This is a genomic window from Actinomycetota bacterium (assembly GCA_035765775.1).
Lineage (GTDB): Bacteria > Actinomycetota > CADDZG01 > JAHWKV01 > JAOPZY01 > DASTWV01.
Window position 1 is genome coordinate 1 of sequence record DASTWV010000049.1, and the last position, 45,205, is coordinate 45,205.

Annotated in this window: 40 protein-coding genes and 1 pseudogene; 12 read left to right on the forward strand and 29 right to left on the reverse strand. The window is 71.3% G+C overall.

The genetic code is table 11. The features are described from left to right. The first annotated feature begins 389 nt into the window (after window positions 1–389). Window positions 390–758, forward strand: coding sequence for a TraR/DksA C4-type zinc finger protein (locus VFW71_10765; protein HEU5003243.1), 369 nt, complete (start codon window positions 390–392; stop codon window positions 756–758). 147 nt (window positions 759–905) lie between these two features. Here the strand turns inward: VFW71_10765 and VFW71_10770 are convergent, their stop codons facing one another. The 4 genes from VFW71_10770 to VFW71_10785 form a co-directional block, all read right to left on the reverse strand. Beyond that, on the reverse strand, window positions 906–1,175 hold the full coding sequence (locus tag VFW71_10770) for a hypothetical protein (protein ID HEU5003244.1): 270 nt from the start codon (window positions 1,173–1,175) through the stop codon (window positions 906–908). Window positions 1,176–1,226: 51 nt separating this feature from the next. Continuing rightward, window positions 1,227–2,249 (reverse strand): methyltransferase, encoded by a 1,023-nt coding sequence (locus VFW71_10775; protein HEU5003245.1) that lies wholly within the window; start codon window positions 2,247–2,249, stop codon window positions 1,227–1,229. Between the two features lie 92 nt (window positions 2,250–2,341). After that, window positions 2,342–5,200, reverse strand: a complete 2,859-nt coding sequence (locus VFW71_10780) for an AAA family ATPase (GenBank protein HEU5003246.1) — start codon at window positions 5,198–5,200, stop codon at window positions 2,342–2,344. A 52-nt stretch (window positions 5,201–5,252) separates the two neighbouring features. Continuing rightward, window positions 5,253–6,461 carry a glycosyltransferase gene (locus VFW71_10785; GenBank protein HEU5003247.1) on the reverse strand — a complete coding sequence of 403 codons (1,209 nt, stop codon included), beginning with the start codon at window positions 6,459–6,461 and terminating at the stop codon, window positions 5,253–5,255. Window positions 6,462–6,540: 79 nt separating this feature from the next. On the opposite strand from VFW71_10785, the gene VFW71_10790 reads away from it, so the two are divergent. Continuing rightward, window positions 6,541–7,182, forward strand: a complete 642-nt coding sequence (locus tag VFW71_10790) for a TetR/AcrR family transcriptional regulator (GenBank protein HEU5003248.1) — start codon at window positions 6,541–6,543, stop codon at window positions 7,180–7,182. A gap of 11 nt (window positions 7,183–7,193) precedes the next feature. Then, window positions 7,194–10,004 (forward strand): AAA family ATPase, encoded by a 2,811-nt coding sequence (locus tag VFW71_10795; protein ID HEU5003249.1) that lies wholly within the window; start codon window positions 7,194–7,196, stop codon window positions 10,002–10,004. A 118-nt stretch (window positions 10,005–10,122) separates the two neighbouring features. On the opposite strand, the gene VFW71_10800 is transcribed toward VFW71_10795, so the two are convergent. The 4 genes from VFW71_10800 to VFW71_10815 form a co-directional block, all read right to left on the reverse strand. Then, window positions 10,123–10,572 carry an SRPBCC family protein gene (locus VFW71_10800; protein HEU5003250.1) on the reverse strand — a complete coding sequence of 150 codons (450 nt, stop codon included), beginning with the start codon at window positions 10,570–10,572 and terminating at the stop codon, window positions 10,123–10,125. Window positions 10,573–10,651: 79 nt separating this feature from the next. Next, a complete protein-coding gene (locus tag VFW71_10805) occupies window positions 10,652–11,308 on the reverse strand; it encodes a helix-turn-helix domain-containing protein (protein ID HEU5003251.1) in 657 nt (218 codons plus the stop codon). Window positions 11,309–11,340: 32 nt separating this feature from the next. Continuing rightward, complete coding sequence (locus VFW71_10810; GenBank protein HEU5003252.1) at window positions 11,341–12,192, reverse strand: class I SAM-dependent methyltransferase; 852 nt, start codon at window positions 12,190–12,192, stop codon at window positions 11,341–11,343. Window positions 12,193–12,198: 6 nt separating this feature from the next. Next, entirely contained in the window at window positions 12,199–12,342 is a 144-nt protein-coding gene (locus VFW71_10815; GenBank protein HEU5003253.1) for a hypothetical protein, read from the reverse strand. A 584-nt stretch (window positions 12,343–12,926) separates the two neighbouring features. Here VFW71_10815 and VFW71_10820 point away from each other — a divergent pair. Together VFW71_10820 and VFW71_10825 are read left to right on the forward strand one after the other, a co-directional pair. Beyond that, window positions 12,927–13,250, forward strand: a complete 324-nt coding sequence (locus VFW71_10820; GenBank protein ID HEU5003254.1) for a hypothetical protein — start codon at window positions 12,927–12,929, stop codon at window positions 13,248–13,250. 830 nt (window positions 13,251–14,080) lie between these two features. Then, a complete protein-coding gene (locus tag VFW71_10825) occupies window positions 14,081–14,449 on the forward strand; it encodes a hypothetical protein (GenBank protein HEU5003255.1) in 369 nt (122 codons plus the stop codon). Window positions 14,450–14,667: 218 nt separating this feature from the next. Here the strand turns inward: VFW71_10825 and VFW71_10830 are convergent, their stop codons facing one another. From VFW71_10830 to VFW71_10840, 3 genes are read right to left on the reverse strand one after another with little or no spacing between them, the layout of a single operon-like run. Then, window positions 14,668–14,973, reverse strand: coding sequence for a hypothetical protein (locus VFW71_10830; GenBank protein HEU5003256.1), 306 nt, complete (start codon window positions 14,971–14,973; stop codon window positions 14,668–14,670). A gap of 42 nt (window positions 14,974–15,015) precedes the next feature. Beyond that, complete coding sequence (locus VFW71_10835) at window positions 15,016–15,405, reverse strand: NYN domain-containing protein (GenBank protein ID HEU5003257.1); 390 nt, start codon at window positions 15,403–15,405, stop codon at window positions 15,016–15,018. Window positions 15,406–15,408: 3 nt separating this feature from the next. Continuing rightward, entirely contained in the window at window positions 15,409–16,797 is a 1,389-nt protein-coding gene (locus tag VFW71_10840) for an SGNH/GDSL hydrolase family protein (protein ID HEU5003258.1), read from the reverse strand. A 318-nt stretch (window positions 16,798–17,115) separates the two neighbouring features. Between VFW71_10840 and VFW71_10845 the strand changes: the two genes are divergently transcribed. Beyond that, window positions 17,116–17,481 carry an ArsC/Spx/MgsR family protein gene (locus VFW71_10845; GenBank protein HEU5003259.1) on the forward strand — a complete coding sequence of 122 codons (366 nt, stop codon included), beginning with the start codon at window positions 17,116–17,118 and terminating at the stop codon, window positions 17,479–17,481. 39 nt (window positions 17,482–17,520) lie between these two features. Here VFW71_10845 and VFW71_10850 read toward each other — a convergent pair whose 3' ends face one another. Continuing rightward, on the reverse strand, window positions 17,521–18,021 hold the full coding sequence (locus VFW71_10850) for a phage tail protein (GenBank protein ID HEU5003260.1): 501 nt from the start codon (window positions 18,019–18,021) through the stop codon (window positions 17,521–17,523). A gap of 184 nt (window positions 18,022–18,205) precedes the next feature. Between VFW71_10850 and VFW71_10855 the strand changes: the two genes are divergently transcribed. Further along, window positions 18,206–19,000: a hypothetical protein gene (locus tag VFW71_10855; protein ID HEU5003261.1), complete on the forward strand. Its 795-nt coding sequence runs from the start codon at window positions 18,206–18,208 to the stop codon at window positions 18,998–19,000. Window positions 19,001–19,044: 44 nt separating this feature from the next. Here VFW71_10855 and VFW71_10860 read toward each other — a convergent pair whose 3' ends face one another. Both VFW71_10860 and VFW71_10865 read right to left on the reverse strand, forming a co-directional pair. Beyond that, window positions 19,045–20,271, reverse strand: a complete 1,227-nt coding sequence (locus tag VFW71_10860) for a rhodanese-like domain-containing protein (GenBank protein ID HEU5003262.1) — start codon at window positions 20,269–20,271, stop codon at window positions 19,045–19,047. Continuing rightward, window positions 20,268–21,662 carry an MBL fold metallo-hydrolase gene (locus tag VFW71_10865; GenBank protein ID HEU5003263.1) on the reverse strand — a complete coding sequence of 465 codons (1,395 nt, stop codon included), beginning with the start codon at window positions 21,660–21,662 and terminating at the stop codon, window positions 20,268–20,270. Before VFW71_10865 ends, VFW71_10860 begins: the two co-directional genes overlap by 4 nt. Window positions 21,663–21,721: 59 nt before the next feature. Between VFW71_10865 and VFW71_10870 the strand changes: the two genes are divergently transcribed. The 5 genes from VFW71_10870 (at window position 21,722) to VFW71_10890 (ending at window position 28,086) form a co-directional block, all read left to right on the forward strand. Beyond that, on the forward strand, window positions 21,722–22,531 hold the full coding sequence (locus VFW71_10870; protein HEU5003264.1) for a GntR family transcriptional regulator: 810 nt from the start codon (window positions 21,722–21,724) through the stop codon (window positions 22,529–22,531). A gap of 58 nt (window positions 22,532–22,589) precedes the next feature. Continuing rightward, complete coding sequence (locus VFW71_10875) at window positions 22,590–23,348, forward strand: sulfite exporter TauE/SafE family protein (GenBank protein ID HEU5003265.1); 759 nt, start codon at window positions 22,590–22,592, stop codon at window positions 23,346–23,348. 423 nt (window positions 23,349–23,771) lie between these two features. Next, on the forward strand, window positions 23,772–23,984 hold the full coding sequence (locus tag VFW71_10880; GenBank protein HEU5003266.1) for a hypothetical protein: 213 nt from the start codon (window positions 23,772–23,774) through the stop codon (window positions 23,982–23,984). 68 nt (window positions 23,985–24,052) lie between these two features. Then, the gene (locus tag VFW71_10885; GenBank protein ID HEU5003267.1) at window positions 24,053–26,368 is read left to right on the forward strand and encodes a LuxR C-terminal-related transcriptional regulator; all 2,316 of its coding nucleotides are present in this window, start codon (window positions 24,053–24,055) and stop codon (window positions 26,366–26,368) included. Window positions 26,369–26,505: 137 nt separating this feature from the next. Then, the gene (locus VFW71_10890; GenBank protein HEU5003268.1) at window positions 26,506–28,086 is read left to right on the forward strand and encodes an FAD-dependent oxidoreductase; all 1,581 of its coding nucleotides are present in this window, start codon (window positions 26,506–26,508) and stop codon (window positions 28,084–28,086) included. A 19-nt stretch (window positions 28,087–28,105) separates the two neighbouring features. Here VFW71_10890 and VFW71_10895 read toward each other — a convergent pair whose 3' ends face one another. The 15 genes and pseudogenes from VFW71_10895 to hppD all read right to left on the reverse strand — a co-directional run bounded on the left by VFW71_10895 (window position 28,106) and on the right by hppD (window position 44,835). Next, window positions 28,106–28,543, reverse strand: a complete 438-nt coding sequence (locus VFW71_10895; protein ID HEU5003269.1) for a nuclear transport factor 2 family protein — start codon at window positions 28,541–28,543, stop codon at window positions 28,106–28,108. Window positions 28,544–28,736: 193 nt separating this feature from the next. After that, window positions 28,737–29,393 (reverse strand): methyltransferase, encoded by a 657-nt coding sequence (locus VFW71_10900; protein ID HEU5003270.1) that lies wholly within the window; start codon window positions 29,391–29,393, stop codon window positions 28,737–28,739. A 130-nt stretch (window positions 29,394–29,523) separates the two neighbouring features. After that, a pseudogene (locus VFW71_10905) lies at window positions 29,524–29,736 on the reverse strand (SAM-dependent methyltransferase). Between the two features lie 51 nt (window positions 29,737–29,787). Then, window positions 29,788–30,624 (reverse strand): alpha/beta hydrolase, encoded by an 837-nt coding sequence (locus VFW71_10910; protein ID HEU5003271.1) that lies wholly within the window; start codon window positions 30,622–30,624, stop codon window positions 29,788–29,790. Between the two features lie 107 nt (window positions 30,625–30,731). Continuing rightward, the gene (locus VFW71_10915) at window positions 30,732–32,351 is read right to left on the reverse strand and encodes a LuxR C-terminal-related transcriptional regulator (protein HEU5003272.1); all 1,620 of its coding nucleotides are present in this window, start codon (window positions 32,349–32,351) and stop codon (window positions 30,732–30,734) included. Between the two features lie 356 nt (window positions 32,352–32,707). Beyond that, a complete protein-coding gene (locus tag VFW71_10920; protein HEU5003273.1) occupies window positions 32,708–32,884 on the reverse strand; it encodes a hypothetical protein in 177 nt (58 codons plus the stop codon). Between the two features lie 59 nt (window positions 32,885–32,943). Further along, the gene (locus tag VFW71_10925) at window positions 32,944–33,891 is read right to left on the reverse strand and encodes an SWIM zinc finger family protein (GenBank protein HEU5003274.1); all 948 of its coding nucleotides are present in this window, start codon (window positions 33,889–33,891) and stop codon (window positions 32,944–32,946) included. A 4-nt stretch (window positions 33,892–33,895) separates the two neighbouring features. After that, on the reverse strand, window positions 33,896–37,036 hold the full coding sequence (locus VFW71_10930; protein HEU5003275.1) for a DEAD/DEAH box helicase: 3,141 nt from the start codon (window positions 37,034–37,036) through the stop codon (window positions 33,896–33,898). 63 nt (window positions 37,037–37,099) lie between these two features. Then, window positions 37,100–37,522: a hypothetical protein gene (locus VFW71_10935; protein ID HEU5003276.1), complete on the reverse strand. Its 423-nt coding sequence runs from the start codon at window positions 37,520–37,522 to the stop codon at window positions 37,100–37,102. Window positions 37,523–37,609: 87 nt separating this feature from the next. Further along, window positions 37,610–38,341, reverse strand: a complete 732-nt coding sequence (locus VFW71_10940) for an MBL fold metallo-hydrolase (GenBank protein ID HEU5003277.1) — start codon at window positions 38,339–38,341, stop codon at window positions 37,610–37,612. Between the two features lie 157 nt (window positions 38,342–38,498). Continuing rightward, window positions 38,499–39,644, reverse strand: coding sequence for a hypothetical protein (locus VFW71_10945; protein HEU5003278.1), 1,146 nt, complete (start codon window positions 39,642–39,644; stop codon window positions 38,499–38,501). Window positions 39,645–39,716: 72 nt separating this feature from the next. Then, entirely contained in the window at window positions 39,717–41,651 is a 1,935-nt protein-coding gene (locus VFW71_10950; GenBank protein ID HEU5003279.1) for an acetoacetate--CoA ligase, read from the reverse strand. A gap of 11 nt (window positions 41,652–41,662) precedes the next feature. Further along, window positions 41,663–42,607, reverse strand: coding sequence for a fumarylacetoacetate hydrolase family protein (locus tag VFW71_10955; GenBank protein HEU5003280.1), 945 nt, complete (start codon window positions 42,605–42,607; stop codon window positions 41,663–41,665). Between the two features lie 13 nt (window positions 42,608–42,620). Then, window positions 42,621–43,733, reverse strand: a complete 1,113-nt coding sequence (locus VFW71_10960) for a homogentisate 1,2-dioxygenase (protein ID HEU5003281.1) — start codon at window positions 43,731–43,733, stop codon at window positions 42,621–42,623. 13 nt (window positions 43,734–43,746) lie between these two features. After that, the gene (hppD, locus tag VFW71_10965; GenBank protein ID HEU5003282.1) at window positions 43,747–44,835 is read right to left on the reverse strand and encodes a 4-hydroxyphenylpyruvate dioxygenase; all 1,089 of its coding nucleotides are present in this window, start codon (window positions 44,833–44,835) and stop codon (window positions 43,747–43,749) included. Window positions 44,836–45,205 lie beyond the last annotated feature (370 nt).

Sequence of the window (45,205 nt, forward strand, 5' to 3'; positions counted from 1 at the left end):
CCGTCAAGGGCCTTCGGTCTGCTTCGCAGACGGCCCTCGGTTGGTCCGGGAGGGGAAAGGCAAAGGCGAAGCAAACCGCCGCTTGACAGCCCGACCCTCATAGGTGTCCCACTGCCCGGGACGAATGTCCCCGACCTCAGCCCGAGGGGCCGCATGTGCGGACCCGGAACGACGGCGTGGGTCCGGGTGCCCCTTGACCCGGCAGATGTTCGTGTCAGAGCCCGGACCCGGACCGCCGCCCACATCATCACGGGGAGGTTTCTTCGCCCTGTAAAGCACAGGTCTTCCCCCTGACTTGCACCACAACCCAACCCATGAAGCGCGCGACATGAAACCAGGCACGCCCGCTGGGTAGAAGTGGAGGGCACACTGCGAAATGGAGCCCAATTGTGGACAATCATCGTGCGGCAGAGTTGCTCGATCATGAGGAGGAGCGCCTGAGCGGGCTCCGGCACACCACCGAGCTGGAATCGCTGGCGGCGGGCTCAGAGATGGACAGCATCTCCGAGATCGCGGACTACGACCAGCACCCCGGCGACGTGGCGACAGAGACCTTCGAGCGGGAGAAGCGGCTCTCCATCCTCGAGACGGTCGAGGCCGGGCTCGCCGACGTCGCGGCCGCCCGGGCACGCCTCAAGGCGGGCACCTACGGCATCTGCGAGGCGTGCGGCAGGGCGATCGGGGACGAGCGCCTCGCCGCCCAGCCTGCCACCCGCTTCTGCCTCGAGGACCAGGAGAAGGCCGAGATCAGGCATTGATCCGCGGCGCTTCGCCGGGGCAGTCTTGTACCGCACAGGTTGCGTAGACCACGATGGCCTCGGCGGCGTTGCCCTGCGGCGTCTGAGATCTGCCCGGCGAACGAGAGGGCCCCCACCGCGAGGGCCCTCTCGAACTCGGGCTGCCGGTCAGACGTCGCGCGCGATCTCGTAGACGTTGGACGAGCGGAACTCGATGGTGGCATCCGCGGGCACCTTGGCGTTGGCTGCGACCCGCAATGCCGCTTCCTCTGAGTCAAAGACGAGGAAACTCATGGCGTTCTGGCCGGAAGCCGCCCAGGTTCCCCGGACGAAGCCGGGAACCGTCTTCATGAACGCCACGAGCCCGTCCAGCTCGCGGTCCTGATCGCTCGGGGAGAACCCGGGCTTGAGTGATGCCTGAAATACCAGTGCGTGCATCGTGCTCCTCCTTTCGTCCCTCACGGGACAGTTCGGTTCCTGGCGGCTGCGTCAGATGGCGACAGCTTCGACTGCACTGATGGGCCCTGCGGTGTGGATGACGCGCCCGGGCTGGAATCCGGTGGAGCGCAGGAGGGCTCGCAAGTCCGAGGGCCGCCGCTCCTGGCCACCGGTCACGGCCAGCATGAGGACATCCAGGGTCTGGCTGACCAGATCGACCCCCTCGTCAGGCAGGAGGTGTTCGATGATCAGCATGGTGGCGCCCGGCTGCGCCGCACGGCGGATCGCCCCGAGGATGGCGGCGGCTTCCCGGTCCCGCCAGTCGTGCAGGACCTCCATGAGCAGGTAGAGATCGGCGGCGGGGAGCGGATCGTGGAAGAAGTCACCGGCTTGGGTACGGAGCCGTTCGGGATGGGGACCGGCGCCGCCGACTACTTCGGGAAGGTCGAATAACACGCCCCGGGCTTCCGGGGCGACCGCCAGGATGGCGTGCAGCAGATGACCCCGGCCGCCGGCGATGTCGGCGATGGTTCCGAACGGCCGGAAGTCGTAGGCGGCCAGGAGGTCGTCGATGTCCGCCCGTGCCTTGTCTGCCATTGCCTGGCCGAACACTGCGGCTTCCTCTGCGTGGCCTTCGAGGTAATGAAAGAAGCCCGCGGGGTCGACGCATTCCGCGCCGGGGCGGCCGGTGGCGGCGGCGTGATCCAAAGCGGCGATTGCCGCCCGCGCCACCGGAAGGCCATTGATGCGGGCGAACGACCGCATCGACCGCGGGTGGTCGCTGCACAGCAAGCGGGACACCCGGTTATGCCGGAACCCCTCACCGGCGCACTCGAAGATGCCATGGGCGCAGAGGAGCCGCAGGAGGCGTTCGAGCGCCATCGCGTCCACCTGGCAGGGACCCGCCAGGGCTGCTGCCGGGAGCGCCTCGTCGCCAAGATGGTCAGCAACGCCGACCTCCGCCACCACGTGCAGGGCTCGTGAGGGAACCACCGCCTGGGCGAGTCCCCAGATGACCTCATGGGGCGCCCGGGTGCCCGGCTCCGTCGCTGGTTCCGTTGTGGTTGCTGCCATTTCCGCCTCCCTTTCTCGACGTGGCGTGTACACCAGCGACGATAGGAAGGAGGCTGCAGCAGGTCATCCGCCGGATTGCTCAGGCGGCGTACTCATTTCTCGCCGTGGATGGTGCCCTGCCGCTCGAACCAGAGCGCAACCTGGGCCCGGTTGCGGAATCCCAGCTTGGTCAGGATGTGCTGCACGTGGTTCTGTGCGGTGCGCTCCGAGAGCACGAGCCGGTCGGCGATCTCCCGGTTGGAGAGACCCTGCGCCACAAGCCCGGCTACCTCCCGCTCCCGGACGGTAAGCGGCCCGGGGGCCGAGCGCTCCACCGCATCGAGCACGTCCTGCATCCGCCCGGCAACCGCATGCAGTCTCAGCGCCCGTGCGGCGTCGAGATGCTCAGCGGCGAGTGCCCGCGCCCCTTCCCGATCGCCCGGCGCGTCCCGGAGGAGCAGGGCCGCAGCCTCATCGCTGGCGCTCTCCAGCTCGTATCCCGCGGCACCGGCCTCCCGGCTGAGCTGGCGGGCCTGGCCGAGGAATGCCGCGGCGGCGTCACGCTGCCCCAGATGCAGGGCGGCCTTCCCAAGCCAGAGTTCCACCGGACCCAGGTAGGTGGCCGCCCCCAGACCGCAGGCGACGTGATGGCCGCGGTAGGCCTGCAGCCAGTCCTGGAGTACCTGGACATCCTCGGGTCGGCCCAGCGCGATGGCCGTCTCGAGCCCCAGAGCGGCGCCCAACAACACGACATGGGGGGGCGGGCGCCAGTGCGCCACTGGCCCGAGGGAACGCCAGAGGTCGCCTGCCTCTCCGAGCCGTCCCTCACCCGCCAGGTCATGGGCCAGGGCGAGATCGGCGATGAAGGGCGGACGTCCCCCCGGCGTGCTGCTCTCCAGCGCGGTCCGGGTTACGCCGTCCAGCCCGGCGTGCCGGGCAATGCCGGACAGGACCGCGGCGCGCCGGTTCGGAGGCTCCGGATGGTCGCCCCACGCCGCCAGGCCGATCGCCTCGTCGCTCAACCGGCGCGCCTCGGCCAGCCGGCCCTGCGCCTGCGCCAGCACCGCCCGGGTGTGAAGCACCTGGTACCGGGCGAGCGGGCTGCGCAGCGCATCGGCCAGCACCGCCGAGCGATCCAACTCGCCCGGGATCCGTCCCAATCGGCCTTGTTGGAACAGGACGTCCACCCGGCAGAGCCGACCCCGGAGCTCGACATCGGCCCGCCCGGCGGCCTCCCCCAGCCGGGTCAGGCGGTCGGCCACTTCCTCTCGCTCCGCCAGTTTCCCGGGGTGGGCGGCCACGACCTGCCGTGCCCGGAAGGCGGCCACCCGGGCAGCCAGATCACCCGACGCCTCGGCAACGCGCACCGCCTCGGCGCTGGCCTCCTCTGCCGCGTCATTGTCGGGGAGGAAGATGAAGGTCTCGGCGAAACGCGCCGACAGCCGGGCGCGGAGGGGAGTCGGATCGGGGCCGAGGCGGTCGAGCACCTCCCGGCACATCTGACGCGTGGCAAGGTCGAAGCCTGGTTGGCCGACCGGATCCAAGACCAGGGCCGCCTCGACCACCAGGTGCGGACGGGCTTGGTCCGGTGCCGACTCAAGGGCAGACATCCGGCAGCGATGGCAGTCGCCCAGCGCGCCGGCCAGGTTGTGCGCCCGGGCCGCGCCGAGGAGCAGCCTGCTGCGCGCCTGGGCGTCGATCTCGGCTCCTCCGACCGACGCGGCCTGCTCGTAGAGCCGGGCGGCGTGTTCGTACCCCAACTGCGCCATGGCCAGGTCGGCCGCACGCTCGAGCCAGGAGGCGGCGAGGCCGCGGGAGCCACCACTGGCCGACGCCGCCCGGTGCCGGGCAATCTCGAACAGGTGGGGGCCGGCCTCGCTGCCGTGGCGGGCTTCGAGCGCCTCGGCGGCGCCCCGGTGCAAGGCGTGCTGCACCGCGGGCGAAATCCCTTCCAGGACAGCGCCGTGGACCAGGGCATGGGCGAACCGGTGGCTGGCGGGCGGGAGGCCCGCCTGCAGGAGGCCTGCGGCGACGGCCGGTGCGAGCGCCTCCAGGCACGCGCCTTCTGCGATGGCCAAGACGCCCGCCAGCACCGAGGAGTCGAACTCCCTCCCCAGCACGGCCGCCCCCTGCACCGCGGTCTGGGTAGCCTCAGGCAGGCGGGCAAGCCGGGGGCGTACGGCGGTGCCCAGGTGACCCCGCCCCCCGGCCCGTTGCTCGCCCAGGCTGATGGCCGCCTCCCGCACCGAAAAGGGATTGCCGCCGGTCAGCGCCGTGATCCCGGCGAATTCCGACTCGGTCACCTCGGTGCCGGTCAGCGACTCCAGCTCCCGGCGGACGCTGTCCGGCTCCAGGCCCACCAGCGGGAGGTCGTGGACCCGGCGTAGCCCGGCCAACCGCTCCACCAGGCCGCCGGGGGCCGGATCCCGGGTGTTGATCCAGACCAGACAGCGCGCGGCGGGCAGGCCCAGGGCCAGCTGCCGAAGCAGGAGAAGCGACGCCTCGTCGGCCCAGTGCATGTCCTCCAGGAAGATCGCCAGGCGCTCCTCGGCCGCCGTCGCCGCAAGCACCCGGCTCACCGCATCGAAGACCAGGAAGCGTTCCTCAGCGCCGGTCTCCACCCACTGGGCTTTGGCTCCCTCACCCCACAGCCGGCGAAGCGGCGCAGCCACCGCCTGGTCGCCCGCGATGCTCAGGATGCGGGTCGAGGTCTGCAGGGCTCGGAAGACCTGCCTCCAGGGCCACAGCGGAGGGGTGGCCACGCTGTCGTCGGCCATCCCCCAGGCCACCGCGAACCCGCGCCCGGCAGCCCGCCCCGCCGCTTCCTCGGCCAGGCGGGTCTTGCCGATGCCCGCCTCCCCGCGGCACAGCACCACCGCCGCCTCGCCGGCTTCGGCGCGTGCCAGGGCGGCATCCACCACCGCCAATTCACGCTGCCGTCCGACGAACTCGGTACGCCGCGGTGCCTGCATGTGCCAATTGAAGCACCGCTCGCGGTGGGCGATGATCCAGCCTCCCCCGGTGTCAGGCGCGCCGGGCCCCGGCCAGTTCGGGGAGCCGCTCGGCCACCTCGGCGGCTGCCGGCATGGCGGCGATCTCGGCGGCGATCTCCCGGGTGCGGCGGTGCAGGTCACCACCGGCCAGCATCGAGTCGACCGCGGCCGACACCATCTGGGCAGTGAGGTCGGCCGGAACCGTCAAGGGGGCGGCCATCGGGCCGATCTGGGTGGTCGTGGTGGCGCAGACCACCGCCGCCCCCGCCCGGGCGCAGGCGGCGGCCACCAGGGGCTGGTCGGTTCCCAGGGGCAGCAGGCAGAGCGGGACCCCAGCCCCCAGCGCACCGTAGACCGTGCCCCGGCCGGCATGGCACACGACCCCGGATGCCTTCGCCAGCACGGCGTCCTGCGGGATGTACGCCGCGGTCCTGACATTGGCGGGCAGCGGACGCAGCGTTTCCACGGCAGCGGGGTCGCCGGTCGTCATCACCACATCGATGTCCCGGCCCTCCAGGGCCTCGGCAATGGTGCGGAATACCGGCAGCAAGCGGTTGACCACCGTCCCGAGCGTCACGTAGACCAACGGCCTCCCCCCGAGGTCGTCCAGCCAACCGGGTGCCATCACATCGCTCCGGCGGGCGTATACCTCCGGCCGGATGGCCCAGCGCCGGGTGTCGGCCGCCAGGTATGGGTTGGCCAGCGCCGGGGGCGTCCGGTCCAGGTAGGCATCGCCGGTCAGGCTGGTGAGCTCGGGATCGGGAGCGAGGCCCCGTTCCGACCGCAGGCTGGCGAGCACATCGCCCAGCAGCAACTGCGCCACCGGCGCCGGCATCGTGTCGGTGACCCCGAACACGGCCACCGGAAGGTTGAGCTCCTCGGCCGCCGCCCAGGCCCCGAAGTCGAGGTTGTCCCGCACCATCAGGTCCGGGGTCCAGGATCCGGCAAGCTCCACCAGCCCGGCTGCCTGCGGGCCGGACGTGAAGCCGGTCAGCCAGCGCAGCTGCTCGATGGAGGATTGCCGGGCGAAGTCCTCAGTGGGGGGAGTCCCTGCCCAGTCTGCTCCGGTAGCCACCGGGGTGAGCCCCACGGCCTGCACGGCACCGCCGAAGGAGGCAGCGGTGGCCACGCGCACCTCATGACCGCTGTCCTGCAGTGCCCGGGCCAGTGGGGCAACTGCGCTCAGATGGCCGGCACCGGGGATCAGGGTGAACAGCACTCGCACGGAACGTGACTGCATGACCAGCCTCCTTAGTTCAGGTTGCCTAATGTCACTGCATTGAAGCTGTAGTGACGTGGGTGGTACTGTAGCGTCGGTTGTGGACGACGTCAAGGCCCCGATGACCTACCGGCAACGCCAGGCCGAGGAGACCAAGGCGCGGATTGCCACCGCGGCCCGGGACCTCTTCGCACGCCAGGGGTACGCCCAAACCAGCATGGAGGCGATTGCCGCCGAGGTGGGGGTGGCAGTGCGGACGGTCTATGCCGCCTTCGGGACCAAGAAAGCGATCCTCGGCGCCATCTGCGAGCAGTGGCTGGAGCGTGCCCAGACACTGGTGCTGGTCCAGGAGGCGATGGCCGCGCCCGGAGCCCGCCGCCGCCTGGCTCTGCTTGCCCGGGCCGTCCGCCTCCAGTGGGAAGAGGGGGGCGACATCCTGACCATGTTGGAGGTCGCGGCTGCCGGTGACGCCGAGATCCGGGCGATGGTTGACGGTTGGGCCGGGGCGCGGGCGGCAGCCATGGGGCGGGTGCTGGCCGGCGTGGAGAGTGAGCTCGTGGCGTCGCTCGGGTTGGCCGGTGCCACCGCCGTCGTGCGGGCGATGACGGCGCCCCAGCTGTACCAATCGCTGGTCGGCGACTCGGGCTGGCTTCCAGATCAGTTCGAGGAATGGCTGGGCGAGGCGCTCGCCTCGCTGCTGCTGCCGCCCAAGGCCCGTTCCCGGGCCCGCACCCAGGGATGACCATGGGACCGTTGCTTGAGCGTGAGGACGAGCTGGCGGCGGTCGATCGGCTCCTCGAGGGGGGCGGGGTGCTCATCATCGAAGGCCGGGCCGGCATCGGCAAGACGGCCTTGCTGGGCACTGCCTGCCGGCTGGGCGCGGAGCGGGGCCGCGGGGTCCTGCGTGGCCGAGGCTCGGAGCTGGAGGCAGGCTTCCCGTTCGGCGTGGTCCGCCAGCTGTTCGAGCGGGAGCTGATGGGCTTCGGGTCGGGCGAGCGTGCCGACCTCCTTGCCGGCCCGGCCGGGGCCGTTCGTGCCCTGCTGCTGGGGGAGTTCGCGCAGACCTCGGCGCCGGACACCTCGTTTGCCGTGTTGCACGGCCTGTACTGGCTCACCGCCAACCTTGCGGACCGCCGGCCCCTGCTGATCGCCATCGATGACGCACAGTGGGCGGACGAGGCTTCGTTGCGATGGCTGGCCCACCTCAGCCCGAGGCTCGAGGGCCTCCCGGTGGCGCTGCTGATCGCCCTGCGCCCGACGGAGCCTGCCTCCGAGACTGTCTCGCTGGCGGCCCTGCGAGAGGCAACGCCCACGGTCGTGCAGCCTGGGTTGCTGAGCGAGGCTGCGGTCGGGGACCTTGTCCGTGAGGTCCTGGGCCCCGGCGCCCGGCCTGAACTGACCGCCGCCGTGTGGGAAGCCAGCGGCGGGAATCCCCTGTACGTGAATGAGGTCCTGCGGGCGGCGGGCCACGACGGCCGGCCGCTGGCCGAGCTGGACCCCGCCGAGCTGCTGGCCCACGGGCACGAGGGAGTGGGCCGGAGGGTGGTGACCCGGATCCGGGGGCTGGATCCGAACGCGCTGAGCCTGGCGCAGGCGCTCGCGGTGCTCGGGGACGGCGCCGACCTGCGCCACGCCGCCGCGATCGCCGGCGTGCCCATGGCGCACGCGCTCTTCCTCGCCGCGGGGCTGGTGCGCATCGAGGTGCTTGCGGTGGAGGACCCTGCCCGCTTCATCCATCCGGTCGTGCGCGATGCGATCGAGGGATCACTGGGCAGCGATCAACGCGACGCCGCCCACCGGGCGGCTGCCCGGGTGCTGCACGACGAGGGCAAGCCAGCCGGACAGGTCGCCGCCCATCTCCTCGGAGTGCGCCCGGCGGGGGATCGATGGGTCCTTGACCGGTTGCGCGAGGGGGCTACGGCAGCGATGCAGAGCGGTGCGCCGGCGGCCGCCGCCGCCTTGCTGCAGCGGGCGCTGTCCGAGCCGGTCCCGGCGGCGGAGCGCGTGGCGGTCCTGCGGGAAGCGGCGCAGTCCGAAGCAGCTGCCGGGAGTGAGGCGGCCTGCGGTCACCTGGAAGCAGCGTTGCTGGGAGCCCGCGATTCCCGGGAGCGTGCCGAGATCGCGATCGAGGCCGCTGCAACCTATGCCTCGCTGTTCCGCTGGGTGGACGCCGTGGACGTCATCGAGCGCGCCCTCCAGGAGTTGGGCGACCGCGACGAGGGGCTCGCGGCCCGCCTGGAGGGCGAGTTGGTCGTGTGCGGGTTGCACGATGCGCGTCGTGCACGACATGTTGTGCCGATCCTGCACCGCCTCTCCTCCCGCACGAATGCGGGTGGGAGGGCGGAGGCGGTAGCGGTGGCGCGCGGCATGGCGGCGCTGCTGGCGGGGCAGCCGGTGGACGACGCAGTGGCCCCGCTGGAGCAGGCTCTCGCGCATGCGGAGGCCCGGGCAGAGAGCTGGGACACACGGGCAGCATTGCTGTGGAGCCTGGTGACCGCCGAGGCGTTCGACCGGGTAGACGCCGCCCTGGGGCCTATGATCGCCGAGGTCCACCGATCGGGCAGCGCCCGGGGGCTCGTCGCGGTCTACAGCACGCTGGGCCTGCTGCGGCTGCGGCTGGGCGCGCTGCCCGAGGCCGATTCGGCGGCCCGGGTCGCGCTGCGCGTCCTGCAGGAGGGCGACTTCGCTCCCGGGCTCGCCTTCGCGGTCACCGTGCTGGCCGACGTGGCAGTCGAGGCCGGCCAACTCGACGAAGCAGAGGCCTTGATCGACCTCCTGCCCCCGGGGGGCTGGCCGGCAGGAGTCGGGACCGTGCTCATTCCCGCCGCACGCGGGCGGCTGCGGCTGGCCCAGGGACGGCCGGGCGACGCCCTCGCCGACTTCCGGCGGTGCGCCGACATGTTCAGCCCGCAGGTGTGGGGCGCAGATCTGCGCGATGTGGGCTACGTGCACGCCCGCTCGGGTGCCGCCCAGGCTCTGCTGGGCCTCGGTGAGCGCGACGCCGCCCGCGAGATTGCCGCCGCCGAGTTGGCTGACATCCGGCGCTTCGGCGCCCGGCGGGCGCTCGGCGTGGCGTCACGCGTGGCTGGCCTGGCGGAGGGAGGCGAGCGCGGGCTCGAACTGTTGCATGAATCGGTTGCCAGCTTGAGAGCGTCGCCGGCGATCCTGGAGCTTGCCCATTCCCTTGCCGCCCTGGGGGCCGCCCTACGGCGGTCGGGCCAGCGGGCGGCCGCCCGCGAACCGCTGGCGGAAGCGCTTGACCTCGCCGTGCGCTGCGGCGGCCGCCGGCTGGCTGCTCGGGCCCGGGAGGAGCTCAGAGCCACAGGCGCCCGACCCCGGCATGCGTGGCGGCGCGGCCTCGAGGCGCTGAGCCCCGGTGAGCTCCGGGTCGTGCGCCTCGCCGCCGAAGGCCGCACCAACCGCGAGATCGCCTACGAGCTCTACGTGACCCTGAAGACGGTGGAGGGCCACCTGTCCCGGGCCTACACCAAGCTGGGGGTAGCAGGGAGGCCCCAGCTCTCGGGGGTGCTGCAGGGCGAAACAACCAGGGTGGAGACCCAATAGCAAGCACCCCTTCGGAGAGCGACGACCGTCAGCGTCCAGGCCTCGATTGTGCTGCCCAAGCGTGCGTGTCCAACCGGTACAGCGACGCCGCCCTCGTTCAGCGGGCGGGTCTGGGCTCCTAGCTGGCGCTCGCCTCCACCAACTGGATCATGGAGTCGGTGATGCGCTGGCAGCGCTTCGGGAACCCGAGGCGCAACATCGGTGCCATGAGCCGCAGGGCGCCCTTGGGCTCGGCCGACACGTCCACCGTGAGCTCGCAGCGGTCAGTGGCCACCGGGGCAACCCGGAACCGCAAGGCAAAGCCCAGAGCGTCGTGGGGATGGCGGAAGGCGATGCTGGCCCCGGGCTGGAACTCGGTCACCTCGTATTCGGATTCACGCGTGCGGCCCATCTCCCGGCGCACCATGACCGCCCGGCTCCCCACGCCGATCGGGCCGGCCGTGAGCAGCCGGACCTCCTGCACCTCTTTCTCCCATTTCGGCTGGTTGGCGGCGACGTTTGTGCCGATGACGTCGAAGGTGTCCTCGGCCGAGGCCTGGACCGGAGCGGTGCGGCGCCACGTGATCATTGGAACCCCTCCCCCAAAAGATGTGCCACTAGACTAATCACTAGTGGTTACTCTAGTATGGCGGGAGGCGACCGCTGGGTCAAGCCCCGGTCTCGGGGTTTTTCTCGGCCAGGAACTGGGTTTCGATGGTGGCAATGAGCCATGACTGCCACTGCTGGAGCGTCCACCCCCGCCGGGTCGTCAGCTCGATGAAGGCGGGCAGGGAGTCGACGACGCGCAGGATGTCCAGGGCCCGCTCCGCACTCATGCCCGGGCGCAGGCCGTGACGGCTGGCGAGCCGATCGATGAAGAGCCGGAAAAACTCGTCCCGGCCGCTCTCGCGGCGGGCAACCGCCTCCGGATCAGAGGGCAACGCAGCACCGACTGCCACCGTGAACGGGGCCAGCCGGGTCTTGATGTTCGTGTCGGCAGCCACGAAGGCGGCCACGAGCTCATCCACCGTTGCGGCGCCGAGCAGTCCCGTTGCCAGTGGGGTGTTGCGCCACTCGGCGGAGGGTCGGTCGCCCAGCACGGCCAGCATCTCCACGTCGGCCAGGAGCTGGGCCTTGGTCTTGAATGTGTAGTACATGGTCTGCACGGCAACGCCGGCGGTATCGGCGACGTCCTGCATCGTGGTTGCCTCGTACCCCCGCTCGAGGAACAGCCGGTAGGCGGCTTGGACGATGCGCTGCCTAGTCCGGCCCGCTCGCTCCTGCCGGCTGAGGGGGCGCGGGGCGGGAGGCTGGCGGTTCGTCATCGGGTGATGGTACCGATGCCTCACCCAGGCCCTCAGAGCGCCCCGGGAGCCCTGCAGGCGGTAACGACCCAGGCGGACATCCGCCCGACGCACTCCGTTGCCCCGAAACGTTCCTCGACTGCCCGGCGGGCGGCGGCGGTCGCCTCGGCCAGCCGCTGCGGGGCCTGCCCCGGCGGGGCCTGCCGCTCGATCTCGGCGCGCAGCGGGGTTCCCTGGCAGAAGGCGATGGCGACATCGGCGGCCGTGGCAGCCCGGCTCTGCTCTTCCACCAACTCCACCTGCATCGCACCCCGGAAGCCCGCCTCCTCAAGATGCCGGCGGATAACCCCCGGGTCCGCGTAACCGTGGGGAGTGCGGCGCAGGAACTCGGGAGGGTCATCCGGAAACTGGATCGCCAGCGCCTCTGTAACAGCGAGCGCGAACTCGCTGGTTTCGATCCGATCCCACACGCTGAAGAGGAACTCGCCTCCCGGGCGCAACACCCGGTGCACCTCGGCGAAGGCCCTGGCCTTATCGGGGAAGAACATGGCCCCGAACTGCGACACCACGGCGTCGAACGACTCGTCGGCGTACGGGAGCGACTGGACGTCTGCCTGGTCCCAGCGCACTGCCCGGGCAGTGCCCACCACCTGCGCCCGTTCGATCATGTCTGGGTTCAGGTCGCTGGCGACGAGGGCCACCGAGGCGGGGAGCATCGCCGCCAGCGCCCGCGTCAGCACCCCGGTGCCGGCGGCCACTTCGAGGATCGACCCCGAGTCCCGCCCCCGCAGCCGGCCTGCAAGGTCGCGGGCGTACGGTCCGAAGATCATCGGTACCAGCACGTCGTCGTAGATCGCGGGGACCTGCCCGGCGAATACCCGGTCCGGCGAGCGGTCCTGGTCCATGCCGGCCTACAGTTCCCAGTGCACCGGCGCGAGCGGATCGGGCAGGTAGGAGCAGTAGGTTCCGGTCCGGATCGTCCGGCCGAGGTGTTCCCCGAGCAGCGGATCCCGGGCCGCGATCCGCCGGATCGCCAGGCGGATCGCCCGGGTCACACTGGCCCGGGCGCGCTCCGACGTGGCGCCCGCCCGCCGGTCCCGCCCGCCGGTCCCGCCCGCCGAGCCCCACCGCGGCGGACAGCTCCCGGACCAGGAACTCCCGCTCTGCCCCCGCCCGGGCCGCCCGCTCGAGATCGCCCAACGCTGTTGCCTCGGCCATGTCCTCCTCGATCTCGGTGAGTCGCCGCCGGTACATCTGCTTGGCCACGGCATCGAGGACCGGCATCCCGGCAGCCTCCGCACGGCGACCCGTTCCCGGCGCCGCCAAGTCAAGCACATGCAGCTCCTGGCCGGGCGCTGCCAGGAGTCGCGAGAGGAGCGCCAGGCCCCGCAGGTCTTTGAGAAGCACCCTCGCCTCGCCCGCCATGCCCAGGGTCCAGAAGTCTCCCTGCCGCCGGAAGACTGCACCCGGCGGCGGGGGACCGCTTCCGGGGGGCACCCAGCTGGCAGGCGGGAGCAACGCCCGGGCGGCATCGCGTTCCCGGGTGGCGCCGACTTCGCTCCACAGCCGTACCGCCTCGTGCAGTGACTGGGCTGCCGCTCCCGGGTCGCCTCCCAACTGCAGCACGCGGCCCTGGGCCGTGGCCGCGGCGGCATGGAGTGCCGGCGAGTCAAACCGGCGGGCGATCTCGCCGAGCGCCGCCGCGGCAGCCAGTGCCTCGTCCTCGGCCCGGGCGGCGGCGAAGATCTCCACCGCCGCCTCCAGAAGGGGAGCCCGGCGCAGCTCGCTGTGGGGCGGCAACTCCTTCGAGCGCATCGAGGCCACGGGCTGCGCCAGCGCCTCCCGGATGGACCGCGCCGCCTCCTCCAGCCGGCCCAGACGGGCGAGCAGCAGCGACGCCCAGGGCTCCACATCCCACCCGGTCTCGCGGGCGGCAGCCAGCGCTTCCTCGGCGCCCGGGTAATCGCCCCGGCACAGCCGGATGCGTCCCAGCTCGGCCAACGGCCAGCCGAACTCCAGGCGCAGGTACGGCCGCAGCTCGTCGCACGCCCGCACCGCTTCGGCCTCGGCCTCGGCGGCCGCACCCCGGAGCCGCAGGAGCTCCGCCCGGTGCACGCGGCACCGCCCGCCGAAGCTGCCCAGGGCTTCGGTGGCCCGCCACCGTTCCATGACCGTGGTCCAGTCCTCGGCCCGGTCGTACAGCGCCAGGCCCTGGTAGGCACAGATCAGTTCGCAGTACACGATGCCGGCCGAGACCGGGTCCAGCTCACCCGACAGGACCGCAGCTCCCGCCTCGTCGAGCAGGGCGAGCCCTTGCGGCACCTCGCCCTGGAGGATCAGGCAGCGCCCTTCGGCGAGGCGTCCCACGGCAACGGCCGCCCATTCCCCAACCGCCGACCCGATCGATACCGCCCGGCGGGCACTCCCCCGTGCGGCCTGGTAGTCGCCGGCGAGGAACCGTTCGTAGGCATCGACAACTGCCAACCAGGCGTGGGTCGGGCTGTCGGCCTGACCCTCCAGCAGCCGCGCCGAGCGGCGGGCCCAGCAGCGCACCGGAGCCATGAATCCTGTGTCCATGAGCAGGTGCAGCGCGACGCGCAGGGCGCAGTCGGCGGCGGCGGACCTGTCGCCCTCGGCCAGCGCCGCGGCATGGGCACGCTCCCACAGCACAAGGGTGCGCTCGAGGTCGCCGGCCTGGTACGCCGCGTCAGCTTCCGCCCCCAGGGATGACGCCGTCCCGCCGTAACCCGTCTTGTTACGCCCCAGGGTGGACATCGAGGAAAGGATACGGCCATGCATGCTGATGCAGCATCCATCCCACTAGAGGTGCGGCAGGGCGGGATCGAGACGCACGGCGCCGACTGGGGCGGGATCACGGTGCGGGTGGTCACTTTGCCGGCGGGGGTGGACTTCACGCCCCTGCTTGCCGGCCTGCCGGACGACCTCTGCCACTGCCCGCACTGGGGATACGTCCAGCGCGGGTCCATGCACGTCCGCTACGCCGACGGCACCGAGGAGGTGACTGCGGCGGGGGAATGCTACTTCTGGCCCGGCGGCCACACCGGTTGGTCGGGGGGAGAAGGGGCGACCTTCCTGGAGTTCAGTCCCACCGAGGACATCGCGCCGGTCCTGGCACACCTGGCCGCCCAGATGGCTGGCTGAGGGACGTCCCGGGCGCCCCGCCGGACCCGTGTACCACTCCGCCGGGTAGCGGCCGGGGCGGTCGGTGAGGTCAGGGCCGGCGCTGGCGGCCCGCGGCCCGTGGCCGGGGCGCCAGTTGCTTGTTGGCGGCGTGGTACAGCTGGTGGCTGTACCACTCCGCCAGGTATCGGCCGACGGCCAGCGACGCCCGTGGCCGGCGTCCGGGGCGGCCGGTGAGGTCAGGGCCGGCGCTGGTGGCCCGCGGCCCGTGGCCGGGGCGCCAGTTGCTTGTTGGCGGCGTGGTACAGCTGGTGGATGTACCACTCCGCCAGGTATCGGCCGGGGCGGTCGGCGAGGCCCGCGGCCAGCGTCCAGGGGCGGTCGGTGAGGTCAGGGCCGGCGCCGGCGGCCCGTGGCCGGGGCGCCAGTTGCTTGTTGGCGGCGTGGTACAGCTGGTGGATGTACCACTCCGCCATGTATCGGCCGGGGCGGTCGGCGAGGCCCGCGGCCGGCGGCGCCAGTTGCTTGTTGGCGGCGCCCCGCACTCCCCGTTTGGCCTGACCGCCACGGTGGACGCCGGGCGCCGCTTACGAGCGGTCGAGGTCGGTGCGGAAGCGCAGCGACGAAACCACGCGGCCCCCTAGGGCCTCCACGCGCTCGCGCAGGCGCCGGTCCGAGGTTACGACCCGGAGGGTGCCCGGCTCGGCATCCTCCTCCACGATCCATACGATCTCGTGATCGGCCGCGTCGCGCCCCCGCCAGCGGGCGACCGCCACCGTGACCCCGTCGTGCAGTCCCGGTTCCAGCCCGGCCACTGGCCTGTCCAGCACGAGGGTCACCGAACTCCCCGTGACTGCCGCCCAGGCGGTGACGTCATCAGCCAGCCGCCTCGCTGCGCGGTCCCGGTCGTGCCACCAGCCGTCGGGCCGCGAGCCGATGACATTGGACGCATCCACGATCCACCGCACGGGCGCCATGGCTCAGCCGCTGCGGCTGGGCGAGGGCGTCGCCAGCGGCTGCTGCAGCTGGCGCTCGTCGGCGAGGGCAATCGCCAGCTCTCCTGCCTGCGTGGGGTGGAAGGGGGCCGGATCTTTGAGCCCCTGCACGTAGGGCTGCGGGTCGCACAGGGCGTGACCCGTGAACCTCGGCTCTACTGCGGTCATCGATGCCGCGGCGGCCCCCTTGGCCAGGACGGTGTTCAGGGCGTCGAGAAGGCCCAGCATCGCCTTCTGCTTGGTGGCAGTGAGGCCGGTGGCATTGAGGCAGGTCTTGTCGGTGTCGAACGGGCTGTAGTACAGGTTGACGATCACTCGGGGGCTGCCGGGCAAAGCGGCGAGCTGCTGCAGCAGCCGGTAGTACTGCTGGGCGAAGGTGGCGAGTTGCTGCTGGAAGAAGGTGACCGCCGCGTCGTTTCGGCATTCGGGCGTGCTGGCACACAGGACCAGGAGGGCGGACCACTGCAAGTCGTCCGCCCCGACGCTGACGAAGACGGCGGAGAGGTTGGTCGCCGTCTCGGCGGCGGAGAGCTGGGGCGGGGCAGTCACCGAGCCCACCGCCTGGGGACCGAGAATCCCGGCCGGAATGGTCGCCCCGCTGCAGGCCAGATTCAGCACCTGCCAGCCGTTGGTGGCGGCCAGAACGTTGGCGTAGCTCTCGGCGCTCCGGTGGCAGGCCCGGTCCTCGGCGGTGGGATCCGGGACCAGCGGGTTGCCGTCCCCCGCCGCCGTGGAATCGCCGAGGACGACGGCGTTGGTACCGGAAGGGACCGCCGCGGTTGCCGGCGGGACCGCCGGCAGGGGAGCGGACCCCACCACCGCATTGAGCGACCCGATCGAGCGCAGCCGGGACCCGGCGGAGTAGGCGGTGACCATGACGCCGCCGAGGTTGGCCGCCTCCACCACGAGGAGGCCGGCGGCGAGCAGGGTGACGGTCCGCCGCCACGAGAGGCGTCGCCAGCCGGCCACCGTGCCTGCCAGGAGCAGGCCCACTGCCCCGGCGATCACGGTCTCCCAGACGAAGTACCGGGTCCAGCCGGCCTCCAGGGCCCGCCCGACCTCGGCCTTGGACTCGGCTGCCCCTGAGGGCGTGAACAGCGCGGCCACCTGGCTGTTCACCGAGATGTGGGCCAGGACCAGCCGGGGCCGGATGGGGCCGACGAACTGGATGGTGGTGGGCAGGTGCTGGCCGAACAGGTCCAGTTCCCCGGGGCCCGACGCGCTCAGCGACGGGGCCGACGCCCCGACCCGCACGGTCTGGCCGACCGCCGAGACCTCCTGGGTGGGCGTGACGAGCAACGCCACGGCGATCGAGACGGCGGAGATCAGGACGGCCGCGACCAGCCAGGCGAGGATCTTCGCCGTGCGAGCCATCTCGCTCCCTTCCTTGTGCCCGGTTTGGCCTCCAGGGTGGTACCCGGGAAGCGGTGCTCGGTCGCGGGGTATACCTGGCCGGCCTCCGTCCCGGTGCACCGTGGGCCGCACACGGTGCCCAAACGCGTGCTCCCGACCGGCCCGGCGGGGGATCCACCGGTGCGGCATCGTATAAGCGTGCGGGACCACCTTGAGCAACGTGACGAGCGCGGCTGGGCTCGCGGGGATGCCGGGGTTGCCGCGCTGCTCCCGCCGGCGGTCCAGGGCCTGGGCCCGGCGAACCGCCCCCATCCGGGCACTGTCTAGACTGGAGGACCTATGAACGTCTCCGTCTACTTCAACCCGGCCTGCAGCAACTGCCGGACCGTCGAGGGGATCCTCGGGGAGCGCGGCGTCGATATCCACTACGTCCGCTACCTGGAGAAGGCCCCGACCCGTGCCGACCTGGACCACGTCCTGGAACTCCTCGGTACCGATGACCCGAGGGAGATCGTGCGGGAGAAGGAGCCGGTCTACCAGGAGCTGGGGCTTGCCGGGGCAGGCCGGGAGGCGCTGCTGGATGCCATGGTGGCCCATCCCATCCTCATCCAGCGCCCGATCGTGATCCTGGGCGACCGGGCAGTGGTGGCACGGCCCCCCGAGCTGGTTCTGGGACTCATCGACTCCACCACGACCGCCGAATGATCTGACGAGGTCAAACGAGCGAGTCCCCGAGCAGCTGGGTCAGTACGCGTTCTTGATGGTGAAGTAGGAACCTCGGATGGTGCCGGCCAGCTTCGAATTCTGCCGGGCGAACTTGAACTTCGAGGCGAGTTCATCGGGGATCGGCATCCCTTCGCAGAGCTTGAAGCCGACCGCCCGCTTGCCGGCGTCGTCGATGGTGTACATCACGTTGATCGACAGGCCGCTCTCGTAGAACACGTAGGCCATGCGGATGCCCTCGACTTCGAAGGCTGTGGCTTCGAGCGGGGGTGACTGGATGACGATGTCGCGTTCCTCCTTGAGGATCCGGTGCACCCAGTCGACCGTCCTCTGAGCGTTGCCGGCAGGCGTCACCGTGAAGACGTGGCCGTACTTGTTCCGGAAGTAGCGGGCCTCGTTGGCACGGAGCCCAGCGAGGGCCGGGGCGAACGGCGACGACTCCAGCCCGGTGGTGGAGACGGTCTGGAAATCCACCACCTGGTCGAGGTCGGAGTGGTCCCCGTCGGTATCACTCGCTTCCATACCGGTCATGGTAGCGGCACTGCGGGTCTGCGTATGGGTCAATCGGGCGTGACAGTCGGACCGCACCTGCTAGACAATGCGGAGCGCATACCCGGGGGTGGGTGGTACCCGTGCGGAGCCCCCTGGGCATCTCGGCGCCCAGGTCCGCAGATCAACCGAGTCGAATACAAGAAGGGAGCCACCGATGCAATATGACAATTGTCAATATTCGAACATCATCTGGATCGCCAAAGAGAGCACTCAGTTCAAGGCATTGAAAGAAGGGCTGACGGGGCGTGACCCGGTCGCAGCAGTGGACACCTTCTTCACGACCCTTGGTACGGCGCAGCAGGCGTTCAAGAAGGCGCTCAAGCCAGGGGCGGATCTCACCTCGCTGCTTGCTCAATACCAGAGCGCGACGGGGATCATCTCAACGAGGGATTACACACTCCCAAGTGAGCCAGAACCGGGGAATCCGAGTGAGAACAGCTTTTTCCTTGACCTGATCGAGGGCATCGCAGGCGCGGCATCAACGGAAGTCGGCATCGGCATCGCCTTGTACACGTTGATCATGGACGTGATCGAGTGGCTCGAGCTGAAGGTCCACGTGCGGGGCATCCTGATGAACGCCGGTACCTCGAAGCTCGACGACATTGACTTGGAATGTTTCGGCCAGCTAACGGTCGTTCCCTTCTCCGTCTCCATCCCGGGCATGAAGAGCATCTTGAACCCCGTTACGAAGAAGAATGTCGACTGTGTTGGCTTCGCCTTCTTCGGCGGTGTGGGGAGCGACTGGTCCGCCCAGGGGTTCCAGTTCTTCGTGCGGGCGAGCCCAGATGTCGATGCACGCCTGCAGTACGCCACCTTCCGCAAGGGCATCGGTCCAAGCTCCGGGGACGAGGTGGAGACCGTGTACCGGACCGGCGACGTCATCGGCGTGCTGGTGGACAAGGGCCTGTTGAATACCGTGTGCCTTTTCTGCCGCAACTGGCGAGACTGATAGCCAGAGCTAACCGACACCGAGCTGCACTGCTGGGGTGAGGTTCAGATCTGTCCGGCGTGGACCGTGCCGGGCAAGGCCGTTCCTGGATGGAGGCCTTGGGCAATCTCCAGGAGAATGCTCAGCGGGTAGAAGACCTGCCCGAGGTCGGGATTTGCCGAACTGGGCAGGGTCACGACCGGCTTGATCGCCGCCTCGTCGAGCACCTGTTCATAGGGACGGAGCAGCGATCCCGCCCAGGACGGAACCACGGCCGCCACTCCCACCGCCGCGAGGCCCATTTCCGCGAAGTTCTGAGCGAAGGGCGGTGATGAGGCGTACGGTGCCGCCGAAGCGCTGAGCCTAAGCGCAGCTCCCTCACCAATCGTCGTTCGTATGTAGGCCACCACCTCCGGCGGAGCCTTGCCTGCCCGCCGCCCTGCAGTCGTCCAGCCTTGATCGACGTGCGCCCGGGCCCACTGGATCCGTTCCGGGTTCATCCATTCCAACAGGACCAGCTCCGCGGTCTCGCCCGCAAGCCGGCACATGGCCGCACTGACTGCAGCCATGCCGAGGCGCACCTCGGCGCCCAGTAGCCGGCGAAGGTCGGCGAGGTACGCCGCCGTGGCGGCCTCCGGGGTGGGAGATGCGCCGGGGCCTACGGCCACCACGAGCCGGCTGAGGTCGAGTCCGCGTCCAGCCAGCCACCCTGCGGCTTCCTCGGCGGTGCGCCGATCGCAGGCAAGGGGGCCGATGCCGATCCGGATGGCGGTGGTTGCCGCCAGCATCGCCGCGGCCGCCTCCAGGCCGTCGGACTCGGGCCGGTCGTCGGTCCACACCGTTGTGTACCCCAGCCTCTCGGCCGTATCAGCAATGGTCCCAGCCAGTGCCAGGTCACCGATGGCAGGGATGGCGAAGCCCCGCGGGCCTGCGGGCGCTGCGGGCGGGGCGTCGGCCGGCGGCTCCTCCTCGGGGTCGACGACGGACCCGGCGCTGCCATCGGCGGCGATGATCGGGAGCCCATGCTCCACCCAGGCGCGGATGCCGCCTTCCAGCGTGTCAATCCGGAAGCCCTGCGCCTCGAGCAGCTCGGCCGCCTGGAGGCTACGGGGCCCGGTCCGGCAGGTGACGACCACCAGGCGGGTAGGGTCCACCTCGCTGAGCCGATCGGCAAGCTCGTGAAGCGGGACGTGGACGGCCCCATCGATCCGCCCCGCCGCCCATTCATTGCTGCGGCGCACGTCGAGGAGCTGGACATCCCGCTGGCGCTCCTGCAGTTCTTCTGCTTTCACTTCGGTGATCCTTTCCCAGGCCCGGCGATGGCCAACCCGCTCCGGGCGGCGTGCGCCCAGTGGTCATCGACCAGCACCACCGGGTGCCCGGCGCGGTCGAGAATGCTAGCGGCGATGCTGGCCCGGAATCCGCTGGCGCAGTGAACCCAGAGGGTATCGGCGGGCAGTCCGGCGATGCTGTCCGGGAGATCCTGGAGAGGAACGTGGAGGGATCCCTCGATCCAACCCCGGGCACGCTCGTCGTCGCGCCGCACGTCGAGAACCATCGGGGCGGGGACTCCCGTCCGGGAGACCGTCTGCGAGGCGCGGGCGAGCTCAGGGAAATCCGCTGCCGGGTAGTGGGCGAGCGATGTGCCCGCGGCCAGGGCTAGCCGAGGGCCGGTTGCCGCGCCATCGAGGTCGTCGATCCCGATGCGGGCGAGGGCACGCTGCGCCTTGTTCACCTGGGACATCGAGTCGCCGACGAGGGTGATCGGCCGGCCCCAGGGCACCACCCAGCCGAGATAGGTGGCGAACGAATCGCCCAGCTCGACGGAGATGGTCCCGGGCACGTGGCCGCCGCTGAAGAGCCGGCGCTCGGCGAGGTCGACGACCCAGCCTCCCTCCCGGATACGGCGACGCAGGCCCTCGCCATCGAGCGGTTCAGGGGCCTGCAGGGCGAAGGGGGCCGGCCCGGCCTGGTTCATCGGAGCCATGTGGGTGTAATACCGGGGGTACGCGGTCAGGCCATCCAGCAGCCGCGCCACGAAGGTCTCCTCATCGGGGATGGTGAGCGCCATGTTGGTGGCGCGTTCCCGGCCCATCGTGGCCGTCGCTGCCCCCGAGGATGGCGCCGACGAACAGAAGCTGCCGAACCCGTGGGTGGGCCACACGGCGACGTCGTCCTCCAGTTCTGCGGCCAACCGGCGCACCGAGCGGTACTGGGCACGGGTCAGTTCCTGGGTGGCCTCCGGGCCGAGGAGGTCTGTGCGCCCAACCGTGCCGTACAGCAGCGACCCACCGCTAAACAGGGCGGCGGGCTGCCCGGGCTCCGACACGAGGTAGGCGGCATGGTGGCGGGTGTGACCAGGGGTGGCCATGACCCGCACTTGCAGGCGACCGACACGGATCACGTCGCCGTTATGCACAGCCCGGTGCTCGAATGCAACGTCGTTGCCGTCCGGAATCACGTACGCCGCCCCCGTGCGGCGGGCGAGATCGAGGCCGCCGCTGACGTAGTCATTATGGATGTGGGTCTCAGCAACATGCGTGTAGCGCACCCCGGCGGCCTCCGCGGCCTCCATCATCCGGTCGATGTCGCGCTGGGGGTCGATGACCAGCGCGGCTTCACCGTCGTGGACCAGGTAGCTGCGGTCCCCGAGTGCCGGAGTCTCGATCGTCACCACGTCCACGGCAGGTCACCCCCCCCACGGTTATTGTCATAACATTCGAATATCAGTATCATACATCCGTGCACGCACTACGCAGCCCGAGCGAGGACGAGCCCCGGCCCCTGGACCGGTCCAGCCCCCTGCCGTTGTGGGCGCAACTCTTGAGTGAGCTCGAGCGCCGCCATGCAGCAGGTGCCTTCGCCAGTCAGTTCCCGACCGACAAGGAGCTGACCGAGAGCTATGCGGTGAGTCGCCAGACGGTGCGCGACGCCGTACGCAAGCTCGGCGACCGGATCGGTCTCGACCGCCAGCGGGGCCGGGGCACCTTTGTGCGCGCCGAGTTCCAGCAGCCGGTGGGCGCCCTGTACAGCCTCTTCCAGGCGATCGAGGCGCAGGGTGTCGAGCAGCGCAGCCTGGTGCTGGCCAAGGACCTGCGCCAGGATGCGGTTGCCGCTGAGGATCTGGGCATAAGCGCCGACGCCACGGTGGTCTACCTGGAGCGGCTCCGCCTGGCGGGGGGGCTACCCCTGGCAATGGACCGGATCTGGCTACCGGCGGATCTGGCCGAGGCGGTCCTGGCCGCGGACTTCGACCACGCCGCCTTGTACGACGAACTGTGGAGCCGGTGCGGTGTGCGCCCGAGCCGGGGTGAGGAACACATTCGACCGGTGGTCCCTGAACCGGAGGAAGCCCACGCCCTCGGTATAGAGGCGGGGGGCGCGGCGTTCAGTGTCGAGCGGCGCACGTGGGTGGGCGACCGCCTGCTCGAGCGGCGCCACACGCTGGTCCGGGGGGACCGCTACGCCTTCGTCACCTCGTGGGCCACCGGCGGCCCGCATGCGGCCGGGGCGCAGCTATCCCTTGTCGGCGACGGCCGGCTCGGTTCGTGACCGCTTCTCGTGCAGACCTCGCCCTGACGGGCAACGGCGGGGCAGAGGACGGGGACTGATGGCCTCCGAGGTCGGCGTGCTCGGAGGGGGGGTGGCCGTGGGCATGCTCTTCGGCCTCTTCGGGGTGGGTGGCTCGTCGTTCGCCACGCCTGTCCTCGCCCTGCTCGGCGTGCCCCCGTTCTACGCCGTCGCCTCCGCCCTGCCCGCAGCCCTGCCTTCCGCGGCCTCGGGAGCGGTGGGCTACCTGCGCCGCGGGGAGGTGAACTGGCGGGTGGTCGGCCTCTCGGTGGCCGGCGGTCTGCCGATGACCGTGCTGGGGGCACTGGCCTCGCCGCACGTAGGGGGCCATAGCCTGCTCGTGGCCTCGGGGGTGGTGCTGGTCATCGTGGGCCTGCGGGTCCTGCGGCCCATCTCCCCGGCCACGCTGCGCCACGGTTTCCGGCGGCTCAGCAATCCCTGGTTCGTGGTCGGGGGCGCGGCCAGCGTCGGGCTGTTCACGGGTCTGTTGGCCAACGGGGGTGGCTTCTTGCTGGTGCCCCTCTACCTGTTGGTGCTCGGGCTGCCGATGCGCACGTCGTCGGGGACCAGCCTGGCGGTGATCGCGGCCTTGTCGATACCCACGCTGGTCACGCACTGGGCCCTCGGCCACGTGAATTGGCCTGTGGCGGCAGCCTTCGCCGCCGGCTCCATCCCTGCCGCCTACCTGGGCGGAATGCTGGCCCAACACTTCAAGAATGACCGCCTCCGGGTTGCCTTCGGCTGCATAGTGGTCACCTTCGCTGTGTACTTCCTGTTCACCCAAATTACCCGCCGCTAGGTTCTGGAGAACCAACCTCGGGCGTGGCCTCCCGCAAGGGATTCGACCTACCCGGGCAGCTGAACCGCCACCAGTGAGTCTCGACCGGCCGGGCACCCAACCGCGGACCGGGATGATCCCGCTGCCCCAGAGCGACCGGTTGGGTTCCGGCTCCGGTTCAGGCATGAGCCGTATGTTTGTGCCGCAGCGGCGCCCCCCTGAGTCCGCTGTGGCTTGTCTGTGAGTGTCCGGGGGTGCTATAGGGGACTCAGCACTCACAGACTCCGAACGAGGCCCCGGGCCCGCCCGGCGGCGGCTGCCGCCTGGGAGGAGCTGGAGCATGCGCGCCTCGAGCGGTGTGTGCAGCTGGTGCGCCGTCTCCGACGGGACGGGTGCCTGGCGCGGCACTGGGACATCCCGTCGGCCGCCCGCTGCTTGTGGGCTGTGACTTCCCAGCGGGTCTGGAGCGACCTGGTCGAGGACCAGGGCTGGTCCACCGCCCGCTACCGGCGCCACCTCACTGCCCTGCTGGAGGCGGCACTCCTGGCACCCGAGCCCGAGCCGCAACCGGCCATGGACGCGGACCGGACGGCGCCCGGGACCGGGACCGGAGAAGATGGGCTGGGCGAGGCCGGCGGGGAGGCCCCAACGGGCTGACCAGGGGATCCCGGGGCGGGCCGCACTGGCCGCCCGGGGTGGTGCCCGGGAGGGATGAGGGGCGGCGGATGAGCAGGACCGAGCGGGGGCTGCACCGGCTTCCCCTGTCCCGCACGTCCTTTGTCGGGCGGGCCCATGAGCTCGCCGACCTCGCCGAGCTCCTCACCGCCGGGCACGTGGTGACCCTCACCGGGCCTGGCGGGTCGGGCAAGTCCCGCCTCGCCCTGGAGTCCGCTGGCCGGCTGGCGGGGATGTTCCCGGATGGGCTCGTGCTGGTGGAGCTCGCCGGGGTCGCCTCCCCGGAGTTGGCCGCCCCAGCGGTCGCCGGTGCCCTCGGCATCCGGGGCCGGGCCGGGCACGCGCTCTCCGGCGAGATCGCCGAGGCCATCGGAGACCGCAGGCTCCTGCTGCTCCTGGACAACTGCGAGCACCTCGTTGCTGCCTGCGCCCACCTGGTCCAGTCGTTGATCGGGCGGTGCCCGGACGTGGGGATCCTCTCCACCAGCCGGACTCCCCTGCGGGTCGCAGGAGAGCGGGTGGTCGCCGTCCCTCCCCTGCGGATCGCCGAGGAGGCCGTTCCCCTGTTCGTCGACCGGGCCCAGGCCGCCCAGGCCCGGTTCGCCCTCGACGACGCCAGCCGCGCCGCCATCGAGGTGATCTGCCGGCGGCTGGACGGCATACCGCTGGCCATCGAGCTGGCGGCGCCCTGGGTGGCGGTGATGCATCCCTCCGAGCTGGTGCCCCTGCTCGATCGCCGGTTCGACGTGCTCAAGGGCGGCGCCCGGGGGGCCGCCGAGCGCCAGCGGACGCTCTGGGCGGCAGTCGACTGGAGCCATGCGCTGCTCGCGCCCGAGGAACGGGCGCTCTACCGGCGGCTGAGCGTGTTCGCCGGTGGCTTCACCCGCGGGGCCGCCGAGGCGGTCTGCGCCCCGGATGGCTTGGATGGGGGGACCATCCTCGCCGCCCTGGCGTCCTTGTGCGCCTCGTCGATGGTGGTGGCCGAGCCGGCGGCCGCGGGTGGCACGCGCTACCGGCTGCTCGAGACACTCCGGGCCTACGGGCTCGAGCGCCTCGAGGAGGCAGGCGAGGGGGATGCCTGCCGGGCCCGCCATCTGGACTACTTCACCACCATGGCGGAGTCGGCCCATGAGCAACGGGTTCGCGGGGGCGGCCGCTCGGTGGTCGACGTGCTGGAGGCCGAGCGGGACAACGTTCGGGTGGCGTTGGACTGGGGGCAGGATCACGACCCCGACGCCGCCCTGGGGCTCGCGGGCACGCTGGTCGAGGACGTCCGCCGCTCGCTGTTCGGCTTCCAGGAGATGGAGGAGCGCCTGCGGGCGCTGCTGGGTCGGTCCGACGACGCCTCGGCTCGCCGGGCACGGGCGCTGCTGGCCGCGGGCTACATGGCGTTGGCTGCTGCCGAGGACGCCCAGGGTCAGGCCCTCGCCGCCGAGAGTTGCCGGCTCTACGAGGCGCTGGGTGACCGCTGGGGGGAGGCCTGGGCCCACCTAGCACTGGGCATGGCCGCCTGGCTGGTGGACGACCTGCCCGTCGCCCTGTCCGAGTACCGGCGCAGCGAGGTGCTGCACGCCGAGCTGGCCAACGAGCTGGGGTGCTTCCGGGCCCGGGTGCGGGGGGCGTTGGCCAGGGCATCGGTCTCGCCGCCGCCGGCCGATTTCCTCGCGGAGTTCGACGCGCTCGTCAAGGAGGGACAGCGTCTGGGCGATGCGTTCGGCACCGCCCTGGCCCACAGCTGGTGGGCGATGCTCACCCTCGGCGCCGGTCCCGGGGGGCCCAGTCGGGCGGCTGCACGGAGCGGCGCGCCCCTGTCGGCATACCGGAGCTTCTGGCAGGCGATCGAGTTGCTGCGCCCGAGTGGTGATCCCATCATCCAGCTCCCTCTCGCCGGCCTGGGAGCCTGTTTTGCCGAGTCCGATCCCGATCTGGCCCTGCGCCTCCTCGGAGCGGCGGAGGCGACCTTCCGCCTGTTCGGCCTGCGCCGGCCACCCGTGCTCCAGCGATTCATCGGCGGGGCGCTTGACCGAGCGCGGATGCTGGCCGGTGAGCCCCGGGCGACGCTTGCCTTCGCCGCCGGACAGGAGCTGTCGTTCGACGAGGCAGTTGCCCTCGCCGGGTCTCGTATTCCCAGTGGCGGGGCCTATGGCAGGACCGCCCGGCCCGGGGACCTGACCAGCCGTGAGGAGCAGATTGCCCACCTCGTGGCGGCGGGGCTGACCAACCGGGAGATCGCCGAGTCCCTCGTACTCTCCGTGCGCACGGTCGAGAGCCACATTGACCGCATCCTCACGAAGCTGGGGTTCCACAGTCGATCCCGCATCGCCGCCTGGCTGGCCGAGGAGCCGGCCAGGAGGGGAGATCCGTAGCCCGCGACGAACTTCCGTAGCGCGCTGCCGTAGTTCTTCGGTTCCCCTCCCGCGCCCGCCCTCCTAGCGTCGTGACCGGCTCATTGAAGGCGGTCCGCCAAACAGACGGGCGCCTGGCGAACGGGGGAGGGAGCACCATGTCCAGGGAACCGGTTGTCGTTGTGGGGGCGGGACCGACCGGGTTGCTGCTCGCGGCCGAACTGGCTCGCCGTGGGACGCAGGTCCGCATCCTCGAGCGGGCCGGGTCACCTTCGCAGGAGTCCCGGGCTAACGGGATCCACTCCCGGACGCTGGAGACCTTGGACCGGCTCGGGATCGCCCGGGAGCTGGTCGCCCTCGGCAACCCGATCGCTGCGTTCAACATCATCTCGGGGGGCCGCCCCATCCTCCACGTCGACTTCTCCCGGCTCGATGGTCCGTTCCCGTGCGCCCTTATCGTGCCCCAGTACCAGACGCAGGCGGTTCTGGAGCGGTACCTGTGGTCACTGGGAGTCGGCGTCGAACGAGGGGTGGAGGTCCGGCGCCTGCGCCAGGGCGGCGACCGGGTGGTGCTCACCACCTCGGCCGGTGACGTGGAGGCCTCGCACGTGGTCGGGTGCGACGGCGCGCACAGCACGGTGCGCCACGAGCTCGGCCTGCCCTTCGAGGGGCAGGGGTATGGGCAGGACTGGCTGGGCACCGACGTCCAAGTCGATTGGGAGTACCCAAGCACGGAGACCCACATCTTCGCCAGCCCCGCGGGCGTACTGGGTTGCTTCCCCTTCGGCGGCGGGAGGTGGCGGGTGATGGTGGCCCAGGTGGCGAACCGCCCCGAGGAGCGGGCGAGGCCGGGCCTTGAGGAGATCCGGGAGCTGGTCGCCCGCCGGGGACCGGCGGGTATGCGCATCGGCGACCCGACCTGGCTGGGGGCCTTCCGTGCTTCCCGGCGCTCCGCCCCCCGCTACCGGGTCGGCCGGGTGTTCTTGGCCGGGGATGCCGTCCACATCCACAGCCCGGCCGCCGGCCAGGGCATGAACACGGGGCTCGGCGATGCGGCGAACCTCGGCTGGAAGCTGGCCCTGGTGGCCGGCGGGCAGGCGTGCGACGCCCTGCTGGATACCTACGAGCAGGAGCGGGCGCCGGTGGCCCGCCAGGTGATCGCGCTCACCCATTCGCTGGTCCAGGTGTTCGGCGCCAAGGCGTTCCGCTCGCCGGCCGGACGGCGGGTCCGGGACCAGCTGCTGCCCCGCTGCACCGCCGAGCCGCACGCCGCATCCGCCATTGCCCGGCGCTTCTCCCAGCAGCACGTGAGCTACCGCGGCAGCCGCCTCGCCGCCGGCACCAGCCGGGGGCCGGTGCGGGCCGGCGACCGGGCACCGGACGTTCCCGGGTGGTCTCCGGCGGGCGGAGCATCCTTCTTCGACGTGTTCCAGCATGGCGGCCATACGCTGCTCGTTGCGGGGGACCGGCTTCCGGGACCGGCGATCAGTGACCTGTACCCGGGCCTGCCCGAGGACAGCCGCGCGGTCGTCGTGCCGCCCGGCGGCCCGGCTGCAGCCCGGTACGGGCTGCGAGCGGGGTGGGTCTGCCTGGTCCGCCCGGATGGCTATGTCGCCTACCGGGGCCCCGGTGCCGGGTCCGGGGGATACCTCGAGGGATATCTCGCCCCGGCGATTCCCTCGGCGGCAGGGTCATCGGGGCCTGCTCCCGCCCCAGACGGGGCAGCGAGCAGGCCCTGACGCAGCAACCGGTTCTCGACTATCCGACGGGCTCGGGCGCGGGCACGAGGCCCAGTTGCTCCAACATCAACAGCCGGTCGAACATGAGGTTGAACAGGGTGTGCTTGCCGTCACGGAAGCGGATGACCTGGACGTAGTCGGTGCTGACGGCCCGTCCGGTGGGCGGGATGTCCCCGGCGGGCACCCGGAGCACGCCCTGGTGAGTCCCGCTGAAGGTGCCTTCCTCGAGGGCCATGTCCTCGAAGAAGTGCACGTCGTGCACCTCGACATGCGCGTCGGGGAAGGCGGCCATGAAGCCCCGGTAAAACTCGGCACAGGCTGTCTTGCCCTGACCCCGCACACCGCCAGGCCCCTGGAACACGACGTCGTCCGCCAGCACCTCGGTGAACCCGTCGATGTCATGGGCGTTGAATGCGTCGGTCCCCCGCTCGAACGCTTCCCGGTTGGTGATCCCCATTGCTGTCTCCTTTCGGTGAATGAACCGGTCGGCAGAAGGGTGGCTCAGGGGGAAGACTGTTCGCTATAGGGTCGGCACCCTGGTCTTTTCTCTGCCCACCCTGCGGGACGGGTGCGGCCCACTGTCCCAAGCTTGCTGGGCGCACCGAACCTGCCTCCCGGTACCCACGCTGTGCACGTCACCGGTCCGGAAGCTACCGGGCGAAGATGAGCGTCACGGCAGACGGCGTGGGCTGGAACGACACGTCAGTGAAGCCGGCCTGGGCGAGCCACGCCTCGTAGTCGGCTCGCCGCCACGTTGCCCCGTGCCTGGTCTTGAGCAGCATGTCGGCGCCGAAGACCAGTGCGAAGGGCGGGCCGCTCCGAGCGTTGTCAACCACGAAGTCGCTGACGACCAGCGTGCCTCCCGGCCTGAGGGCCTGCCGGAACTTGGTGAAGATCGCCACGTTGTCCTCCGGTCCCTCCTGGTGGGCGATGCCGGAGTACACGCAGACGTCATACGCCCGCGTGCCGAAATCGGTGGTGTGAAAGTCACCGTCGATGCAGGTGAAGCGGTCGGCGGCGCCGCGCTCCGCCACGAACCGGCGAGCGATGGCATTGACCCGCGGCCAGTCCAGTTGCGTGGAGCGGGCTGCCCGGTTGACCATGAGCCAGATCGCCGAGTAGATGCCCGAGCCGCCGCCCACGTCCAGGATCGAGATCTCGCCCGCGTCCGCCAGGCGGAGCCTCTCGGCAGCGATCCGCGCCGCCGGAACTGCTGATGGGGCGATGGCTGGTACCAGCTCCTCCCAGAAGGGGTTCTCGGGCACCTCGAAGGTCTCCTGCACCACCGGGACCCCGGTCCGGACCACGTCCCGGCAGGGTCGCCCAGGCCCCAATCTCGCTCAAGAGGAGCCGGGCGAAGCCGCCCAGGTACCCTGGCTGGCCCTCGACCAGGAAGGCGGCAGCCTCCGCCGTGTTGCAGTAGCGACCGTCCTCCAGCTCCACCAGCCCGAGGCCGAGGAGCCCGTCGAGGAGCGTCTGGGCACCCCGCTCCGAAATTCCGGCACGCCCGGCCAGCGTAGGCGCCGTGCCGGCACCGGCCTCCACGTGGCTGAACAGCGAGTGGGCGACGGCCGCCCCGAGGATCCCCGAAGCCCAGCCGCCGGTGGCAACCTGCAGGATGCGCTCGGGTGTGGCTTTCGTGTCGTTCATTGCCCCCTCCTTGCGCTCTGGGCGCCGGGTGTGCTGCCTTAGCCGTAGCGGCTATGGGCGTGAGCCGATGATCTCCAGGAAGCGGTCGAGCATCGCGTTCACCTGCTCGGGCACCTGGAGCGTGAGGTAGTGCCCGGAGCCCGCGACGCGCCCGACCAGCACGTCGGGCCGCAGGCGCCGGAGCCGCTCCAGGTCCGTGGGGGTTTCGGCATGGATGTAGAGCAGCGGGCAGGTCCCGGCGGAAAGCTCGGCGGCGGAGTCGGAGGCCATGAGGTCGCGAAAGAACGGGACCGCCATCTGGCGGGGAGCCCTCGCCAGGTCTTCCATCACCCTGGCCGTGACCGACGCCGCGTCGTGGGGGCCGAAGGTTGCCCGGAAGAAGCTCTGCAGGGCTCGTACCCAACCTTCACCCTCCAGGCCGGGGAGCAGGGCGGCGAGGGCTCCCTGGCGCACTGGTTCGGGGAAGAGAACAACCCCATCCAGCAACACGACGCCGGCAGCCAGGTCTGGCCGGAGTGTAGCCACCTCGAGGGCGACGGGCATGCTGTGGCCGCACAGCACCGCCAGGGTGACTCCCGCCGCCTCGCAGACGCCGATCACGTCCTCGGCGAAGTCGCGTACGCCGAACCCAGACTCCGGTGTGGCGCTCTCACCGTGCCCGGGAAGATCGATGGTCAGCACCCGGTGCCGGCGGGAGAGGTGCTCGACCTGGCCCGCGTAGTACCCGCGGTGGCAGAAGGCGCCGTGGATGAGCACGATGGTCGGGTCGCCCGCGCCAACGATCTCGTAGACAATCCGGCGCCCCCGTACGACGGTGGCCCGTACCGATGGCGAGGCCGGTGGGTGGCTCACCTGCGGCGGGTCGGAGAGCTGGGCGATGGCGGGCATCTCGTTCCTCCTCTTCCAGAGCGGGTCGGTTCGGATCGAAGCATGCGACCCGAGGCTCCGGCGAGGCATCGCCAGAACGGGCCATCCCCGAAGATGGCCAGTCCTGGCTATAGGAGGTGCAGGCGGCTGGCGGCCGCGGCGGCGGCCGTGCGGGAAGTGACGCCGAGCTTGGTGAGCAGATTCGAGACGTGCCGGTGGACCGTGTGCGGGCTGATGACCAGGCGCTCGGCGATGTCGCGGTCGCTCAGGCCCTCGGCGACCAGCCGGAGGACCTCCATCTCCCGGCGGCTGAGCCCGGCGTGCGCGCTCGATGGAGGCTCCGGCGCCGGGCGCATGGCGCCGAGGCGTGCGAAGGCCTCAGCGGCAAGCCGGGCCTCCCGGGCCGCCTCGTCGGCGCTGCCTTCCTGGCGCAGCACCCCCGCCAGGGCGAGGCGAGCCTCGGCGGCCGCATAAGGCAACCCGGCGGCGGCAAGGCGGTCCACGGCATCCTCCAGCAGCTCCCTTGCAGCCCGCTGGTCTCCCGAACGTGCTTCAACGACGCCCCGGGTTGCAGACGCCGCGGCCGCGAGCGCCGGGTTGGCGGTGGCCTCGGCCACCGAAGCCACTTCGTCGGCGGCGGCCCGGGCGCCGTCGAGATCGTCCAGGGCGGCGCGGGCCCGGGCGAGCAGCTCCCACCCCCGGGCGCGCAGCATGCGGTCCTCTGGGGCGACCTGGCGCAGGAACCGCTCCGCCCATCGAGCCGCCGTCCCGGGATCGCCCCGGTCCAGCGCCAGCGCGGCGTGCCCGATCTGCGCCTGGGGATGGAACGCGACGCGGTCGAAGAGGGCCGTAGCCTCGTCGAGGCGCCCCTGCCGCCGCCGGAGTTCCCCCAGGCTGGCGAGGGTGTCGCCGACGAGCCCCCGGTGGAGCGCGAGCTGTTCCGCGGCCCCCTGCAACTCCCGTTCCGCTTCGGCCCAGTCGCCCCGCTCGGTGAGCACAATCGCGTAGTGGGTGCGGCAGACAGCGAAGAGGCCCCCCAGGCCGGTGCGGCGGCAGAACTCCATCATCCGCGTGCACCATTGGCCGGCCCGTTCGAAATCCCGCACCCGCTCGCAGCCGACGATCATCGTGCAGCCAGTGGCCGCGATCAGCTCCACGTCGTGCATCTCGCCCCCCGTGGCGGCCGCGGTGGCTTCATCGAGCAGGCGCATCCCCCCGGCGACGTCACCCTCGGACACCAGGGTTGCCCCCCACACTGCGCGCGCCAGCATTTCCACATCGATGAGCCCGAAGCGCTGGGCGAGCTCCACCGCCTCGACGGCCTTGGCTCGTGCCGTCGCCGGGTCATTGGTGAAGAGGAAGGCGCAGTTGGACTCATGCATCGCCAGGAAGGCGTGCTCGGGCGACACCTCGACCTCGGACAGGAGCCGGCGGGCGCGCTCGGTCCACCCGTTGAGCGCCGCCATGTCGCCCCGGCGGAGCGCGGCCTCCCGGGCGATCTGGCAGGCCACGCGTGCGGAGCCTCGGGCATCCCCCTGCTCGCGGTAGAGCCGGTAAGCCCGTTCCCGGGCCTCTGCGCAGGCGTCCAGGTCCTCGAGCCACCAGCATGCCCGGGCCAGACCTTCCAGCGTGCCCGGTGACTCCCCACCGGCGAGTGCGGCCTCAAACGCCGCTCGGGCTGTCGCCCACTCGCCGCGGGCCAGGGCTGCCCGCGCGAGAGCGACCCCGTCCGCTTGCGCTGCCCGCACGGGGAAAGGATAGACCCCACTTTGGAAACGGTCGGTAGCGGGGCGATGGTCCGGGCGAGCGGCACGCCACCGGGGGGCTGGGTGTCTCCCCCCGGGGGCCAGGTGATTGGTCGCTGGTGGGCGAGGCCAGCTGGCCGGCGGCACCCCTCGGGGTGCAGAGCTCCGGCAGTGGATGGTCGAGCCATCCCGGGTTCCCGATCCGGTTGACGACCCCGTCCTTGCATTCTGGGGCCGGCGGGGCGTGGAGCCGGGCGTCAGGGAGGGCCGGGGGGCTGGGCTCCGGCGTCGCCGAGCCGGTCAGCTCCTGCGCCCGGGGCGGCGAAGGGCTGGGGCGTGGGGGCGGGATACCGCAGCCGCTACGCGGCCGCCTGCAGCTTGGCCAGCACTGCCCGGAGGTGCTCCCGCCGCTCCTTCAACTCCCGCCGGTAGATCGGGTTGTCGGTGTCTGCGATCTCCGGGCTCAGGTTGCTGATCTCGGACTCGAGAACATCGCCCAGGAGCTGCGCCTGGGATTCGGAAAGCTCCAGTGTCATGGCAAGCCTCCCTTTCTGGGACCTGCAAACTGCCTCCCCTCCAGCGTAGCTCGGGCTCGTTATTCCGGGGCCGTTTCGCCGGCCGGATCGCCCTCCTCGGCCCATCCAGCCCATCCGGCCCAGCTGGCCCCTTCACCCCACGAAGCCGGAGCCAGGGCAGCCATCCGCTCGTAGGCCGGGCGCAGCTCGTCCGCCAGGCTCGTCCCCAACCCGAGGTCGATCGGGTCCAGCTGGCGCAGGACGGCGTCGGGCACCACGGCGGGCACCGGCCGGACGTGCAGCTCGGCCAGCTCCGGTCCCGCCGACCAGAAGCCCGCCAGGGACTCCTCCAAGGGCGGGACTCCGGCCCCCGATGGACCGGCGGCCGCCGGCCCGGCCGGCACCTCGCCAACCGACGGGCTGTCCTGGCGCAGCAGCCGCAGGTTGGCCAGGAGCACGTCCTTCGGCCGCCCCCGCCAGGCGAGGATCAGGAAGGGATCCTCGTCGAAGGCTTCCGCCAGGATGTAGTACGTGGCAGCGATGTGCTTGCACGGGTTGGCGTAGTCCGGGCACGAACACTGGGTCACCAGGTCCCGATGCGAGGCGGGGAACAGCGCCAGCTTGCAGGCCCGGAACACCTCACCGATGTCCTGGGGCATCTCACCCGCCAGCAGCATCGCCAGGTACAGCGCCTCCCCGGCCAGCGCGTCCTCTGCCGCCCGCCAGTCGCGCTCGGACAGCACCGTGAGGCCGATCGAGACCTGGTAGGGCCGCGCCCGGGAACCCTGCACCCGGGCGGACACGACTCCCGGGGAGACCTCGAGGTCCAGCACCTGACCCGTGCGGGCGTAGGACTTCCCCCGGGTCAGGCGGCCGCCCAGGCGGAACGACTCCAGCACGGCGATGAACTGCTGGGACCACCACGTCTGGCCTATGGCGCCCCGCTGGCTCTTGGCCTTGATCCCGGCGGCAGCCCGCCGGACCGTCGGCGGGTAGTACGGGTAGTACGGCTCGTCGAAGGGGGCCATGCGTCTAGCCCTCCGACACCGCGTCGGCATCGAGGGCGATGAGGTCCCGGAGCTGGTCGGCGGAAAGCTCGGTCAGCCAGGCCTCTCCGGCCCCCACGATGCGCTCGGCGAGGGCCTGCTTGCGCTCGATCATCTTGTCGATGCGCTCTTCCAGCGTCCCGGCGCAGATAAACTTGCGGACCTGCACGTCCCGGCGCTGGCCGATGCGGAAGGCCCGGTCGGTGGCCTGGTTCTCGACCGCGGGATTCCACCAGCGGTCGAAGTGGATCACGTGGTTGGCGGCCGTCAGGTTGAGCCCGGTCCCGCCCGCCTTCAACGAGAGCAGGAACACCGGGGGGCCGGCGTCGCCCTGGAACCGGGCAACCATCTCGTCCCGGGCCGGCTTCGGGGTGCCCCCGTGCAGGAAGGCCACCTCCCGTCCCAGGCGCTCGCGGAGGTACGGGCGCAGCCTGGTGCCCATCTCGGCGAACTGCGTGAAGCACAGGGCTTTCTCCCCGGCGGCCACCACCTCTTCGAGGATCTCCTCCAGCCGGGCCAGCTTCCCTGACCGGCCCGGGAGCGGGGAGCGGTCGCCTAGCAGGTGGGCGGGGTGGTTGCACACCTGCTTGAGCCGGGTCATCGTCGCCAGGATCAGGCCCTTGCGCTGGATGCCTTCGGAGTCCTCGACCTGGCGCAGCATGTCGTCCACCACCGCTTGGTAGAGCGTCGCCTGCTCCCGGGTGAGGTTGCAGAACACCTTCATCTCCACCTTGTCGGGCAGGTCGGCGATGATGTCGCGGTCGGTCTTCAGCCGGCGCAGGATGAAGGGCCCGGTGAGGCGCTTCAGGCGCTCGGCAGCGTCCTCATCCCCGAAGCGCTCGACGGGAATGGCGAACCGCTGGCGGAACTCAGACGCCTCGCCCAGCAGACCGGGGTTGAGGAACTCCATGATCGACCACAGGTCCGCCAGCCGGTTCTCCACCGGCGTCCCGGTGAGTGCCACCCGGCGCCGGGCCGGGATGGCGGCCACCGCCTGGGTCTGGCGTGACCCGCGGTTCTTGATGTTCTGTGCCTCGTCCAGCACCACCCGCCCCCAGGGGATATCCGATAACCGCTCCCGGTCCCGCACGGCCAGCGCATAGGTGGTGAGCACGAGGTCCGCACCGCCCGCCGCCTCTGCGAACTCCTTGCCGGCCAGGCGCTCGGTGCCGTGGTGTACGTGCACCCGCAGGGCGGGGGCGAACCGGCTGGCCTCCCGTTCCCAGTTGCTGACCAGGGACATCGGGCAGACCAGCAGCGTCGGCAGGGGCCGCCCGCGGCGCCTGCCCTCCCGCTCGGACAGCAGCAGGCTCAGGAGCTGGATGGTCTTCCCCAGACCCATGTCGTCGGCCAGGCAGGCGCCCAGCCCGAGGGCATCGTGGAACGCCAGCCAGGACAGCCCCCGCCGTTGGTAGGGCCGCAGGGTGGCGGCGAGGCCCTTCGGAATCCCCGCCTCCCGGTAGCGCCGGGGGCCCACGCCCGGGTCCGGACCCAGCAGGTCGGCGAGGGCTCCCTCCCCGATGACGCCCACCACGGGCAACCCGACGCCGGCCGGGCGGGCCCCCAGCCCGACGGCCATCGCCTCGGCAAGGCGCATCTCCCCCCGGTGCCGGTTCCCCCGGAAGAAGCGCAGGGCGGCGGCCACCTCGTCGCTGCGCAGCTCGACCCACCGGCCCCGGAGCTGGACCAGCGGGGCCTTGAGGGAGGCCAGCCGCTGCATCTCCGCCTCCGAGAGCGTCTCGTCACCGATGGCCACCTGCCACTCATAGGCGACGATGCCGGCGACGCCCAGCACCGACGGGGTGAGTGATCCCTCGCTCTTGGGGCGCAGGCTGAGCTTGACCCCCAGGCGGGCGGAGCGCTTCGACCACCAGGGCGGGACCAGCACGCCGAAGCCCGCCTGCTGGAGGAGCGGAGAGCCCTGCGCCAGGAAGGCGTAGGCATCGTCGGTGGCCAGATCGGAACCTGAGGGCCGGGCGGTGCGCAGCGCGGGCTGGAGGGCCGGGTACAGCCGGCTCGCCCGCCCGAGGCCCGCCAGCAGCGTCTCCTCGGGGTTCTGGGCTCCCGCTTCGCTGCCCCAGCCCGGCCCCCCGCTGGTGCGCCCGGCCCAGATCTGGGCGGCGGGCACCAGTACCGACCGGTCGTCGAGCGACTGCAGCAGGAACTCCAGCCGCCAGGGCGCCTCCAGCGCGGCTCCGGGTTCGGCCTCGGGTTCGGCTTCGGGGGCCTTGAGCCGGAAGCAGGTTCGCAGCCCCGACCGGGGCGGGGACAGCACCGGGCGGCTCCACGCTTCCAAGGTGGTGGCAAGGGAAGCGAACCCGGGAGCCCGCTTCCCCGCCGAGTCGGGCAGGGTCGGATCCTGCGCCCCGAGCCCCCGCACCCAGGCCCGGGCCACCCCGCCCTTCCGGCGAGCCGGCGCCCCGCCCCCAGCGCCGGTCGCCGAGCGGGCGAGGGCGTCGACCAGGTCGCCGAGCATTGAGGCCACGATGTCCGCCGGGGCACGCCCCGCAAGAGATCCGCCCACCGGCTCGGCCCGGCACACCGGCGGCATCGCCCGCATCAGGATCCCGATCGCCTCCCGGGCGTCGGGGGTCGCCGTCACGGCCAGCCACCGGGCAGCGGACGCTCCGTCGGCGGCGGCGGTGATCCTAGGAACCACCTGACCGCCGACCACCGTCGCCAGGGCCAGGTTGGCGATCTGGATGAGGAAGTCGAGCGACGCCCCGAGTGGGGTCCCTCGGTCCTCGACCCCGACTTCCTCCAGGGCGAGGAGCAGGCGGACCGCGGCCAACGGACCGGCGGCGAGCACGGGCACCTGCCAGGGGGCCAGGCCGACTGAGGTGCCAGGCTGCTGTTCGTCGACCGCCAGCAGCTCGGGCGAGGGCACTGGCCCGGATGGGGCCGTCGGCAGCAGCAGGGTGAGGGTCCCCGGGATGGCGGCCAGGGTCGTCCGGCCAGCCAGCCAGGCTGCCAGGAATTCAGTGCTGAGGGCAAAGGGGTGGGGCCGGGTCCGCGGGACCCGGGCGGGGCGGCCCCGCGGCCTGGACGCGGGCGCGACGGCAACGCCATCCTCGCCCCATAGGCAGAGTTGCCCGGCCGAGGACCAGAGCCCGTGGACTGCGATCACGCCGGAAGCGTACGCCGAGGCCGGTGGTGAAGGATTGGTGAAGCAGGAGCCCCCGGACCGTAGTTAGACGATGACCTCGAGCCCGGCCCCCCCACCCTCTGCCCGGGGGAGGTAGTCCCCCCAGGCCGCGGCCAGGCGCCGGATGCCCTCGGCCAGGACGTCAGCCGGGCGGGCGATGGTCAGGCGGATGTGGTCGTCGAACGAGAGGTCGCACGAGGTGGTCGGGCCGGGAAGGATCGCGACGCCCCGCTGCCTCGCCACGGTGGCCAACTCGCGGGCGCTGCCCGACGGCAGGCGTACCCAGAGCGTCAGGCTGCCCCTGGGCGCCGACCAGGACCAGGTGGGCAGCAGGTCATGCAAGTGGGATTCCACCAGGTGGAAGTTGGCGGTCGCCGACGCCCGGCGCTCCTCCCGTACCCGGTCGATCTCGGCGAGCAGGTGGAGCGAGATGATCTGGGAAGGCACCGACGTGCCGAGGTCCAGCATCGCCTTAGGGAGCCTGGGAGAGCCTGGGAGGGCCTGGGAGGGCCCAGGCCTCCACTGGCGCATGTCGACGGTGAGGTTCGGCGATCCCTAGCCCAACAACCCTTTCACCTCCGCCGACTTCACCATGATCCGCAGCTTCTCGGTGGCGTCCTCGGTGAGCGGGTCGCCGTGGCCGACACCGACGAACTCGGGGGCCAGGTCGATCATCTTGTGCAGCGAGTCCCGCTGCTCGTGCAGGTTCAGGTTGAACGCCGGCCAGCCGGGCGAGAACAGCGGGAACGTGGCGATGGCGTCGCCCGCCAGCAGGATCCTGCGCTCCGCCCACCAGAACGCCACGTGGCCGGGGGTGTGGCCCGGGGTGTGGATGACCTCCACGCTGCCGATCTTGGTGCCCTCCCGGATCGACTCGTCGATGGGGCACTTCGGTGCATGGCCGAAGCCCACGGCCGCACCGAACTGCAGGTAGTAGACCTTGGCGTAGGGGATCAACGGGCGCTGGGGCGTGATCGGCACCCGTTGCGCTTCCCGGTCACCGGCGATGATGTCCGCCTCCCAGGCGTGCGAGAGCACCGTCGCCCCGCTCAACTCCTTCAGCATGGCCAGCCCGCCGATGTGCGAGCGGTGGGCATGGGAGATGACGATGTGCTTGAGGTCGGTGACCTGCCGGCCCATCGCCTTGATCTCGGCGAGGACGCGGTGGGCGTCGGTGTCAAACAAGGTGTCAAACAGAGTCAGGCCCGCCGGGTCGTCGAGCAAGAAGGCGTGGACATTGCCACCCTTGTGCTGCCACATGACCCGGACGCCTTCCGCGGTGCCCACGGACGGCATTCTATGGTCACCCTATGTGAGGATCAACCGTTTTCAGAAGGCAAGGTGCGGCTGGCGAGAGGGTTCGCCACTGCTTGTGCATGACTGAGCACCGTCTGGGTGTTCGGACAGGCACAAATATGGCCCTGGACCGGCCCCGAGCCCGCCCTCAGCCCCGGCCCCCCGGCGCCACCGCCACAATCGGCTCCGGCGGCGGGTTGCCCCCCAGCGACCCCTGGAAGGGGGAACTCGAGAAGTCGAAGATCCCGCCGTCGGTCGCCACCATGAGGTAGCCGTCGCCGTAGGCCACCATGCCCACCACCGGCTGGTTGAGCCGGGTGCCGCCCATCGAGCCGAGGAACGGGGGGCCGAAGGCGAAGATGCCGCCGTCGGAGGCCACCAACCAGTACCCGGGCCCTGCCGGGTTCGGCGCCAGGCCCACCACCGGCCGGTTCAGGTGCCGGCCACCCATCGACCCGGCGAAGGTGGCGTCGCCGAAGGTGAAGATGCCCCCGTCGCTGGCCACCATGTAGTACCCGTTGCCCGACGGCGTCGCCACCGATCCGATCACCGGCGCGTTCAGGCGCACCGTGCTCATGTCGCCCAGGAAGGTGGCGTCGCCGTAGGGGACGGCCCGCCCCAGCGAGGTGAACAGCCAGTAGCCCTTCCCATCGGCCGTCCCGGAGATGCTCGTCACCGTTTCGCCTTTGCCGAGGGCCGGGGCATCGCCGTAGGTGCTGGCGTCGCCACAGGTGTAGACGTGGCCCGCCGTGTCCACCAGCCAGTAGCCCTGCCCGTCCGGTGTGCTCACCATGTCTGCTGCCACCGTCCCGACCACCACGGTCGGGGCCGTGCCGCACTGCACGGGGCCGAAGTTGTAGACGAAGCCGTCCCGGCGGAGCAGCCAGTAGCCGGGGGCCGGATTGATCATCCAGAGGTAGCTCGCTTGGGCCACCGCGCCTCCGGGGTCGCTCACCGTCACAGTGAAGGTGTGCGTCCCGTTGCTGAGGCCGGTGTAGGCGACGGGCGTGGTGCACGTCGCAATGGGGTTGGAGTCCAGCTGGCACACGGTGGTGAGCGGCGTGTTGGGGAAGTTGTCGTCCAGGGTGGTGAAGGCGAAGGATCCGGTGGACGAGGCGGAGGGGTTGGGCGGCTGGTCGGTGATCGTGACCTGGGGCCCGGTGGCGGCGCGCACCGCTCCGGCCGCGCCCAGGAGGGGGATCTGGAGCATCAGGAGCCCGACCGCCAAGACCGCACCGGCGAGGGTCAGGCGCCGCCGGTACCGGACCAGCTTGTTCGGTGGGTGGTTCGTCATGCCCGGGTAACTCTACCTACGGACGCCCGGATGGGGAACCCCCCTCCGCGGCACCCCTCTACCGCAGAGCGGCTACCGCAGAGCGGCCTCGATGAGCGAAGTGAGCGCCTCCGGGTTGGCCAGGGCGTCGGCGCTGAAGACCGAGGGCGGGGCCATCCCCATCAGGATCCGCCGGACCGGGACCTCCACCTTCTTCCCGTTCAGCGTCCGGGGGATGGCCGCCACCGCCAGGATGCGGTCGGGCACGTGGCGGGGCGACAGCTGGATGCGGAGCCGGTCCCGGATCCGGGCGCACAGATCGGCATCCGCCACCACGCCGCGGGCGGGGACGACGAACAGCAGCAGCTCGCCCGCCTGGTCGAGGCCGCCCGTGTCCACCACCAGGCTGTCGGCCACCTCCGCCAGGTCTTCGACGACGGCGTAGAACTCGGCGGTCCCCATCCGCACGCCGCCCCGGTTCAGCGTGGCGTCCGACCGCCCCGAGATGATGCAGCTGCCCCGCTCGGTGATCGTGATCCAGTCGCCGTGGCGCCACACGCCCGGGTAGGTCTCGAAATAGCTCTCCCGGTAGCGGTGCTGCCCGGGGTCGTTCCAGAAACCGGTGGGCATCGAGGGCATCGGCTCCGTCACCACCAGCTCGCCCACCGACCCCACCAGCGGGTGCCCTCCCGGGTCGAATGCCTCGACGGCCGCCCCGAGCATCCGGCACTGGATCTCGCCGGCGTGGACGGGCAGCAGCGGGCACGAGCCGACGAACGCGGTGCACACGTCGGTGCCCCCGCTCACCGACCCGAGGGCCAGGTCCGGGTGGACCGCCTCGTACACCCACCGGAACCCCTCGGCGGGCAGCGGCGCCCCGGTCGAGCCCAGGCTGCGCACCGCCGACAGGTCGAACGTCGTTCCGGGGCGCAGGCCCGCCTTCAGGCACGCGGTCAGGTAGGGGGCGCTGGCCCCGAAGTACGTGATCCCGGTTGCTTCGCTCAGCCGCCACAACGCGCCGAGATCGGGGTACGCCGGGCTGCCGTCGTACAGCACGACGGTGGAGCCCACCAGCAGGCCGCCCACGAGCAGGTTCCACATCATCCAGCCCGTGGTGGTGAACCAGAAGAAGCGGTCGCCCTCGCCCAGGTCCATGTGCAGCGCCAGGGCCTTCAGGTGTTCGAGCAGGATCCCGCCGTGACCCTGGACGATTGCCTTGGGCGCCCCGGTGGTCCCCGACGAGTACAGGATCCACAGCGGGTGGTCGAACGCCACCGGCTCGAAGGCCGGCTCGCCCCCGCGGGCGCTGCCCGGCAGCGAACCCCAGTCCACGACGGCGTCCCCCGCGGACCACGACCCGAGCACGGGCACCCCGACCACCGCCTGCAGCGACGGGAGCTGGCGACGGATCTCCGCCACCTCTGCCCGGCGGTCGTGGTCGCGGCCACCGTACCGATACCCGTCGCATGCGACGAGTATGGTCGGCTCGATCTGGCGGAACCGATCTACGACGCTGCGGGTGCCGAACTCGGGCGCGCAGGCTGACCACACCGCGCCGAGCGATGCCGTGGCCAGGAAGGCGACGACGGCTTCGGTGATGTTGGGCAGGTACGCCGCCACCCGGTCCCCCCGCCCGACGCCGAGGCTCCGCAAGGCCCCCGCGGCCGCAGCCACCTGGGCGGCCAGCTCGTCCCGGGACAGGGTGGCGAGCGTGCCCGCCTCGGAAGCTGCCACCACGGCGGGGGCACCGCCCCGCCGGGCGAGGGCGTGCTCGGCATAGTTCAGGGTGGCGCCCGGGAACCATGCCGCCCCCGGCATCGATGACGACCCCAGGACCCGCTCGTACGGGCGGTGCGCGAAGACCTCGAAGTAGTCCCAGATCGAGGCCCAGAACGCATCGAGATCCGCCACCGACCAACGCCACGCCTCCTCGTAGGAGGGGAAGGCCAGCCCGCCGGCGGACGCCAGCCACGCCAGGTAGTTCGCCATGGCCGAGGACGCCACCCGCTCGTCCGACGGTGTCCACAGCGGGGGGTCATTCACCCCCCGGTGGCCCCCATCGGGGCACCCACCGGGTTGCGCAGGACGCCGATGCCTTCGATCTCCAGCTCCACCACGTCGCCCGGTGCCAGCCGCCGGCCGAGGTCCAGCCCGCAGCACCCGCCCGGGGTCCCCGACCCGTAGACGTCGCCGGCCTCGACGCCCTCTCCGGCGGAGACGTGGGCGATCATCTCGGCCCAGCTCCAGCGGGCCTCAGACGACCGTCCCCGGCCCCACTCCTCGCCGTTCACCCGGCACGCCATGGCCAGGTCGGGCTGGGCCCCCAGCTCGTCCGCGGTGACGATGCACGGCCCGAGCCCGGTGCAGAAGTCCTTGGCCTTGGCCGGGCCGAGCCAGGTGGTGGCCTCCTTGGCCTGCATGTCCCGGGCGGAGAAGTCGTTCAGGACGCTGAAGCCGAAGATGTGGCCCGGGGCGTCGGGGACCGCGATGTCCGTGCCCGGCCGCCCGACGATCATCGCCATCTCCAGCTCGAAGTCGAGATGTGTGGTGTAGGAGGGCCACGGGCAGGTCTCCTCGGGGCCGATCATCCGGCGGTGATTGCCCTTGTAGTACACCGGCGCCTCGTACCAGTAGGCGGGGACCTCGCTGCCCCGGCGTTCCGCCCCCTGGCGCACATGGCTTTCGAAGGCGAGGAAGTCGCGGAGGGAGGCGAGGCGGTCCAGGGGGCACACCCAGCGGAAGCCCGGGGCGCCCTGCCACACCGTCGGCTCCTCGGGCGATGCGGCGATCAGGGACCGGACCGCCTCCCAGGCCTCCGGCCCGGCCTCGATGAGGGTGGCCACCGACCACAGGTAGGGCGGGACCTCGTCCTCACCGGTCGCCAGCGACCAGGCCACCACGAGGTCCAGTGGCCCCCCGCCGGGCACCGCCACCGCGACGCGCGGCGAGGGCAGGGCATCGTTGCGGTACCGCCAGATCCGCATGGCGGTGTCGAAACTAGTCGAGCAGCCCCATCCCTGCTGCCCACGAGGTGGTGTACTCCTTGATCTCGGCGCCGTCCAGAGCCGGATCCACCGCCAGTGGCCGGCGGGTCTCCACCATCACGGCCACCTCGTCAGTGCGCTGCTTGGTCTTCGCGGCGGCGATAGCGGCGGGCTGCGGGCCGTGAGGGATCCCTTGTGGGTGGTGGGTCAGGAAGCCTTCACCGATTCCAGCTCGTGAGAAAAAGCTGCCGGCGTGGTAGAAGAGCACCTCGTCGGCGTCGATGTTGGCGTGGTAGAACGGCACCTTCAGCACGGCCGGGTCCTCCTCCAGAGGACGGGGGACGAACGAGCAGATGACGAATCCCTCGTTGGCGAACGTGCAGTGCGCCGACGGCGGCATGTGGTAGCTGGGCGAGTAGACCGGGCGGTGGTCGAGGATGTTCAGCCGCACCGGGCAGAGGTCGCCCTGCCAGCCGACCACGTCGAGCGGGTGCCAGGCGAACCAGGCCGAAGTCCACGTGCCGTCCCGCTTGATGCGCACCTCGAAGGAGCCGGCCTCGTCGTGCGGGCAGGGCTCGGGCACCTCCAGCATGCCGGGGTCGAACTGGGCGTGGCGTCCCATGAGGCCCCGATCGGGGAGGTGGTACTCGCCGGTGCCCTCGATGACGAACAGGAACGCCTCCGACTCTGGCACGATCCGGTGCGTGGTCCCCTTCGGGAGGACGACGTAGTCGCCCGGCCGGTAGCGCAGCGGCCCGTAGTCGGTCTCGACGACGCCTTCGCCCCGGTGCACGAAGTAGCACACGTCCCCGTCGGCGTCCCGGAGGAAGTAGGGCATCGGCGCACGGCGCCGGGAGACGAAAAGGCGGACGTCCTCGTTGCCCGCCACCAGTGCCCAGCCGCCCTTCGGATCGGCGGCGTCGGCCGGGGTCACCCGGTTGAGGTCGAAGGCCCGCGGCCGGAGCGGGCCCTCGATGCGCACCCAGGCGGTCGGTGGGTGGGTGCGGTACAGGTGTGAGGAGCGCCCGAAGAACGTCTCCCGGCCGTGCTCCTCCTCGAAGGTGCCCTCGGGTATGGCAACGTGCGCCTGCCGGGTGACGATCCCCTTGGAGAAGACGGGGTCCACTAGAGGGCGTCCATTACAGGTTGCCCCGGAGGGCCTGCTCCCGCTCGATGGCTTCGAAGAGGGCCTTGAAGTTGCCCGCCCCGAAGCCCAGCGAGCCATGCCGCTCGATGATCTCCAGGAAGAACGTCGGCCGGTCCTGGAGGGGGGCGGTGAAGATCTGCAGCAGGTAGCCGTCGTCGTCGCTGTCGACCAGGATGGCGTTGTCCTGCAACGGTTGCAGGTGCTCGGCGACCTCGGGAACCCGGAGCACGGCGTCGTCGTAGTAATGGTCCGGCACCCCGAGGAACGGCACGCCCGCCGCCCGCATGGCGGCGACGGCGGCCACGATGTCGTCGGTCTGCAGGGCGATGTGCTGCACCCCCGGGGTGCCGTAGTACTCCAGATACTCCTCGATCTGCGATTTGCGCCGCCCGGCGGCGGGCTCGTTGATCGGCAGCTTGATCTTGCCCTTGCCGTCCCACAGCACCTTGGACATGAGGGCGGAGTACTCCGTCGAGATGTCGGCCTCGGAGAAGTGCAGCATCTCGGCGAAGCCCATCACCGCCTCGTAGAAGGCGACCCACTCGTCCATGCGGCCCAGCTCGACGTTGCCCACGACGTGGTCGATGCTGCGGATGCCCAGGTCGGGCGTTGGCAGGCTGGGCTGCACGGGTTGGAAGCCGGGCAGGAACACGCCCCGGTAGTCGTCCCGGGAGATGAGCGAGTGCACCGTGTCGCCGTAGGTGCCGATCGACGCCCGCACGACGGTGCCGTGCTCATCCTCGATCTTCTCGGGCAGGGCGACGCTGGTCGCCCCCCGCTCCAGGGCGGTCCAGTAGGCCGCCTCGGCGTCGGGGACGGTGAAGGCGACGTCGCGTACCCCGTCGCCGTGGTGGCGGACGTGGTCGGCGATCTCGCCGGCGGCGCCCAGGGCGCCGGTGAACACGAAGGTGGCGTCACCCTGGCGGACGCACCAGCTGGCCCGGTCCCGGCTGCCGGTCTCCAGGCCACGGTGGGCGACGGGGGTGAAGCCCAGCGCCCGGTAGAACTGGGCGGCCTGCCAGGCGTTGCCGACGTAGAACTCGACGTGGTCCACCCCGAGGATCGGGAAGGCGTCGTCCATGTGAAGCCTCCAGCGTTGCGTTCGGCCCTCGATCAATGATCGCGCCGCATCCCGGCAGCGGTTGGAGGACGCGGCCGGTTTGCCGTGTTCGTTCTGGGGAGTTTCTGGTCCCGTTTTGGGCCAAAAAGCTCCCCGCGATGATGTGGGCGGCGGTCCGGATCCGGGCTCTGACGCGTTCGGGGTCCACCCATGCGGCCCCTCGGCCGAACTCGGGGACATTCGTCCCGGTCAGTGGGACACCTATGAGGGTCGGGCTGTCAAGCGGCGGTTTGCTTCGCCTTTGCCTTTCCCCTCCCGGACCAACCGAGGGCCGTCTGCGAAGCAGACCGAAGGCCCTTGACGGGTGAGAAGGCCCCCTGGCAAGCTGTCG

Bases quoted from the DNA above. Each gene is read 5' to 3' on its own strand.
- VFW71_10770 (HEU5003244.1), bottom strand. From the start codon at position 1,175: ATGCACGCACTGGTATTTCAGGCATCACTCAAGCCCGGGTTCTCCCCG.
- VFW71_10775 (HEU5003245.1), bottom strand. From the start codon at position 2,249: ATGGCAGCAACCACAACGGAACCAGCGACGGAGCCGGGCACCCGGGCG.
- VFW71_10780 (HEU5003246.1), bottom strand. From the start codon at position 5,200: ATGCAGGCACCGCGGCGTACCGAGTTCGTCGGACGGCAGCGTGAATTG.
- VFW71_10785 (HEU5003247.1), bottom strand. From the start codon at position 6,461: ATGCAGTCACGTTCCGTGCGAGTGCTGTTCACCCTGATCCCCGGTGCC.
- VFW71_10800 (HEU5003250.1), bottom strand. From the start codon at position 10,572: ATGATCACGTGGCGCCGCACCGCTCCGGTCCAGGCCTCGGCCGAGGAC.
- VFW71_10805 (HEU5003251.1), bottom strand. From the start codon at position 11,308: ATGACGAACCGCCAGCCTCCCGCCCCGCGCCCCCTCAGCCGGCAGGAG.
- VFW71_10810 (HEU5003252.1), bottom strand. From the start codon at position 12,192: ATGGACCAGGACCGCTCGCCGGACCGGGTATTCGCCGGGCAGGTCCCC.
- VFW71_10825 (HEU5003255.1), top strand. From the start codon at position 14,081: ATGCATGCTGATGCAGCATCCATCCCACTAGAGGTGCGGCAGGGCGGG.
- VFW71_10835 (HEU5003257.1), bottom strand. From the start codon at position 15,405: ATGGCGCCCGTGCGGTGGATCGTGGATGCGTCCAATGTCATCGGCTCG.
- VFW71_10840 (HEU5003258.1), bottom strand. From the start codon at position 16,797: ATGGCTCGCACGGCGAAGATCCTCGCCTGGCTGGTCGCGGCCGTCCTG.
- VFW71_10845 (HEU5003259.1), top strand. From the start codon at position 17,116: ATGAACGTCTCCGTCTACTTCAACCCGGCCTGCAGCAACTGCCGGACC.
- VFW71_10850 (HEU5003260.1), bottom strand. From the start codon at position 18,021: ATGGAAGCGAGTGATACCGACGGGGACCACTCCGACCTCGACCAGGTG.
- VFW71_10855 (HEU5003261.1), top strand. From the start codon at position 18,206: ATGCAATATGACAATTGTCAATATTCGAACATCATCTGGATCGCCAAA.
- VFW71_10875 (HEU5003265.1), top strand. From the start codon at position 22,590: ATGGCCTCCGAGGTCGGCGTGCTCGGAGGGGGGGTGGCCGTGGGCATG.
- VFW71_10885 (HEU5003267.1), top strand. From the start codon at position 24,053: ATGAGCAGGACCGAGCGGGGGCTGCACCGGCTTCCCCTGTCCCGCACG.
- VFW71_10890 (HEU5003268.1), top strand. From the start codon at position 26,506: ATGTCCAGGGAACCGGTTGTCGTTGTGGGGGCGGGACCGACCGGGTTG.
- VFW71_10895 (HEU5003269.1), bottom strand. From the start codon at position 28,543: ATGGGGATCACCAACCGGGAAGCGTTCGAGCGGGGGACCGACGCATTC.
- VFW71_10910 (HEU5003271.1), bottom strand. From the start codon at position 30,624: ATGCCCGCCATCGCCCAGCTCTCCGACCCGCCGCAGGTGAGCCACCCA.
- VFW71_10920 (HEU5003273.1), bottom strand. From the start codon at position 32,884: ATGACACTGGAGCTTTCCGAATCCCAGGCGCAGCTCCTGGGCGATGTT.
- VFW71_10925 (HEU5003274.1), bottom strand. From the start codon at position 33,891: ATGGCCCCCTTCGACGAGCCGTACTACCCGTACTACCCGCCGACGGTC.
- VFW71_10935 (HEU5003276.1), bottom strand. From the start codon at position 37,522: ATGCTGGACCTCGGCACGTCGGTGCCTTCCCAGATCATCTCGCTCCAC.
- VFW71_10945 (HEU5003278.1), bottom strand. From the start codon at position 39,644: ATGACGAACCACCCACCGAACAAGCTGGTCCGGTACCGGCGGCGCCTG.
- VFW71_10955 (HEU5003280.1), bottom strand. From the start codon at position 42,607: ATGCGGATCTGGCGGTACCGCAACGATGCCCTGCCCTCGCCGCGCGTC.
- hppD (HEU5003282.1), bottom strand. From the start codon at position 44,835: ATGGACGACGCCTTCCCGATCCTCGGGGTGGACCACGTCGAGTTCTAC.